The sequence below is a fragment of the Pseudomonas sp. TE21435 genome (assembly GCF_056279265.1).
The window spans coordinates 3,352,501-3,408,906 of the sequence record NZ_JBWBQZ010000001.1 but is presented as its reverse complement, the minus strand read 5'-3'; the positions used below and the strand labels follow the sequence as shown (position 1 = coordinate 3,408,906).

Sequence of the window (56,406 nt, the reverse complement as noted above, 5' to 3'; positions counted from 1 at the left end):
GCTGGGGTTGCTCGCGACCTGATCGCCCTGGGCTTCGAAGTGGTTGCAACTGCAGGCACCGCCAAGGTTATCGAAGCGGCCGGCCTGAAAGTACGCCGTGTGAACAAGGTGACCGAGGGTCGCCCGCACGTGGTCGACATGATCAAGAACGACGAAGTGTCGCTGATCATCAACACCACCGAAGGCCGCCAGTCGATTGCCGACTCCTACTCGATTCGTCGCAATGCGCTGCAGCACAAGATTTACTGCACCACCACCATTGCGGCCGGTGAAGCCATCTGCGAGGCGCTGAAATTCGGTCCGGAAAAGACCGTTCGTCGCCTGCAGGATCTGCATGCAGGACTCAAAGCATGAGCATTACCAAGTATCCGATGACCGTCCAGGGCGCTCGCGCCCTGGAAGAAGAGCATCTGTTCCTGAGCAAGACCGAGCGTCCGCGCCTGAGCCAGGCAATCGGCGAAGCTCGCGAGCTGGGCGACCTCAAGGAAAACGCCGAATACCATGCCGCCCGTGAGGAGCAGGGCATGGTCGAGGCGCGTATCCGCGATATCGAAGGCCGCCTGCAGAACTCGGTGGTGATCGACGTCACCACCATCGCCCACACCGGCAAGGTGATTTTCGGCACCACCGTGGTGCTGGCGAACACCGAGACCGATGAAGAGGTGACCTACCAGATCGTCGGCGAGGACGAGGCCGACGTGAAGCAGGGCAAGCTCTCCAGCGGTGCGCCGATCGCCCGTGCCATCATCGGCAAGGAAGAAGGTGATACTGTCGTCGTCAAGACGCCAAGTGGCACGGTCGAGTACGAGATTGTCGAAGTCAAGCACATCTGACCGGCGCCTGCGGGCGCCATCCCTCGAGGGGATCCTCTGGCAGCTGGCCCAGGTTTTCTGGGTCGGTGGCTTGTGGGTGTTCCACGTGGGGTTGGTGCCGGCGCTCAAGGTCAGTGGCCTTGCGCCATTGCTGGTGCAGGATATTGCCGTGCAGATCGACCGTTGGTTGATCGGCGTGGCGCTGCTCGGGCTGTTGACCCAGCTGGCGGTATTGGCGAGGGTGGATGGCCTGGCGGCCTGGTGGCGGCAGTTCCGTGGGCAGATGCTGCTGCTTGGCTTTGCTGCCTGTCTCAGCTACTACACCCTGCGCTACGGGATCTCCGTGGGTGAGCGCTGGCAGATGTTCTGCTTTTTGGTGCTGGGCTTCTCCGGCATCGTGCTGGTGGCCCAGCCGGTTCCGGTCAGGGCGCGCTAGGCGCGCCACTGATCGGCGCCACCGTTACTTGAAGCGGTGGATGTTGGACAGCTGCTTGTTCGGCTGTGGGTTCTTGCGGTAGATCAGCGCCTTCTTGCCGATGGTCTGCACCAGCTCGGCGCGGCCGACCTTGCACAGTTCGGCGATCGCAGCGGCGCGCTCTTCACGGTCTTCCGAACGGATTTCGACCTTGATCAGCTCGTGATCGGCCAGGGCGCGCTCCAGTTCGGCGGCGACGCCTTCGTTCACACCGTTGCCAGCAACGATCAGGACCGGCTTCAGGTCATGACCAATGGACTTGTATTGCTTCTTCTGCTCGTTATTGAGCGGCATAATCTGACCCTTTTCGTCTGATTCTGTAAAATTGACGGGCATTTTACCCGAGGGCCCCTGGCTCCGCCCAGTCAAACACGACGCATATCATCGAGGTGCCCCGTGGTACAACGTTCCAAAAGCAGCGCAAACTGGCTGCGAGAGCATTTCAACGATCCTTTTGTGAAACAGGCGCAGAAGGATGGCTACCGCTCGCGTGCGAGCTACAAACTGCTGGAGATCCAGGAAAAAGACCGCCTGATCCGCCCCGGCATGAGCGTGATCGACCTCGGCGCAGCGCCAGGGGGCTGGTCGCAGGTGACCAGTCGTCTGATTGGTGGCCAAGGGCGATTGATCGCCTCGGACATCCTGGAAATGGACTCGATCCCGGACGTTACCTTCATCCAGGGCGACTTTACCCAGGACGAAGTGCTGCAGCAGATCCTGCAGGCGGTCGGTGATTCGCACGTAGACCTTGTGATTTCCGATATGGCCCCCAATATGAGTGGTACGCCCGCGGTGGACATGCCGCGCGCCATGTTCCTCTGCGAACTGGCCCTGGATCTGGCGACCCGCGTGCTCAAGCCCGGCGGGGATTTCCTGATCAAGATCTTCCAGGGCGAGGGTTTCGACATGTACCTGAAGGACGTGCGCAGCAAGTTCGACAAGGTGCAGATGCGCAAGCCGTCGTCCTCGCGGGATCGTTCCCGCGAACAGTACCTGTTGGGCAAGGGTTTCAAGGGAGCGTGAAAGGCGTGCTGCGGGGTTGCCGATAGTTATTTCCAATCGGCGGCTCCGTCTGGATCGTCCGAACTTCGTGTAGTCTAGCTTTCACAAAGGGTTACAGACGGTGCCTGCGGATGCGTGGGTAATGTAGTAAGTTAGGGCGATGAATATCATGCGAGGCACGGCTGCGTCGTGCGCCGGCCTCAGAGGGTAGCGAATTGAACGACATGGCAAAGAATCTGATCCTCTGGTTGATCATCGCTGCCGTCCTGGTGACGGTGATGAACAACTTCTCGAGCCCTAACGAGCCGCAGACCCTCAACTATTCCGACTTCATCCAGCAGGTCAAGGATGGCAAGGTCGAGCGCGTGACCGTCGACGGCTACATCATTACCGGCAAGCGCACCGACGGCGACAACTTCAAGACCGTCCGCCCAGCCATCACCGATAACGGCCTGATCGGCGACCTGGTCGATAACCACGTCACCGTCGAAGGCAAGCAGCCTGAGCAGCAGAGCATCTGGACGCAACTGTTGGTCGCCAGCTTCCCGATTCTGGTGATCATCGCCGTGTTCATGTTCTTCATGCGCCAGATGCAGGGCGGTGCCGGTGGTAAAGGCGGCCCGATGAGCTTCGGCAAGAGCAAGGCGCGTCTGCTGTCCGAAGACCAGGTCAAGACTACCCTGGCTGACGTCGCCGGTTGCGACGAGGCCAAGGAAGAAGTTGGCGAACTGGTCGAGTTCCTGCGTGACCCTGGCAAGTTCCAGCGCCTGGGTGGCCGCATCCCCCGCGGTGTGCTGATGGTCGGCCCGCCCGGTACCGGTAAGACCCTGCTGGCCAAGGCCATCGCCGGCGAAGCCAAGGTGCCGTTCTTCACCATTTCCGGTTCCGACTTCGTCGAGATGTTCGTCGGCGTGGGCGCCAGCCGCGTGCGCGACATGTTCGAGCAGGCCAAGAAGCACGCACCATGCATCATCTTCATCGACGAGATCGACGCCGTCGGCCGCCACCGTGGCGCCGGCATGGGCGGCGGTCACGACGAGCGTGAGCAGACCCTGAACCAGTTGCTGGTCGAAATGGATGGCTTCGAGATGAACGATGGCATCATCGTCATCGCCGCCACCAACCGCCCTGACGTGCTCGACCCGGCGCTGCTGCGCCCGGGCCGCTTCGACCGCCAGGTGGTGGTCGGCCTGCCGGACATCCGTGGTCGTGAGCAGATCCTCAAAGTGCACATGCGCAAGGTGCCAATCGGCGAGAACGTCAACGCGGCGGTCATCGCCCGCGGTACCCCTGGCTTCTCCGGTGCCGACCTGGCCAACCTGGTCAACGAGGCGTCGCTGTTCGCTGCCCGTTCCAGCAAGCGCGTGGTCGAGATGAAGGAGTTCGAGCTGGCCAAGGACAAGATCATGATGGGCGCCGAGCGCAAGACCATGGTCATGTCCGAGAAAGAGAAGCAGAACACCGCTTACCACGAAGCTGGTCACGCCATCGTCGGCCGTGTCGTCCCCGAGCATGATCCGGTGTACAAGGTGTCGATCATTCCGCGTGGTCGTGCCCTGGGTGTGACCATGTTCCTGCCGGAAGAAGACCGTTACAGCCTGTCCAAGCGTGCGCTGATCAGCCAGATCTGCTCGCTTTACGGCGGTCGTATCGCTGAAGAGATGACCCTGGGCTTCGACGGTGTGACCACTGGCGCCTCCAACGACATCATGCGTGCGAGCCAGATTGCCCGGAACATGGTCACCAAGTGGGGCCTGTCCGAAAAACTCGGGCCGCTGATGTACGCCGAAGAAGAGGGCGAGGTGTTCCTCGGCCGCAGCGCGGGTAGCCAGCATGCCAGCGTTTCCGGCGAGACGGCGAAGATGATCGACTCCGAAGTGCGCAGCATCATCGACCAGTGCTATGCCACGGCCAAGCAGATTCTCACCGACAATCGCGACAAGCTCGACGCCATGGCCGAGGCATTGATGAAGTACGAAACCATCGATGCCGACCAGATCGACGACATCATGGCTGGCCGCACTCCGCGTGAGCCACGTGACTGGGACAACGATGCCGGGACCTCTGGCAAGCAGGCTTCCCAGGATGATCGTCCGGAGTCGCCGATCGGCGGTCCAGCGGCTCAACACTAAGGGCATCTATGAGCTCTAAGCAGTACCCGGCCCGGTTGCCTTGTGGCAACCGGGTTCTTGATTTGTCCCGTACCCATGTCATGGGTATTCTCAACGTCACCCCAGACTCGTTCTCCGATGGTGGGCGCTTCAATCAGCGCGACGAGGCCCTGCGTCATGCTGAAGCCATGGTTTCAGCGGGTGCTACGCTGATCGATGTCGGAGGCGAGTCCACCCGGCCTGGTGCGCGAGCGGTATCCCCGCTCGAGGAGTTGGAACGCGTCGCGCCGATCGTCGAAGCGATCAACAGCCGGCTCGACGTGGTCATCTCGGTCGATACCTCCACGCCTGCGGTCATGCGCGAATCCGCGCGCCTCGGCGCTGGCTTGATCAACGATGTGCGCGCCCTGGAGCGCGACGGTGCGCTGGATGCGGCGGCGGATACCGGCTTGCCGGTGTGTCTCATGCACATGCGCGGCGAGCCGGGCAACATGCAGGACAATCCGCAGTATGAAGATGTGACAGCCGATGTTACGCGCTATCTTGAACAGCGTATGGCCGCCTGCGCGGCGGCTGGCATCGGGGCTGAACGCATCCTCCTCGACCCGGGGTTCGGCTTTGCCAAGACCCTCGAGCACAACCTCAGCCTTTTCAAACACATGGAAGCGCTCTATCGCCTCGGGAGGCCGCTTCTGGTGGGCGTCTCGCGCAAGAGCATGATCGGCCTTGCGCTGGGTCGCCCCGTTGGTGAGCGCCTGTACGGTAGCCTGGCGCTGGCGGCATTGGCCATGACCAAGGGTGCGAGCATCCTGCGGGTGCATGACGTGGCGGAAACCGTCGACGTGGTGCGCATGATCGCGGCCGTGCAGAACGCCGAATAAGAACATTGGAGTCACTATGAGCAGAAAATACTTTGGTACCGATGGTATCCGTGGTCGCGTTGGCCAATTCCCCATCACCCCGGACTTCATGCTGAAACTCGGCTGGGCGGCGGGCATGGCCTTCCGCAAGCAGGGAAATTGCCGAGTGCTGGTCGGCAAGGACACGCGTATCTCGGGTTACATGTTCGAGTCCGCGCTGGAGGCCGGCCTGTCTGCGGCCGGCGCCGATGTGATGCTGCTCGGGCCGATGCCGACGCCTGCCATCGCTTACCTGACGCGCACTTTCCATGCTGAAGCGGGTATCGTCATCAGCGCCTCGCACAATCCGCATGATGACAACGGCATCAAGTTTTTCTCCGGCGCCGGTACCAAGCTGCCGGATGAAGTCGAGCTGATGATCGAGGAGCTGCTCGACCAGCCGATGACCGTTGTCGAGTCCAGCAAGCTGGGCAAGGTTTCGCGTATCAACGACGCGGCGGGGCGCTATATCGAGTTCTGCAAGAGCAGCGTGCCCAGTAGCACCAGCTTCGATGGCCTCAAGATCGTGGTGGACTGCGCGCACGGCGCCACCTACAAGGTCGCGCCGAGCGTGTTCCGTGAGCTCGGTGCCGAAGTCACGGTACTGCACGCAGCGCCAGATGGCCTGAACATCAACGAGGGCTGTGGTTCGACCCATATCGAGTCGCTGCAGGCCGCGGTGCTGGTCGGGCATGCGGACATCGGCATCGCCTTCGACGGCGACGGTGACCGTGTGCTGATGGTCGACCACACCGGCACTATCGTCGACGGCGACGAGTTGCTGTTCATCATTGGCCGCGACTTGCAGGAGCGCGGCAAGCTGCAAGGCGGCGTGGTCGGTACGTTGATGAGCAACCTGGGCCTGGAATTGGCGTTCAAGGAGCTTGATATTCCGTTCGTGCGCGCCAAGGTGGGTGATCGCTACGTGATGGCCGAGCTGCTCGAGCGCGAATGGCTGCTGGGTGGCGAAAATTCCGGGCATGTCGTCTGCGGTAGCCACACCACCACGGGAGACGCGATCATCGCCGCGCTGCAGGTGCTGATGGCGCTCAAGCGCCGAGGCGAGAACCTTGCCCAGGCACGCCAGGCGGTGCGCAAATGCCCTCAGGTGCTGATCAACGTGCGTTTCGCCGCGGGCAAGAGCGATCCCTTGGAAAACCCTTTGGTCAAGGAGGCCAGCGCCAAGGCGACCGAGGCCATGGCGGGTCGCGGCCGTGTGCTGCTGCGCAAGTCGGGTACCGAGCCGTTGGTGCGGGTGATGGTAGAGGGTGACGACGAAACCCAGGTGCGCGGCCATGCCGAAGCCCTGGCCAAACTCGTTGAAGAAGTTTGTGCCTGAAAGAGGCTTGCCAGCGCAGATCGGGTTGGGTAAGATCTGCGCCCACTTTGACCGACGAGGTAAAGCATGCGTCGCCCCATGGTAGCTGGTAACTGGAAGATGCACGGTACCCGCGCCAGCGTCGCTGAGCTGACTCAGGGGTTGGGCAAAATGCTCATTCCCGACGGTATCGAAGTCGCGGTGTTTCCACCGGCCCTGTTCATCAATGAAGTTGTTGATGGGCTGAAAGGCAAGGGGATCATCGTTGGAGCACAGAATTCTGCGGTACAGCCCGAGCAGGGCGCACTGACCGGTGAAGTTGCACCGAGTCAGTTGTCAGAAGTCGGTTGCAAGTTGGTGTTGATCGGCCATTCGGAGCGTCGCCAGATTATCGGCGAAAGTGACGAAGTGCTGAATCAAAAGTTTGCAGCCGCACAGAAAAGTGGTTTGACGCCAGTGCTCTGTGTAGGGGAAACTCTCGCCGAGCGTGAGGCAGGCAAGACGCTCGAAGTTGTAGGGCGTCAACTAAGCAGTGTAATCGACACGTTCGGTATCACCGCTTTTGCCAATGCAGTAATTGCCTATGAGCCTGTATGGGCCATTGGTACAGGTTTGACGGCCTCGCCCCAGCAAGCGCAGGATGTGCATGCAGCCATCCGCAAGCAGTTGGCGGAAAAGGACGCCGAAGTTGCCCGCAAGGTGCAGCTTCTCTACGGCGGCAGCGTGAAGGCGGCTAATGCGGCCGAACTGTTCGGCATGCCGGATATCGATGGGGGGCTCATTGGTGGAGCGTCCCTGAATGCAGACGAATTCGGTGCAATTTGTCGCGCCGCAGGAAACTGAAAAATGCTGGAAACAGTCGTAGTTGTTTTTCATCTGTTGGCAGCACTGTCACTGGTAGTCATGGTGTTGTTGCAGCAGGGTAAAGGTGCGGAAGCAGGTGCATCTTTCGGCGCAGGTGCTTCAAATACTGTGTTCGGAAGCCAAGGTTCCGCTACCTTTTTGAGTAAAGTTACTGCTATACTTGCCGCCACTTTCTTTTTGACTGCACTTGGGTTAGGATACTTCGCCAAGCAGCAGGCTCACCAGCTGACTCAAGCTGGTCTGCCAGATCCAGCAGTGCTGGAAGTCAAAGAGCAAAAGCCGGCAGTCAATGATGATGTACCGGTGCTCCAGCAGCAGAAGAGTGAAACCACCAACTCTGGTGATGTACCTCCTCCAGCCAAAGAGCAGCAGTAACGGGTTTCAAATGTAGTATTGCCGAGGTGGTGGAATTGGTAGACACGCAACCTTGAGGTGGTTGTGCCCATAGGGTGTAGGGGTTCGAGTCCCCTTCTCGGTACCAATTGAAGCATGAGAGCCCGCTTTAGCGGGCTTTCTTGCAGGTGGAGGTCGGATTGACCCAGCAAAGGGTTCAGTCTTATACTTTCGCCCCAGCTTTGTCGCGGGGTGGAGCAGCTTGGTAGCTCGTCGGGCTCATAACCCGAAGGTCGTTGGTTCAAATCCAGCCCCCGCAACCAGCTTCAGCAGAGCCCCTTTTCAGGGGCTTTTTGCTAGCCGAACAGTTTTGGCGTCGTTGTCCAACGGCGCTTTCAGGGATGGGCGCTTCGCCCATTTTTTATTTGCACAGCATGCACGAGGGGGTTCAGGTGTCGAGCAAGCTAGAACAGTTGCAGGCCTTGTTGGCCCCGGTTGTCGAGGGCCTGGGCTACCAATGCTGGGGGATCGAATACGTCTCCCAAGGCAAGCATTCGGTACTGCGTATCTATATCGACAAGGAAGGCGGCATCCTGGTGGAAGACTGCGAAGCCGTCAGCCGTCAGGCCAGCGCCATCCTCGATGTGGAAGATCCGATCAGCTCTGAATATACCCTCGAGGTGTCCTCTCCAGGCATGGACCGCCCGCCTGTTCACCTTAGAACAGTTTGCAGCGCATGCCGGCGAGCAGGTGAAGATCAAGCTGCGTACGCCCTTCGAGGGCCGTCGTAACTTCCAGGGCCTTCTCCGCGGTGTGGAGGAACAGGATGTGGTGGTGCAGGTAGACCAGCACGAGTTCCTGTTGCCGATCGACTCGATCGACAAGGCCAATATTATTCCCAGTTTTGACTGAGACGTGCCGGGCCCGGCGGATGTTCCGGGGCCAATGGCTTGCGCAAGGCGAGGCGTACGATGAGCAAAGAAGTACTGCTGGTTGTTGAATCGGTATCCAACGAGAAAGGTGTACCGCCAGGCGTCATTTTCGAAGCGCTGGAAGTGGCCCTGGCCACTGCAACCAAAAAACGTTTTGAGGACGAAGTCGACCTGCGTGTGGAAATCAACCGCCACACCGGTAGCTACGAGACCTTCCGCCGCTGGACCGTGGTCGATGAAAACGACCTGGACGATCCGGCGATCGAGACCTGGCTGGAAAAGATCCAGGACACGCACCCGGATGCCAAGATCGGTGACGTGATCGAAGAGAAGATCGAGTCGATCGAGTTCGGTCGCATCGCCGCGCAGACCGCCAAACAGGTCATCGTGCAGAAGGTCCGCGAGGCCGAACGCGCCCAGGTGGTCGATGCCTACCGCGAGCGCGTGGGCGAGATCATCTCCGGTACTGTCAAGAAGGTCACCCGCGACAACGTCATCGTCGACCTGGGCAACAACGCCGAGGCGCTGCTGGCGCGCGAAGACATCATTCCCCGTGAGACCTTCCGTGTCGGCGTGCGCCTGCGTGCGCTGCTCAAGGAAATCCGCACCGAGAACCGCGGCCCGCAGCTGATCCTGTCGCGCACCGCGCCGCAGATGCTGATCGAGCTGTTCCGCATCGAAGTGCCGGAAATCGCCGAAGGCCTCATCGAAGTCATGGCCGCCTCCCGTGATCCGGGTTCGCGTGCCAAGATCGCCGTCCGCTCCAAGGACAAGCGCATCGACCCGCAGGGTGCCTGTATCGGCATGCGTGGTTCGCGCGTCCAGGCCGTATCCGGCGAGCTGGGTGGTGAGCGTGTGGATATCGTCCTCTGGGACGAGAACCCGGCGCAGTTCGTCATCAACGCCATGTCGCCGGCAGAGGTTGCCGCGATCATCGTTGACGAGGACGCCCATGCGATGGATATCGCCGTTGCCGAGGACAACCTGGCCCAGGCGATTGGCCGTGGTGGCCAGAACGTCCGCCTGGCCAGCCAGCTGACCGCATGGACCCTGAACGTGATGACCGAGAAGGACATCCAGGCCAAGCAGCAAGCTGAAACCGGCGACATCCTGCGTAATTTTGTCGAGGAACTGGAAGTCGACGAGGAGCTGGCACAAGTGCTGGTCGACGAAGGCTTTACCAGCCTCGAAGAAATTGCCTACGTACCGTTGGAAGAAATGCTCAACATCGATGGCTTTGACGAGGAAATCGTCAATGAGCTCCGCGCTCGAGCCAAGGACCGTTTGTTGACCAAGGCCATCGCTACCGAAGAAAAACTGGCAGACGCCCATCCGGCCGAAGACCTGCTCTCCCTTGAGGGCATGGACAAGGACCTGGCGGCGGAACTGGCGGTGCGCGGCGTGGTTAACCGCGAAGACCTGGCCGAGCAGTCGATCGACGACCTGCTCGACATCGACGGCATCGACGAAGAGCGTGCCGGCAAGTTGATCATGGCCGCCCGAGCCCACTGGTTCGAGTAATTAGGCGCGGCCTGAGGAGAGAAGTGCATGACGCAAGTCACGGTGAAAGAACTGGCCCAAGAGGTCGAGGCACCGGTAGAGCGCCTGCTGCAGCAGATGCGTGAGGCAGGTCTGCCGCACACCGACGCCGGTCAGGTAGTGACCGACAATGAGAAGCAGACCCTGCTGACTCATTTGAAGAGCAGCCACAAGAGCAAGGCGGAAGAGCCGCGCAAGATTACCTTGCAGCGCAAGACCACCAGCACTCTGCGTGTCGCCGGTAGCAAAAGCATCAGCGTAGAAGTACGCAAGAAGAAGGTATTCGTGCAGCGCAGCCCGGAAGAGATCCAGGCTGAGCAGAAACGCGAACAGGAAGAGCGCCGTGCGGCTGAAAACGCAGCCCGCGACAAAATTGAAGCCGAAGTTCGCCAGCGTAACGAGGAGCAGGCACGCCGTCAGGCCGCTGAAACTCCGGCCGTTGCGCCAGTGGCCAAGGCTGAACCTGCTGCTGCCCCGGTAGTGGCCAACGCACCGGTGTCCGAAGACGCCGCTGCGCGTGCTGCCGAGCGCAAGAAGGACGAGACCCGTCGTAACGAAAGCCGCACCCGTGATGACGATCGTCGCGGTGGTGGCCAAGCTACCGCCGGCCGTGGCGAAGCGCCGCGCATGTCGGTCAAGGTCAAGGTCAAGGAGAAGGAAAAGGCTCCGACTCCGCGCGCCGCGCCGCGTACCACTGATGAAGAAAGCGATGGTTTCCGTCGTCGCGGTGGCAAGGGTAAAGGCAAGAAGCGCAATGCGCATGGCTTCCAGAGCCCGACTGGCCCGGTTATCCGTGACGTGGCGATCGGCGAGACCATCACTGTCTCCGATCTGGCCAACCAGATGTCCGTCAAGGGCGCTGAAGTGGTCAAGTTCATGTTCAAGATGGGGACTCCGGTCACCATCAACCAGGTGCTCGACCAGGAAACCGCTCAGCTGGTAGCAGAAGAGCTGGGCCACAAGGTAACCCTGATCAGCGACACTGCCCTGGAAGACTCCCTGGCCGAATCGCTGAAGTTCGAAGGCGAGACCACCTCGCGTGCGCCGGTCGTGACCGTCATGGGCCACGTCGACCACGGCAAGACCTCGCTGCTCGACTACATCCGTCGTGCCAAGGTTGCTGCTGGCGAGGCCGGTGGTATCACCCAGCACATCGGTGCCTACCACGTCGAAACCGACCGTGGCATGGTCACCTTCCTCGACACCCCTGGCCACGCTGCGTTCACGCAAATGCGCGCCCGTGGTGCCAAGGCGACCGACATCGTCATCCTGGTGGTGGCGGCGGACGACGGTGTGATGCCACAGACCCGCGAAGCCGTACAGCATGCCAAGGCAGCTGGCGTACCGCTGGTCGTTGCAGTGAACAAGATCGACAAGCCAGGCGCAGACCTCGACCGCATCCGTAACGAGCTGTCCGTCGAAGGCGTGACCTCCGAGGAGTGGGGTGGTGATACCCCGTTCGTCAAGGTTTCGGCGAAGATGGGTACCGGCGTCGACGAGTTGCTCGAAGCTGTCCTGTTGCAGGCCGAGATTCTCGAACTCAAGGCTACCCCGACCGCCCCTGGTCGTGGTGTCGTGGTCGAGTCGCGTCTGGACAAGGGCCGTGGCCCGGTGGCGACCATCCTGGTTCAGGACGGCACCCTGCGTCAGGGCGACATGGTCCTGGTCGGCTCCAACTATGGCCGCGTGCGTGCCATGCTCGACGAGAACGGCAAGCCTGTGAAGGAAGCCGGCCCGTCGATCCCGGTCGAGATCCTCGGCCTGGACGGTACGCCGGATGCCGGCGAAGAGATGTCGGTGGTTGCCGACGAGAAGAAAGCGCGTGAAGTTGCGCTGTTCCGTCAAGGCAAGTTCCGTGAGGTCAAGCTGGCCCGTGCTCACGCCGGCAAGCTGGAAAACATCTTCGAGACCATGGGTCAGGAAGAGAAGAAAACCCTCAACATCGTCCTCAAGACCGACGTGCGCGGTTCCCTCGAGGCGCTGCAAGGTTCGCTCGGCGGCCTGGGCAACGACGAAGTTCAGGTTCGCGTCATCGGTGGCGGCGTCGGTGGTATCACCGAAAGCGACGCCAACCTGGCGCTGGCGTCCAACGCTGTACTGTTCGGCTTCAACGTGCGTGCCGATGCCGGCGCGCGCAAGATCGTCGAGCAGGAAGGTCTGGATATGCGTTACTACAACGTGATCTACGACATCATCGAAGACGTCAAGAAAGCCCTGACCGGCATGCTCGGCAGCGATGTTCGCGAGAACATCCTGGGTGTCGCCGAAGTCCGTGACGTGTTCCGTTCGCCGAAGTTCGGCGCCATCGCTGGCTGTATGGTCATCGAGGGTACCGTGTACCGCAACCGTCCGATCCGCGTTCTGCGCGACGACGTGGTGATCTTCGAAGGCGAGCTGGAGTCGCTGCGTCGCTTCAAGGACGATGCGTCCGAAGTACGCAACGGCATGGAGTGCGGTATTGGCGTCAAGAGCTACAACGACGTCAAGGTCGGCGACAAGATCGAAGTGTTCGAGAAAGTCCAGGTGGCTCGTACCCTGTAAGGGCCGAGCGTGGTGCAGGCCCCGCCCCAGGGCGGTTGCCTGAACCTCTGAAGGTAGCGCCCGGTCAGGCTTCGAGCTTGACCGGGCGTTTGCCGCTTTAAGATACAGGTAGCAAGAATGGCAAAAGAATACAGCCGTACCCAACGTATCGGTGATCAGATGCAGCGTGAGCTTGCAGAACTGATCCGCCGTGAAGTCAAAGACCCGCGTGTCGGCCTGGTGACCATCACCGCCGTCGACGTCAGCCGTGACCTCGGCCATGCCAAGGTGTTCATCACCGTCATGGGCGAAGAAACCCCGGACGCCGTCAAGCAGTCGCTCAAGGCCTTGAACAGCGCCGCCAGCTTCCTGCGTCTGCACCTGGGGCGCTCGATGCAACTGCGCAGCGTGCCGCAGCTGCATTTCCACTTCGATGAAAGCGTGAGCCGCGGTGTGCATCTGTCGGCGCTGATCGAACGTGCGGTGGCCGAAGACCGCCAGCACCAGGATGCCGACGCGCCGGACACCAAGGAGTAAGCGGTGGCCCAGGTCAAACGTATCCGCCGCAACGTCAGCGGCATCATCCTGCTCGACAAGCCGCTGGGGTTCACCTCCAACGCTGCCCTGCAGAAGGTCCGCTGGCTGCTCAACGCCGAGAAGGCCGGCCACACCGGCAGCCTCGACCCGCTGGCCACCGGCGTGCTGCCGCTGTGCTTTGGCGAGGCCACCAAGTTCTCGCAGTACCTGCTCGATTCCGACAAGGGCTACGAGACAGTGATGCAGATGGGCCAGACCACCACCACCGGGGACGCCGAAGGCGAAGTGCTGAAGACCCGCGACGTGACCGTTGGTCGCGCCGACATCGAAGCGGTCATCCCGCGTTTTCGCGGTGAAATCCAGCAGGTGCCGCCGATGTACTCGGCCCTCAAACGCGACGGCCAGCCGCTGTACAAACTGGCGCGCGCAGGAGAGGTAGTGGAGCGCGAGGCGCGTTCTGTTACTATTGGCCGGCTGGACCTGCTGGAGTGCGAAGGCACCCGGGCACGCCTGTCGGTTGGCTGCAGCAAGGGAACCTATATTCGCACCCTGGTGGAGGATATGGGCGAGGCGTTGGGCTGTGGTGCCTACGTCGCCGAGCTACGCCGCACCCAGGCCGGCCCCTTCGAGCTGGCCCAGACTGTCACGCTCGAAGAGCTGGAACAGGCTCACGCCGAAGGTGGCAACGAAGCGCTCGATCGCTTCCTGATGCCCTCGGACAGCGGCTTGCAGGACTGGCCATTGGTGGTATTGTCCGAGCACAGCGCGTTCTATTGGCTACATGGCCAGGCAGTACGTGCGCCGGACGCGCCGCAATTCGGCATGGTCCGTGTACAGGATCACAATGCCCGCTTCATCGGTATCGGTGAGGTGAGCGAAGACGGGCGCATTGCGCCGCGTCGACTGATTCGGTCGGAATGACCGATACCACAGGGCGAGGTCAACGCTTTGCCCTGCGGATTCGAGGATGGCTGTCAGTAGGCACGGTCATTACTCTTTTTATTAATACAGGGATCCAGTCCCTGGCCTATTGGACCCCGCTTGCGGGATCCGTTTATCAGGAGAAGCCAAATGGCCCTCAGCGTCGAAGAAAAAGCTCAGATCGTTGCAGACTATCAGCAAGCCGCCGGCGACACCGGTAGCCCGGAAGTCCAGGTTGCCCTGCTGACCTTCAACATCAACAAGCTGCAAGGCCACTTCAAGGCCAACGAAAAAGACCACCACTCCCGTCGTGGTCTGATCCGTATGGTCAACCAGCGTCGTAAGCTGCTGGATTACCTGAAGGGTAAAGACACCACTCGTTACAGCGCCCTGATCGGTCGCCTGGGCCTGCGTCGCTAATAGCGGCCTGGCCAGTGGTGTTGCATGGTGTGTCGCATTCTTCGGCAACGCTGCCTGCCAGCGTCGCCGTCGGACACGCCGCGCGATCTGCGAGGTTGGCAGCCTGGTGTGCCGAGCGGTTTATCCGCCCGGCGCCAGGCTCCCAGCCTCGTGTTGTATCTGGACGGTCAATGGGGCCGATTCCCCGTTCTGCCCAAGAATTCGCAAGAACCAGTTCCCCCAAGAGCCACTGAAAAAGGTAGGAAACCGTGAACCCGGTAATCAAGCAATTCCAGTTCGGTCAATCGACCGTTACCCTCGAAACGGGCCGCATTGCCCGTCAGGCCACCGGCGCCGTGCTGGTCACCGTCGACAACGATGTCACCGTGCTGGTGACCGTGGTCGGTGCCAAGCATGCCGATCCGAGCAAGGGCTTCTTCCCGCTGTCCGTGCACTACCAGGAAAAGACCTACGCCGCTGGCAAGATCCCAGGTGGTTTCTTCAAGCGTGAAGGCCGCCCATCCGAAAAAGAAACCCTGACTTCGCGCCTGATCGACCGCCCGATCCGCCCGCTGTTCCCTGAAGGTTTCATGAACGAAGTGCAGGTTGTCTGCACCGTGGTTTCCACCAGCAAGAAGACCGATCCGGACATCGCTGCGATGATCGGTACCTCGGCTGCCCTGGCCATCTCGGGCATTCCGTTCGAAGGCCCGATCGGCGCCGCCCGCGTTGCCTTCCACGAAAGCACCGGCTACCTGCTGAACCCGACCTACGAGCAGCAGGCCGCCTCGAGCCTGGACATGGTCGTTGCCGGTACCGAGTCGGCCGTACTGATGGTTGAATCGGAAGCCAAAGAGCTGACCGAAGACCAGATGCTGGGCGCCGTACTGTTCGCCCACGACGAATTCCAGGCTGTGATCAAGGCTGTCAAAGAGCTGGCCGCCGAAGCCGCCAAGCCGACCTGGGACTGGAAACCTGCCGTTGCCAACACCGAGCTGTTCAACGCCATCCGCGCCGAGTTCGGCGAAGCGGTGTCGCAGGGCTACACCATCACCGTCAAGGCCGACCGCTACGCGCGCCTGGGCGAGCTGCGCGATCAGGCGATCGCCAAGTTCTCCGGTGAAGAAGGCCAGCCGTCGGCTGGCGAAGTGAAAGACATCTTCGGCGAGATCGAATACCGCACCGTTCGCGAAAACATCGTCAACGGCAAGCCACGTATCGACGGTCGCGACACCAAGACCGTGCGCCCGCTGAACATCGAAGTCGGCGTTCTGCCGAAGACCCACGGTTCGGCCCTGTTCACCCGTGGCGAAACCCAGGCCCTGGTCGTCGCGACCCTGGGTACCGCCCGTGACGCCCAGCTGCTGGACACCCTCGAAGGCGAGAAGAAAGACCCCTTCATGCTGCACTACAACTTCCCGCCGTTCTCGGTAGGTGAATGTGGTCGCATGGGCGGTGCTGGCCGTCGTGAAATCGGCCACGGCCGCCTGGCCCGTCGTTCGGTGCAGGCCATGCTGCCGGCCGCCGACGTGTTCCCGTACACCATCCGCGTGGTATCGGAAATCACCGAGTCGAACGGCTCCAGCTCCATGGCTTCGGTCTGCGGTGCCTCCCTGGCGCTGATGGACGCGGGCGTACCGATGAAGGCGCCGGTTGCCGGTATCGCCATGGGCCTGGTCAAGGAAGGCGAGAAGTTCGCCGTACTGACCGACATCCTGGGTGACGAAGACCACCTCGGCGACATGGACTTCAAGGTAGCCGGTACCGCCAAAGGCGTCACCGCGCTGCAGATGGACATCAAGATCAACGGCATCACCGAAGAGATCATGGAAATCGCCCTGGGCCAGGCCCTGGAAGCGCGCCTGAACATCCTCGGCCAGATGAACCAGATCATCGGCGAGTCGCGTACCGAGCTGTCGGCCAACGCGCCGACCATGATCGCGATGAAGATCGACACCGACAAGATCCGTGACGTCATCGGCAAAGGCGGCGCCACCATTCGCGCCATCTGCGAAGAGACCAAGGCTTCGATCGACATCGAAGACGACGGCTCGATCAAGATCTTCGGTGAAACCAAGGAAGCCGCGGACGCTGCCAAGCAGCGCATCCTGGGCATCACCGCCGAAGCCGAGATCGGCAAGATCTACGTCGGCAAGGTCGAGCGCATCGTCGACTTCGGTGCCTTCGTCAACATCCTGCCGGGCAAGGACGGCCTGGTGCACATCTCCATGCTGAGCGATGCTCGCGTCGAGAAGGTCACCGACGTGCTGAAAGAAGGCCAGGAAGTCGAAGTACTGGTACTGGACGTGGACAACCGCGGCCGTATCAAGCTGTCGATCAAGGACGTTGCCGCTGCCAAGGCATCGGGCGTCTAAGCCTTTCGAGGCTGAAAGGAGGACCCTTCGGGGTCCTTTTTTTATGCCTGCCGCAAAATAGTTGAGAGCATGCATCTTGCACGTGGCTTTTTTCCCGGGATTGCAAAATGCACGGTACTAACTTCTGATTGATTTGTTTAACCAATTGATTTTAAAGGTTTTATAGGGCGTGCAAAAACTGGCACAGCCCCTGCAACTACCTTACTACCTGACGCCAGGAACCAAGGCGCAGACCTTTCGAAAAAACAGGAGTGACTCACATGAAGAAGTTCGCCATTGCTGCCGCTACTGCTACCGCTCTGACCCTGACCATGGCTAACGCAGCTTTTGCTGCCCAGTCCACCCAGGCCCCGATGACGCTTGCGGCCGGTGAGGTGACCAAAGCCAAGGAAGCCACTTCCGACACCTGGATCACCACCAAGGTGAAGGCTGACCTGATGACCGAGAAAGGCGTGCCGGGCAGTGACATCAAGGTTGAAACCAACAAAGGCGTAGTGTCCCTGTCCTCGGACGTGGCCATTACCGATGCGCAGAAGGAAATGGCGGTTGCCATCGCCAAGAAGATCAAGGGCGTACAGGCCGTCTCGGCTGATGGCCTGAAAGCCGAATAAGGATTGTCCCGTCGGCCAAAAGGATTTGGCCACCCCTTCAAGCAAAAGCCCCGGCATTCGCCGGGGCTTTTCTATTGGCATTCAGGAAAGCGGCTTCAGTTCACCGGGTTCCGGGCGATCACATCGCTCTCGAAACACACTTGCTCTTCGATCAGCGGCTCCACCAAGGGGCGGCTGTCGCGAAAATGCGCGGTCCGGGTATGCGCCTCGTACGCTTCATCGTCCTGGTAGATCTCGTACAGGTAGATGACATCGGCATTCTCCCGATCCTGCGAGACATCGAATACCAGGCAACCCGGCTCGGTGGCGACCGACGCTGCGGCGTTGGCATTGATGGCTGCCAGGAAGGCATCGGCGGTACCGGGTTTCACCCGCGTCTTGATAAATAGGCAGTACACATGACGTTCCTTTTGTTTTAAATTCTATTATGAATTGTATACAAAAAAGGAGCCGCGCTCATGTCCGATCTACCTGCCCGCCCAGGCCGTCTCAATGGCTTGCGGCACATCGCCCTGCTGGTCCCCAACCTGGAGGAGTGCGAGCGCTTCTACGTGGATGTGCTGGGCATGGAAGTGCTCAACCGTGCCAACGAAGACCTGGTCTACCTCACCTGCGGCAACGACAACCTGTCGCTCGGGCGCGGCGCAGGTGCGGCCAACGGGCTGCAGACCCTGGATCACTATGGGTTCATCGTCGACAGCGTGGAAGAGTTGGAGGCCTGGTATCAGTACTTCAAGGCCCATGGCGTGACGCTGCTGGATCGCCCGTTCAATCACGGCGATGGTGCGCGCAGCTTCCATTTGCTGGACCCGGCGGGGAACAAGGTGCAGCCGCTGTATCACCCGGCGGTATCGGGGCAGCGGCTGGCCTGACCGTATCTATCGCCTGCGCTGGCCTCATCGCCGGCAAGCCGGCTCCCACAGAGGTCCGGTGCTGCATCTGTGGGAGCCGGCTTGCCGGCGATGAGGGCGACTCGGTCGAGGGTTACTCGGCATCCAGGTGCATCGGTGTCACCACGCGGCCATCGCTCTCGGCCTGGCCGAGGTTGGTGTCGATGAAGTACACCCGGTCATCTTCCAGCTGGCCCTTGTCCACCAGGTAGTCCTTGATGCTGCTGGCCCGCTCCTGGCCCAGGTTGCGCAGCAACACGGCGCTTTCCGCCCAGGACTTGATCACCGCCTCGCGCAGCTTGGCGCTGCGCTCGTCACGGCCCAGGTCCTGCCATTCAGCCGGGGGCTGCTGTTTCAGGCGGGTACGGTAGATGCCCTCGAGCATCGCCGGCTTGTCGCTATCGTCCACCACCAGCAACGAAGCATTGGCCGGCACCTTGTCGCCCCGACGCTGGAGGATTTTGTACCAGGTGGCCTGGTATTCACGCTCCAGGCGCTGCTGGGCGATCAACGGGCCGTCACTGCTCTGGGCCGCCGTGCCTTCGATTTCCAGGCGCAGCTCGGGGCGTTCCTTGAGGGCCGAGGCGAGCTTGTCCAGGGATGTTTGCACGTCGGGGGTGAGGTCGCTGGAGCCCGGCGCGAACGAGACATTGCCCAGATCTTCCGCGCCGCCACCGGCGACCAGCCCGCCAAGCAGCTTGAACGGCGCCTGCGCCGCGCGCAGCACCAGGTTGCGCAGGGTCTGCCAGACGATCGGCATCACGCTGAACTGTGGGTTGTTGAGGTCGCCCGACACCGGTAGCTCGATGGAAATCCTGCCTTCGGTATCCTTGAGCAAGGCCACCGCCAGGCGGATCGGCAGGTCCACGGCATCCGGGCTGTCGACCTTCTCGCCCAGCTGCAGTTGCTCGATCACCACCTTGTTCTCGGCCTTGAGCTGGCCGTTGGTGATCAGGTAATGCAGATCGAGGTTCAACCTGCCTTTGCGGATGCGCATACCGGCGAACTTGCCGGAGTAGGGCGTCAGGGTTGTCAGCTCGACACGCTTGAAGCTGGTGGCGATGTCGAGGCTGGCCAGTGGGTTGAACGGGTTGAGCGCGCCCTTGATGGTCACAGGCGCGTAACGGTCCACCTTGCCCTTGATGTCGACCTTGGCCGGGAGCGGCTTGCGGTTGTCGATGGTGCCGATCTGGCCGTTGAGCTGCTGTACCGCGGTGGCGAAGTTAGGTGTCAGGGTCAGGTCGGCGAAGTTGGCCGAGCCGTCATTGATGATGATCTGGCCGATGCGGATGCCCAGTTCCTTGCCGCTACCGGCAGCGGCGGGCTTGCTCGGGGCCGTGGCAGGCTTGTCGGCGGGTTGCGGGATCAGCAGGTCGTCGACGTTGGTGGTGCGGTCTTCGTTGATGATAAAGCGTGCGTAGGGTTGCAGCAGTGTCACCTTGTCGATGGACAGGGCGTCGCCGTGCACATACGACAGGCCATCGACGTTGACCTGCTGCCATTTGACGAAGTCGCGGTTCTTGATGGTGTCCAGTGTATGCAACTGGTTGGCCTGGGCCTTGCCGGTAATGCTGAAGGCCAGTGGCTCGGTACTCTTCAGATCGACCTTGAGGTCGCTGGAAAGCATGCCGCTGCGCAGCTCCAGGCGGATGAACGGGCTGATGTAGGCCTGCGCCACCCGCAGGTCGATATCGCGGGTGGCGACGTCGAGCTTGGCCGAGACCGGTGCCAGGTTGACCTGGCCTGCGGCCTGCAGCTTGCCCTGCTTGCCCACGCCAGTGTCGAGCTTGAGGGTGAAGGGCGACTGGTTGAGGCTGTCGAAATTCTGCAGGTCGAGGTTGAGCGGGCCGACATCCAGGGCCACGGGCTCTTTCTGGCTACGGTCTGCCAGGTGGACCATGTAGTTGCGCGCCTGCACGTCCTTGAGCAGGACCTGCCAGGGCTTGCTCGGCTCTTTGGCAGCCTGTTCTTCCGGGGTTGGCTCGGCGGCGGCGGGCTCGGCCTTTTCCTTTGGCGTGGCCTTGGCCGGCTGGTTGGCGAACAGCTTCTGCCAGTCGAGCTGGCCGTCCTTCTCCAGGGCTGCCCAGGTTTCCAGCTTGTCGCTGCGGATCTTGCCGATGGTTACCAGTTGCTTGGCCAGGTCGATGGAGGTTTCACTCACCTCCAGGCTGGCCAGGCGCGCCAGTGGGCGACCATCCGGGGCCTTGATGGCGAAGGGCGCGACCCGCACCGAAGTGTTGTCCAGCAGCAGTTCGGTTTCCTTGGAAAGGTTGAGCTTGTAGTGGGTGTCGAGACTGACCATGCCGTCTTCCAGCACCAGCGGCACGGCGTCGCGCACGTAAGGCCAGAAGAGCTTCATCTTGCCGTCGGTGACTTTCAGCGTGCCCTCGGAAGCGATCGGCGTCAGGCTGAGCGTGCCGGTCCAGTCGATGCGCCCACCCGCCGGGCCGTTGGCCACCAGGGTCATGTCGGCGTTGTCGTCGGGGAGGGTGCTGAGGTTCTTCAGTTCCAGGTTCATCGAGTCGTAGAGAAACTCGATCGGCTCGCTCGGGCGCAGGTCCTGGAAGTGCAGGTAGCCCTCGCTCAGCTTGATGCTGGCGATGCGCAGCGGGAACGGGTCGCTTGGCGGTTCCTCGGCCTTGGGCTCGCTGGGCGGGAGCTTGAACAGCTGGGCCAGGTTGAGGCTGCCGTCCTTGGCGAACAGCAGCTCGGTGCGCGGCTTGTCCAGCTCCACCGCGTCCAGGCGCACGGCCTTGGTCCATAAGCTGTCGAGGGACAGGTTGGCGTAGAGACGTTCGAAGCCGACCTGCTCCTTGCCGGGCTCGCCGATCTGCAGGCCCCACAGGGTCAGCTCGAGGCTGAACGGATTGAGCTCGATGCGCTGCAGGTGTGCCGGCACCGTGGCGTACTGCGCCAATTGCTGGTTGGCGATGCGCAGGGCGATGCCGGGGAGAATGAAAAAGCCGAGCAGGCTGTACAGGGCCACGAGGGCCACGAGTGCGCCGAGGGCGCGGGTCAATCCTTTGGGCATGTGTCGCTTCGTCTGTATCAGGCTGGAGTGCTTGGAGTATGGCACGTTAAATCGGTTCCGATGAACGGACCAAAATACCTCATTCGACGCCCATGCGCCGCCTGGCGCGCTGGGCCGAGCCATTGCGCATGGCCCAGCGCAGCACTGGCGCGGTGTTGCTCAGGCCCAGGCGGATCATGTGCCGCTCTACCGCGCCCTGGTGCAGGCCGAGCATTGCGCTGGCCCAGTCCGGCAACAGGTCGATGCCGGCCTTGAGCATCAGCTTGCCTACTGGTTCGGCCAGACGGCTGGGGGCCGGGGCCTTGAGCAGGATATCGACCACCTCGAGGCTGCGCGCATCGCACCGCAACTGCGGGCGCATGCGCTGCAGGTAGGCATCCACCTCGGCACAGGAGCGGGGCACGTCGCGCGCGCCCAGGCGCTCGGCGATCAGGGCTATCTCGTTGTAGTAGGCGTCCTGCGCGCTACGCGCCAGGCCAGGATTGCGGTAGCGCAGGTGGGCGGCGAGGAAGCTGCTGACTTCAGCCACATGCACCCAGGTCAGCAGGTCGGGGTCGCTGGCGGCGTAGGGGCGGCCATCGGCGGCGGTGCCGACCACCTTGAGGTGGATGGTGCGGACCTTGTCGATCAGCCACTCGGCATCACGGGTCGAACCGAAGGTGGTGCCGGAGATGAACTGGCTGGTGCGCCGCAGGCGGCCGAGCAGGTCCTGGCGAAAGTTCGAATGGTCCCAGACCCCGGCCAGGGCCAGCGGATGCAGCAGTTGCAGCATCAGCGCGCTGATGCCGCCCACCAGCATGCTGGGAAAGTCGCCATGCACCTGCCAGCTGATGCTCTGTGGGCCAAACAGGCCGGGATCGCCCTTGGGCGATTCCAGGTCGAGCTGGCCTAGGGCCAGCCCGGTGAGGCTCATGACTTGGGTTTCGATGCGGCGACGCAAGGCTTCCATGGTGACCTGTGCTGGCCGCCATGGCGGCCTTCTATGAGGTTGGGCGATTGTCGTCCAGTCGGGCACTGCCCGGGCTGGTGGGCGCGTGCGTTTCGAACGCGCCGCCCTGTACATGATAAACCGTGGGCTCCTCGGAAAAATATGGTGTCAGCCGGGCCATGAAGACCTGATGGTCTTCACTGGCCTCGAAACCCGGCGCGTGGTCCTCGAGTGTTTGCCATTGCACGATCAGGTTGAATTGATGGGGGCTCTCGACCCCTTGCGCGAGCATATGGCTGACGTGACCCTTGGCTCGGCTGAGCAAAGGGGCGACCTCGGCGAACGCGTGCCGGAAGTCGTCGACGTGGGTTGGGCGTACGGGAAGCAGGGCGATTTCGTAGATCATGGCGGTCCTTGAAGTCGAGAAGGGTGGCAGGCGCCTCAAACGCTGGCGAGATCGGCCATGGGCGCGACCGCAATGGCGATCTTCCCTTGCAGGCCATTGTTGGCGCTTTGCAGCCGGGCATGGGCGAGGGGAACCTCAGCGAGGGGGTAGACGGCGCCCACGTGTGGCTTCAGTTGCCCGCGCTCGACCAGCGCGCTCAACTCGTCGAGCTTGCCGCGGTGTTGCCGGGTGAAGACGAAGTGGTAACTCGCGTTGCGGCCCCAGGCCTGGATCAGGTTCTGCGGTTGCGCGATGTCCACGATCGACACCACGCGCCCCAGTTGCGCCAGGACGTCTGGGCTGCGTGCCAGGGTATCGCCACCAATGGTGTCGAAGACCACGTCGACACCTTGGCCCCCGGTTTCCCGCAGGACGACCTCGACATAATCCTGATGCTCATAATCGATGACCACGTCCGCGCCCATTTGCCGCACGAATTCGGCGTTGGCCTCGCGCACGGTGGTGAACACCCTGGCGCCCATGGCCTTGGCCAGCTGGATCGCCACGTGGCCGACACCACCTGCGCCGCCGTGAATCAGGATGCGCTCGCCCACCCTGAGCGCCGCACGCACTACCAGGGCCTCCCAGGCCGTGCCGCCGACCAGGCTCAGGCTGGCTGCCTCCAGGTGGCTTAGCGAAGGCGGCTTCAGGCCGATGATGCCTTCGGCGGCGACGTGGTACTCGGCATAGCTGCCCGCCCCGTCGAAGATCTGCGGTGTGTACCAAGCCTCGTCGCCCGGCCTGAACGCGGTCACACCCGGCCCGACGGCTTCGACGACGCCGGACACGTCGTGCCCGGTAATGGCAGGGAGAGGCACCAGGTCGGGGTAGTCGCCACGCCGGACCTGGTAATCCAGCGGGTTGATGGAGGTGGCATGCACCCGGACCAGTACCTGTCCGGCCTGCGGCACCGGTTTGGCGACATCGCGATAGGCGAATGCGTCCGTGCCGCCAAAGGAATCCAGTATCAACGCTTTCATGGTGTTTCCTCGCTTCGTTAAAAAGGGATATCGAGAAATATCGATGTATAAAGTGGAATGAAGATGCTGTTCTATGCCTCGGCACCTGCCAGATGCCGCAGTTGTTGCCTCCTTGAGTTCGGTAAAACGGGATATCGGGAAAAGTCGATATATAGAGGTAAAAGTAAAAACCTACAACTCACTCCCGATCAGCTCGGCGAGCGCGCTGATGGCGGCTTCGTTACGCTTGTAATAGGTCCACTGGCCAATGCGCCGGACTTCGACCAGGCCTGCGCGCTGCAGGGTGGCCAGGTAGTCGGATACCGTCGACTGCGATAGCCCCACGCCTTCCTGGATGCTGCTCACACAGACGCCCACCGTATGAACGTCACCTTCGTCCTGGGGAGGAAAGTGTTTCACCGGGTCTTTCAGGCCTTTGAGGATCTCGAGACGGGTACGGTTCGAGAGTGCCTTGAATATGTCGAGCAGTTCCATGGCGCGATAATATCGGGATTTACCGATATGTCAATGCGGTAAACGATGATCGGGGCGGCGGTGGCCGCCCCCGAGGGTTCTACTGGTTGAGACGTTTATCTATCAGCCCCTGGACTACGCTGGGGTCGGCGAGGGTGGATGTATCCCCCAGGTTGTCCAGTTCGTTGCAGGCGATCTTGCGCAGGATGCGCCGCATGATCTTGCCCGAACGGGTCTTGGGCAGAGCGGGCGCCCACTGGATCAGCTCGGGCTTGGCGAAGCTGCCGATTTCCTTGCTGACCAGGGCCAGCAGTTCGGCCTTGAGCGCATCATCCGGTTCTATGCCGTTCATGGGGGTGACGAAGGCATAGACGCCCTGGCCCTTGAGGTCATGGGGATAACCGACCACCGCCGCTTCGGCGACGCTGTCGTGCAGTACCAGCGCACTCTCCACCTCGGCGGTACCGATACGGTGGCCGGAGACATTGATCACATCGTCGATGCGCCCGGTGATCCAGTAGTCGCCATCGGCGTCGCGGCGGGCGCCGTCGCCGGTGAAGTAATAGCCGGGCATGGGCTTGAAGTAGGTGTCGACCATGCGCTGGTGATCGCCGTAGACGCTGCGGATCTGTCCGGGCCAGCTGGCCTTGATCGCCAGCAGGCCGGCGCCTGGCCCCTCGATGAGCTTGCCTTTTTCATCCAGCAGCACCGGCTGCACGCCGAACATCGGTTGGGTGGCGCAACCGGGCTTGAGCCTCTGTGTGCCGGGAAGGGGCGTGAGCATGATGCCGCCGGTCTCGGTCTGCCACCAGGTGTCGACGATGGGGCAGCGTTTCTGCCCGACCGCCTCGAAGTACCATTCCCAGGCCTCCGGGTTTATCGGCTCGCCGACGCTGCCGAGCAGGCGCAGGCTCTGGCGCGAGGTGCCCTGCAGCGGGCCGGAGCCTTCACGCATCAGGGCCCGCAACGCGGTGGGCGCGGTGTAGAAGATGTTCACCTGGTGCTTGTCCACCACCTGCCAGAAACGCGAGGTGTCGGGGTAGTTGGGCACGCCCTCGAACATCAGCGAGATCGCGCCGTTGGCCAGCGGGCCATAGACGATATAGCTGTGGCCGGTGACCCAGCCGACGTCGGCGGTGCACCAGAACACCTCGCCGTCGCGGTAGTCGAACACCACCTTGAAGGTCATCGTGGCCTGCAGCAGGTAACCGGCGGTGCTGTGCAGCACGCCCTTGGGCTTGCCGGTGCTGCCGGAGGTGTAGAGGATGAACAGCGGGTCCTCGGCGCTCATCGGTTCGGGCGGACAGTCGTCGTCGGCCTTTGCCGTTGCCTCGTGGTACCAGAGGTCACGGCCTTCGCTCCAGCCGACGTCACCGCCGGTGCGCTTGACCACGAGCACGCTGCTGACGGCCGGGCAGCTGGCCAGCGCCTTGTCGACATTCTGCTTGAGCGGTATGCGCTTGCCGCCGCGCACCCCTTCGTCGGCAGTGATCACGGTGCGGCAATCGGCGTCGAGGATGCGGTCGCGCAGGGCATCGGGGGAGAAGCCGCCAAACACCACCGAGTGAATGGCGCCGATGCGGGTGCAGGCGAGCATCGCGTAGGCGGCCTCGGGGATCATCGGCATGTAGATGCATACCCGATCGCCTTTCTTCACACCCCGGGCTTTCAGGGCATTGGCCAGCCGGCACACCTGGCGGTGCAGCTCGCGGTAGCTGATGGCCTTGTTGTCCTTGGGATCGTCGCCCTCCCAGAGCAGGGCGGTCTGTTCGCCGCGCTTGGCCAGGTGGCGATCGATGCAGTTATGGCTGACATTCAGCTGGGCGCCGTCGAACCAGCGCGCCGCGCCGGTCTTCAGGTCGCATTGCTGCACGCTCGACCAGGGCTTGATCCAGTCCAGGCGCTTGGCCTGCTCGGCCCAGAAGGTGTCGGGGTTGTCCACCGACTGGCGATAGAGGCGGCGGTAGTCGGCGTCGGAGAGTGTGGCGGCCTGGCTGACGGCCAAGGCCTCGGGATAGTCGCGGATATCGAACATGGCGGGTGGTCCTGCTCTTGTTAGGGGCGAGGGACTGCAACGGCTATTCGATGGACAGTGTAGAAGGTGGGGGTGTTCCCGGGCGGAAAGCATCGCGGGGCAAGCCGCATCGGCGCACCGATGCGATTTGCCCCGCAATTGACAGCTACAGGTCGATCAGCCGCGGTGACGGCCGCGGAAGTAGTTGATCAGGCCCTGGGTCGAGCCATCCTCGGCGCTGTCTTCCTGGGCGCCGACCAGGCGCTGGTACACGCCCTTGCCCAGTTCCTTGCCCAGCTCCACGCCCCACTGGTCGAAGGCGTTGATGCCCCAGACCACGCTCTGCACGAACACCTTGTGTTCGTACATTGCCACCAGCGCGCCAAGGCGGCGCGGGCTGATGCGCTCGACCACCAAGGTGTTGCTCGGGCGGTTGCCCGGGATCACCTTGTGCGGCGCCAGCTTGGCGATGTCGTCCTGGTTCAGGCCCTTGGCGCGCAGTTCGGCCTCGGCTTCCTCGCGGGTCTTGCCGAGCATCAGCGCCTGGCTCTGCGACAGGCAGTTGGCGTACAGCCACTGGTGATGGTCGGCCACCGGGTTGAAGCTCACCACCGGCACGATGAAGTCGGCCGGGATCAGCTGGGTGCCCTGGTGCAGCAGCTGGTGGTAGGCGTGCTGGCCGTTGCAGCCGACGCCGCCCCAGATCACCGGGCCGGTTTCGGTCTGCACCGGCGTGCCATCGGTCAGCACGCTCTTGCCGTTGGACTCCATGTCCAGCTGCTGCAGGTGCTTGGTGATGTTGCGCAGGTAGTGGTCGTACGGCAGGATCGCGTGGCTGCGGGCGCCCCAGAAGTTGCCGTACCACACGCCCAGCAAGGCCAGCAGCACCGGCATGTTCTTCTCGAACGGCGCGGTCTGGAAGTGCTGGTCCATGGTGTAGGCGCCGGACAGCAGCTCCTTGAAGTTGGCGGTGCCGATGGCCAGGGCGATCGGCAGGCCGATGGCCGACCACAGCGAGTAACGCCCGCCCACCCAGTCCCACATCGGGAAGATGTTCTCTTCGCGGATGCCGAAGGCCACGGCCGCGGCCTTGTTGCTCGACACGGCGATGAAGTGGCGGTACAGCTCGGCTTCCGATCCGCCCTGGGCCAGGTACCAGGTACGCGCGGCCATGGCGTTCTTCAGGGTTTCGAGGGTGTTGAACGACTTCGACGACACGATGAACAGGGTGGTCTCGGCGCGCAGGTTGGCCGACAGTTCATGGAACTCGCTACCGTCGATGTTTGCCAGGTAGTGGCAGCGCACGCCGCGCTGGGCGTAGGGCAGCAGAGCCTCGGAGACCAGCTCGGGGCCAAGGAACGAGCCGCCGATGCCGATGTTGACCACGTCGGTGATCGGCTTCTCGCTGTAGCCGCGCCATAGGCCGTCGTGGATGCGCCCGACCAGTTCGGTGATCTGGTTGAGCACCTTGTGCACTTCAGGCATCACGTTGACGCCGTTCACGCTGAGCTTGTCGCCGACCGGGCGGCGCAGGGCGGTGTGCAGCACCGGGCGGCCTTCGGAGGCGTTGATGATCTCGCCGCTGAACATCGACTTGATGGCTGCTTCCAGGTCGACTTCCTTGGCCAGGTTGACCAGCAGGTCTCGGGTCTGCTCGGTGATCAGGTTCTTCGAGTAGTCGAGAAACAGGCCGCAGCTGCTCAAGGAGAACTGGTCGAAGCGCTTGCCGTCGGCGGCGAAGGCTTCGCGCATGCTGAAGCCCTGCATGGCGTCGCGGTGTTGCTGGAGCGCCTGCCAGGCGGGCAGCGCCGTCACATCGTGGGGGGTACGGTAATACGCCATTGCGGGTGGTTTCCTTGTTGCATGGTCAGGCTTGGACAGCGGCAGTCATTGCCGGTTGCAAGCTGGACATTATAGGCATTGGCGCCAAGGCGGGAATGGGGGGAGGCGGGCGGCGCGGATTAAAAATTGTCACTGACCTGATACCCAGGGCACGCGTGGGGCGACGTTGAGCCGCTCCCACGCGTCGAGCTCAGGCGGTCTGCTCTTCGAGGTGCAGATAGAGATTGTCGATCAGCCGGGTGTTGCCCAGGTAAGCTGCGGCGATCACCACCAGGTCACGGTCATCGACCTGCGCCGGGCGCAGGGTGACGGCGTGGCGTACTTCCAGGTAATCCTTACGGAACCCGGCGGCTTCGAGTTGCGCCTGGCCCTCGGCGATCAGCGCCGCGTAGTCGCGCTGGCCGCGGCGCAAGGCGTCGGCCATGGCGCTCAGCACACGGTACAGCGCCGGGGCGGCGGCACGCTGTTCTGTTGTCAGGTAGCCATTGCGCGATGACAGCGCCAGACCATCCTCGGCGCGCACAGTCGGCTCGCCGATGATCTGGATCGGCATGTTCAAGTCGCGGACCATGGCGCGGATCACCGCCAGTTGCTGGAAATCCTTCTCGCCGAACACGGCCAGGTCCGGCTGGACCATGTTGAACAGCTTGCTGACCACGGTCGCCACGCCTTCGAAGTGGCCAGGACGGCTGGCGCCGCACAGCCCTTCGGACAGTTGCGGCACGCTGACGCGGGTCTGCACGGTCATGCCATCGGGGTACATCTCCTCGACGGTCGGGGCGAACAGCAGGTGGCAGCCGGCCTGGAGCAGTTTCTCCTGGTCGGCGGCGAGGGTGCGCGGGTACTTGTCCAGGTCTTCGCCGGCGCCGAACTGCAACGGGTTGACGAAGATGCTGGCAACCACGAAGTCGGCGCGCTGTGCGGCCTTGGTCACCAGGGCGGCGTGGCCGCTGTGCAGGTTGCCCATGGTCGGCACGAAGGCGATGCGCTTGCCCTCGCCACGGGCGCGGGCCACGGCGGCGCGCAGCTCACGGACGGTCTTGACGGTATTCATGCGCTGAACCCATGTTCGCTGCCGGGGAAGCTGACTTCCTTGACCGCGCGGACATAGGCGGCCAGGGCACTCTGGATGTCCGGCTGGCCGGCCATGAAGTTCTTCACGAACTTCGGCACGCGGCCGCTCAGCGACAGCCCGAGCATGTCGTGCAGCACCAGCACCTGGCCATCAGTGGCACTGCCGGCACCGATGCCGATCACCGGAATGCTCACGGCCTGGGAGATTTCCGCGGCCAGCTCGCTGGGTACGCACTCGAGCAACAGCATGGCCGCGCCGGACTGTTCCAGGGCGATGGCGTCGGCGCGCATCTGCCGTGCCTGGGCTTCCTGGCGCCCCTGGACCTTGTAGCCGCCCAGCACGTTGACCGTCTGCGGGGTCAGGCCCATGTGCGCGCACACCGGCACGCCGCGTTCGGCCAGCAGGCGGATGGTCTCGCCCAGCCAGGCGGCGCCTTCGATCTTGAGCATGTGGGCGCCGGCGCGCATCAGTTCGGCGGCGTTGGCGAAAGCCTGCTCGGGTGTGGCGTGGGCCATGAACGGCAGGTCGGCGAGGATCAACGCCCCATCGTTGCCGCGTTTGACGCAGGCGGTGTGGTAGGCCATGTCACGGTTGGTGACGGGCAGGGTGCTGTCATGGCCCTGCAGGACCATGCCCAGGGAGTCGCCCACCAGCAGCACTTCCACGCCGGCCTGGCTGGCTGCCTTGGCGAAGGTCGCGTCGTAGCAGGTCAGCATGGTGATTTTTTCACCCTTGGCCTTCAGGCCGTGCAGGGTGGTCAGGGTTACTTCAGGCATGTAGGGGAGTCCTCGTTCAGGCGCTGTGAACAACAACTGCGTACAACGCGTGTATTCATCTTCCGGAGCGGCACATCATCGGTCGTGATGTTCGGGCACAGATCCGTCCGAGCCTAAATGGGTGATTGCGGCACAGTAGCGCCGCGGGACGCCTATAGTCGTGAGCGAGGTGGGGGAAGTCAACCAGCCGTGTTACCGCATTGTTACGGCGTGGGTGTTACTGGCGTTACCGCCGTCTGAAACGCCCGATTTACAGGCGTTCCAGGCCGACGAACGGGCAGTCCTCGAGCAGTTGCGCGAGGGGGCGGCCGTCGGCAAGGCGGAAGCTGGCGGGCACCAGCTCGGCGAGCGGGTACAGCACGAAGGGGCGGGCGTGCATGTGGTAGTGCGGCACTTTCAGGCGCGGCGCATCGATGACCTGGTCGCCGAACAGCAGCATGTCCAGGTCGAGGGTGCGTGGGCCCCAGCGCTCCTTGCGTACGCGGCCCTGGCCGTTTTCGATGGCCTGCAGGGCGTCCAGCAGGTCCAGCGGTGTCAGTGCCGTGTCGATGGCCGCCACGGCGTTGGTGTAGCGTGGCTGGCCCGGCAGCAGCGAATCGCTGGTGTAGAGCGCCGAGGCCGCCGTCAGGCGCGTCTCGGCGATCAGGTCCAGCGCCTGCAGGGCGCTGCGCAGCTGCTCGGCGGGCTCATCCAGGTTGCTGCCCAGGCCGATGTACGCACGGGTGGTCATGCTCAGTCCCACGCCTGCTCGTCGTCACGCTTGCGCTTGCCGCCACTGCGTTTGCGCTTGCGTGGGCCGGCACCGGCGCCAGCGGCGTCGTCACGGTTGCCCAGTTCGCGGATCATGTCGCGGCGCTGGCTGTCGTTGGCGTCCTGGTAGTCGGTCCACCATTGGCCCAGCCCATCGGTTTCCTCGCCGGCGCTTTCACGCAGCAGCAGGAAGTCGTAGCCGGCGCGGAAACGCGGGTTGTCGAGCAGCATGTCGGCGCGCTTGCCGCTGCGCCGTGGCAGGCGCTCCTGCATGTCCCAGATCTCGCGGATCGGCAGGGTGAAGCGCTTGGGGATGGCGATGCGTGCGCACTGTTCGGCGATCAGGTCGTGGGCCGCGCCGTTCATGGCCGGGATCGGCGGCACGCCTTGGCTCTGCAGGTACAGTACGCGGCTTGGCAGGGCTGGCCAGAGCAGCGCGGCGAACAGGAAGGCGGGTGTCACCGGCTTGCCCTGCTTGACGCGCAGGTCGGTGTTGGCCAATGCCTGGCTGATCAAGCTGTGGGTGTAGCTCGGTCGTTCTTCCAGGGCATGGCTGCTGGCCGGGAACAATGGCTCGAACAGTTGCAGGTCGACCAGCATCTCGAAGGTGATCGCCCCCTGGCCGTTGAGGAACAGCTTGAGGCTTTCCTCGAACAGGCGCGCGGGTGGGATGTCGCGCAGCATCGGCGCCAGCTCGCGGATCGGCTGCACGGTGTGCTTCTCGATGCCGAAGTCCAGCTTGGCGGCGAAGCGCACGGCGCGCAGCATGCGTACCGGATCTTCCTGGTAACGGTGGGTCGGATCGCCGATCAGGCGCAGCAGCCGGTTACGGATGTCGTGGACACCGTTGGCGTAGTCGAGGATGCGCTCGCTGACCGGGTCGTAGTACAGGGCGTTGATGGTGAAGTCGCGGCGTTGCGCGTCTTCTTCCAAAGTGCCGTACACGTTGTCGCGCAGGATGCGACCGCTGGCATTGTGCGACGAACGGTGGCTATCGGACTGGTCGTCATCGGAGTGGGGCGCGCGGAAGGTGGCGACCTCGATGATGTCACGGCCGAAATGCACGTGGACCAGCTTGAAGCGCCGGCCGATGATACGGGCGTTGCGGAACTCCGCGCGGATCTGCTCGGGGGTGGCGCTGGTGGCCACGTCGAAGTCCTTGGGCGTGATGCCCAGCAGCAGGTCGCGCACGCAGCCACCGACCAGGTAGGCCTGGTAACCGGCCGCCTGCAGGCGCTCGACAATGCCCACGGCATGGCGGCTGAACTGGCTGCGCTGCAGCGAGTGCTGGCTCTTGTTGATCACTTCAGGCGTGGTGCGCCTGTGGTGCTGGCCACGAACGGGCGGGCGGAACGACTGGAACAGCTTCTTCAGCATGGGATGCACTGTTTGAAGGAATGATCGGCCAAGGATAGGAGAATGGCCGCATGATGGGCGGGGATTCTAGCATTTACTGGGGGAATGGTGTAGGCGGTGTGCCAAGCGTGATGCAGAAGTGAGAAACGACATGGGGAGCCGAAGCTCCCCATCAAGTCGTTGCGTGCTCTTATTGTTCTTCTGCCGGGCTTCTTGTTTTTGTTGAATGCCCTGTCCACAAATCTCGAAGCTTGTGGACGACCCCCAAACCGGGGGTGAAGAGCAAACGGATTGCTTTGGTCGCCGAGTTGATGTTGATCTGTCGATCCAATCAGTTCAGGTGCTGCTTTTGAGTGCAGTTTTTGTTGTTCTCTGCCTGATCGTGGGGCAAGCCCCAAACACAACGCCTCTCCAAAAGAATCAGTTAGCTGCGCCTCCGCCGTCTTGTTTTTATTGTGCGTGAGCCGTTTCGTCTTGTTCTTATTCTGAGTTGCAGTGCTTGTTATTGTTCTTGTACCAGACATATAGCAGGTGCCGTGCCAACTTTTGAAAACCCAATGAAATCGGGGGTTTCAGCGCTTCAGGCAGGTTTTGCCGCGGGGCAAATGTAGAAATTTCGTTACCTTACGCCTCGGGGGATGTTACGCCCGGCAGGGTAGGTAACAGATTTTTGCGGTAACTGATGTGTTACCCCCAAACGACCGCGGGGCAAGCCTGCCCCCACGCGCTGTGGGAGCGGGCTTGCCCCGCGATGTATCCAGGCTGGATCAGTTGTCGCTGGTGGCGTTGCTCTTGCGCCGCGGGATGCCCAGGCGCTGGCGACGTTCCCACAGGCATTTGCGGCTGACGCCCAGCTTGCGGGCCAGTTCGGTTTCGGTCATGTGGTCCTGGTGCTCGAGCACGAAGTGCTGGAAGTAATCCTCCAGCGACAGGTCCTCGGTCGGCTCATGGCTGGCGCTGTTGCTGCTGGCCAGCGCCGGCAGGTTGTCCAGCATGTCGTCGTCTTCCAGGTCGCTCAGCTCGATGTCGATGCCCAGCAGGTCGGCGGAAATTTCCGCGCTTTCGCTGAGAATCACTGCGCGCTCCACCGCGTTTTCCAGCTCGCGCACGTTGCCCGGCCAGCTGTAATGGCGGATGGCTTGCTCGGCATCGTGGGAAAAATGCAGGTCGTCGCGGCCGATCCGTGCGCTCTGGCGGGCAAGGAAGGCATTGGCGATCTCGTTGACGTCGCTGCCGCGCTCGCGCAGGGCCGGCAATTTCAGGGCGATCACATGCAGGCGGTAGTAAAGGTCTTCCCGGAACTGCCCGGCCTTGGCCAGGTTCTTCAGGTCGCGGTGGGTGGCCGCGATCAGGCGCACGTCGACCTTCTGTGATTGCACCGAGCCCACCCGGCGGATCTCGCCTTCCTGCAGCACTCGCAGCAGGCGGGCCTGTGCTTCCAGTGGCAGCTCGCCGATCTCGTCGAGGAACAGGGTGCCACCATCGGCGGCTTCGACCAGCCCCGCCCGGCCCGCGCTGGCGCCGGTGAAGGCGCCCTTCTCGTGGCCGAACAGTTCCGACTCGATGAGGGTTTCCGGGATCGCCGCGCAGTTCACCGAGATCATCGGTGCCTTTGCCCGGCGCGAGAGGTTGTGCAGGGCGCGGGCGACCAGCTCTTTGCCGGTACCGGATTCGCCCTGGATCAGCACATTGGAGTCGGTTGGCGCGACCTTGCGAATCTTCACGAACATGTCCTGCATCGGCGGGCAGGAGCCGATGATGCCGATCTCGCCGTTGGCGGCGGCGGGACTGGCCTTGTCCGTGCTGGCCTTGCCGTTGGCGGCCCGGGGCTCGCCGGCCGGCGCCGAGGCTGGGGCGTTCACCCGGTCGCGCAGGATACGCGCCACGGCCTGGAGCATCTCGTCGTGGTCGAAGGGCTTGGCGATGTAGTCCACCGCGCCCATTTTCATCGAGTCCACCGCCGAGCGCAGGCTGGCGTAGCTGGTCATGATCAGTACCGGCGTGCCCTGGCCGAGCTTGATCAGCTCGGTACCCGGGGCACCCGGCAGGCGTAGGTCACTGACGATCAGGTCGAAGGTGGCAATGCTGAAGCGTTCCTGGGCTTCCTGCACCGAGCCGGCTTCGCTGACTTGGTACTGGTTCCGCTCGAGCAGGCGACGCAGGGCCGAGCGGATGATGGTTTCGTCTTCGACGATCAGAATATGCGGCATTGATTCAATTCTCTCGACGGTCTCGAATTTCAGGGGACGTCGCTACGACATGCCGGGGCAGGGTCACGCGGATCCGGGTACCACGTTGGCGCTCGATGTCGGCCGGGCTGTCGATGGTGATTTGCCCATAATGCTCTTCCACGATGGAATAGACCAGAGCGAGCCCCAGTCCGGTTCCTTCGCCCGGGTCCTTGGTGGTGAAGAAAGGTTCGAACAGGCGGTCCATGATGCTTTTCGGAATACCGCTGCCTTCGTCCTCGACCACCAGGTCGACGGTGTGCTCGTTGATTTCACTGCGCACGCGCACGGCGCTGCCGGGCGGCGAGGCGTCGCGGGCGTTGGAGAGCAGGTTGATCAGCACCTGGGCCAGGCGTTGCGGGTCGCCCTCGACCCAGTGTTGCGGGTCGCAGAGGTTGAAGAACTGTACTTCGAAATTGCGCCGGTTCAACGCCAGCAGACCAATGGCATCCTGCGCCACCTCGGCCAGGCACACCGGCTCCTCGCTGTTCTGCTGGCTGCCGCCGGCGTGGGCGAAGCTCATCAGCGACTGGACGATGCGCGACACGCGCTTGGTCTGCTCGAGGATCTGGCTGGACAGCTCGATGATCTCGCCGTCGCCCTCGCGCTCCTCGCGCAGGTTCTGCGCAAGGCAGGCGATGCCGGTGATCGGGTTGCCGATCTCGTGGGCCACGCCCGCGGCGAGGCGGCCGATGCTGGCCAGGCGCTCGGAGTGCACCAGCTTGTCCTCCAGCGCCTGGGTCTCGGTGAGGTCCTCGACCAGCAGCACCAGGCCGCTGTTGCCCGGGGCCAGCGGCTCGTCGATGGCCGCCTTGTGCAGGTTCAGCCAGCGCGGCTGGCCATCGAGGACCAGGCGCTGCTTGTGCAGGTGTTCGTCGGGCACGTTGATGAAGCCTTGCAGCAGGCCGCGCCAGGGTTCGGCGATGGTCACCAGGCGCGAGCCGACCACATGCTTGGCGGCGATGCCGGTGAGCTCCTCCATCGCCTTGTTCCACATCAGGATCTCCTGGTCCTTGGCCAGCGAGCACACGCCCATGGGCAGTTCCTGCAGGGTCTGGCGGTGATAGCGGCGCAGGGCGTCGAGTTCGGCGGCAAGGCCGGTCAGGCGCGAGTGATAGTCCTCGAGGCGGCTCTCGATGAAGTGGATGTCCTCGGTGACGTAGTTCTCGTTGCCGGACTTGTAAGGCAGGAAGGTCTCGACCATGTCCTGTGCCACGCTCGGCCCCATCAGGCCGGACAGGTTGGCCTCGATGCGGTCGCGCAGGCGCCGCAGGGCATAGGGGCGGCGCTCGTCGAAGGGCAGGTAGAGGTCGCGCAGGGCCTGCTCCACCTCTTTTTGCGCAGCCTTGGCGCCTAGCGGCTTGGCCAGCTGGGTGGCAAACTCCTGGGGCGAGGCGGCGTGCAGCTCGCGGCGTTGCGGGCGACGCACGTTGTCCACCGCGCAGGCCTCGGCGGCGCTGACCTCCTCGCTGCTGGCGTTGGTGAACAGCGAGATCAGGGTGAACAGCAGGACGTTGGCCGCAAGTGAAGCGATGGCCGCCATGTGCCAGCTGGTGTCGTCCAGCACGTAGATCATGTCCAGCAGCGGGATGTAGAAGCCCTGCAGGTTGCCCAGCAGTGGCAGCAGCATGGTCACCATCCACACCAGCATGCCGGCCAGCAGTCCGGCGATGAAACCGCGGCGGTTGGCGGTCGGCCAGTACAGCACCGAGAGCACGCCGGGCAGGAACTGCAGGGTGGCGACGAAGGCAACGATGCCCAGGTTTGCCAGGCTCTGGTGGGTGTTCTGGGTCAGGTAGAAGACGAAGCCGGCGGTGATGATGGCGACGATCAGCGCTCGGCGCGTCCATTTCAACCAGCGGTAGATATTGCCTTCGGCCGGCGGCTGGTACAGCGGCAGCACCAGGTGGTTCAGGGCCATGCCTGACAGCGCCAGGGTGGTGACGATGATCAGCCCGCTGGCGGCCGACAACCCACCGACATAGGCCAGTAGCGCCAGCGCTTCGTTGTTGGCGGCGATGCCCAGGCCCAGGGTGAAGTACTCGGGGTTGGTGCTGGCGCCCAGGCGCAGGCCGGCCCACAGCACCAGCGGCACGGCCAGGCTCATCAGCAGCAGGAACAGCGGCAGGCCCCAGCTGGCGCTGACCAGCGAGCGCGGGCTCAAGTTCTCGGTGAAGGCCATGTGGTACATGTGCGGCATGACGATGGCCGAGGCGAAGAACACCAGCAGCAGGGTGCGCCAGGGGCCTTCCTGCAGCGGGGTGTGCAGGGCGGCGAGGGCGGTCTGGTTCTGCAGCAGCCAGACCTCCAGCCCATGCGGGCCACCGAACACGCCGTACAGCGCATAAAGGCCGATACCGCCCAGCGCCAGCAGCTTGATCACCGATTCGAAGGCGATGGCGAACACCAGGCCTTCGTGCTTTTCGCGGGTGGCGATATGGCGTGAGCCGAAGAAGATGGTGAACAGGATGATCAGCACGCAGAAGGCAAACGCCACCCGCGCCTTGACCGGCTCGCCGGTGAGGATGCTGATCGAGTCGGCCACGGCCTGGATCTGCAGGGCCAGCAAGGGCAGCACGCCGATCAGCATGAAGATGGTGGTCAGCGCACCGGCCCAGGTGCTGCGGAAGCGAAACGCCAGCAGGTCGGCCAGCGAGGAGAGCTGGTAGGTGCGGGTGATCTTGAGGATCGGATAGAGCAGCACCGGGGCCAGCAGGAAGGCCCCGGACACCCCCAGGTAACAGGCAAGAAAGCCATAGCCATATTGATAGGCCAGGCCGACCGAGCCATAGAAGGCCCAGGCACTGGCGTAGACGCCCAGCGACAAGGTGTAGGTCAGGGGGTGGCGAATGATCGCCCGCGGGATCAGCCCGCGCTCGCTGATCCAGGCCACGCTGAACAGCACCAGCAGGTAGGCGGCGCTGATCAGGATCATCTGGGTCAGGCTAAAGCTCATCGGCATCTCGTTGGCTCTGCAGGATGAAGGTGACGACGATGAGGATCAGCCAGAGCAGGTAGGGACGGTACCAGGCACCGGTCGGCTCGATCCACCAGTCCATGATGGCGGGGGAGAACAGGTAGATCCCCACCACCAGAAGCAGGACCAAACGATAGATGTACATGCTGGCCTCGATGGGTTGGGCGCTGCGGTTTGGACTTATTATTGGCGCAAATGGCTGGGGCGATGCTAGCGGGAATCGGGGCTGTTAGCCAAGGGTTTGAATTTGTTGGGCTTTTGAGGCTGGTTTCACGTGTTCTGGCTCTATCGCGAGGCCAGTGTGCTCTTCGTGGGAGCGGGCTTGCCCCGCGATAGGGCCGCTACTGCCTCAGCGCAAATCAGCCTCGGGCACCGTCATCTGCCGCGCAATGTGCTCCGGCCGCCACTGCTGGCGCGCCACCGCCAGCACCTCGGCCGGGCTGGCCCCCGCCAGTGCCGGATCGGTCTGCTGCCCCAATGCCCGCAATGCTCGCAGCAGCAACGGCGTCGCCTGGTCCGCCTCAAGTGGCGGCGAGCGATACGACTTGCCCAACTTGTGCCCGTCGGGCTGCACGATCAATGGAATGTGCAGGTAACGCGGCTGCGAGAACCCCAGCAGCTCCTGCAGGTACAACTGGCGGGGCGTGTTGTCCAGCAGGTCGGCGCCGCGCACGATGTCGGTAACGCCCTGCCACGCATCGTCCAGTACCACCGCCAACTGGTAGGCATAGAGCCCGTCACGGCGCTGGATGACGAAGTCGCCCACCTCGCGCCCCAGGTGCTGTTCGAAGCTACCCTGGACGCGATCCGTGAAGCGGTAGATCAGTTCCGGTACGCGCAGGCGAATGGCCGCGTCTTGCCGGGGATGCCCGGCATTACGGCAAAAGCCTGGGTAGATACCGTCGTACCCTTCCAGTTGCTTGCGCGAACAGGTGCAGGCATAGGCCAGGCCCATGCTGAACAAACGGTCGACCACGGCGGCGTAGGCCTCGTGGCGCTGGCTCTGGAACACCACTTCGCCGTCCCACTCCAGGCCGTAGCGCTCCAAGGTCTGCAGGATCGCATCGCGTGCCCCGGGCATTTCCCGAGGCGGGTCGGTGTCTTCCATACGCAGTAACCAGCGGCCATCGACCGCGCGGGCGTCGAGCCAGGAGGCGAGGGCGGCTACCAGCGAGCCGAAGTGCAGAAAGCCGCTGGGGGTGGGGGCGAAGCGGCCGATGTAGCGGGAGTCGTTCATGGATTGCACAGCTATATAAATGAAGACGGGGCGTACCGATTGCAGGAGCGGGCAAGCCCGCCTCCACAACCAGTACGCCCCGTCTGCGAGGTTCTGGAATCAGCCTTTACCGACAGTCTTTTCCTTCTTCTCGGCAATTTCCTTGCAGTCGAAGCACAGGTCGGCGGTCGGGCGGGCTTCTAGGCGGCGCAGGCCGATCTCGATGCCACAGGAGTCGCACCAGCCGTACTCTTCGTCCTGAATCTTCTGCAGGGTCTTGTCGATCTTCTTGATCAGCTTGCGCTCACGATCGCGGTTGCGCAGTTCCAGGGCGAACTCTTCTTCCTGGCTGGCACGGTCAGCCGGGTCTGGGAAGTTGGCAGCTTCGTCCTTCATGTGGTCTACAGTGCGATCGACACTCTGCATGAGCTCGCCTTTCCAAGCATTGAGAAGCTTGGTGAAGTGCTTCTTCATGGGCTCGCCCATGTACTCTTCGCCCTTGGTCTCTTTATAGGGCTCGACACCGTACATGGTCTGACCGGATTTTTGCTTTTCTACGGTGGACATGAATAGACCGCCTCTCACTCATCTGATCCAATGCGCAGGCTTGCTTCCATCGCCGGCACCCGCCGGCCCTGCGACTGCGAGCCGCCGAACTTACCAGATAGATCCGGGGTGCGCTACCCCGTCCTATGCCTGCTATTGACAGCAGGACGGGCGGCACGTTCGCTGCGGCGCACAGGTAGAATCACCAGTTTAGACCCAATTGAGAGAAGGCCCATGGCTCAGCCACACAGTGCGCGCAGTCGCGCCATCGAACCCTTCCACGTGATGGCCCTGCTGGCGCGTGCCAACGAGTTGCAGGCTGCGGGCCACGACGTGATCCACCTCGAGATCGGCGAGCCGGACTTCACCACCGCCGCGCCCATCGTCGCCGCGGGCCAGGCTGCCTTGGCCGCCGGGCACACCCGTTACACCGCTGCCCGCGGCTTGCCGCAACTGCGTGAGGCAATCGCCGGGTTCTATGGCCAACGCTATGGTGTGGACCTCGACCCGGAGCGCGTGCTCATCACCCCGGGCGGTTCCGGCGCGCTGCTGCTGGCCAGCAGCCTGCTGGTCGATCCGGGCAAGCACTGGCTGCTGGCCGACCCGGGCTACCCGTGCAACCGTCACTTCCTGCGCCTGGTCGAAGGCGGCGCGCAGCTGGTGCCGGTGGGGCCGGAGGTCAATTACCAGCTGACCGCCGATCTGGTCGAGCGTCACTGGGACAAAGACACGGTCGGTGCCCTGGTGGCGTCGCCGGCCAACCCGACCGGCACGGTGCTCGACCGCGACGAGCTGGCCAGCCTTTCCAAGGCCACCCGCGAGCGCCATGGGCATCTGGTGGTGGACGAGATCTACCACGGCCTCACCTACGGCATGGATGCGCCGAGCGTGCTGGAAGTCGACGATGAGGCTTTCGTCCTGAACAGTTTTTCCAAATATTTCGGCATGACCGGCTGGCGCCTGGGCTGGCTAGTGGCGCCGCCGTCGGCGGTAGCGGACCTGGAAAAGCTGGCGCAGAACCTCTACATCAGTGCTCCGAGCATGGCCCAGCATGCCGCGCTGGCCTGCTTCGAGCCGCAAACCCTGGCAATCCTCGAGGAGCGCCGCGCCGAGTTCGCCCGCCGCCGCGACTACCTGTTGCCGGCATTGCGTGAGTTGGGCTTCGGTATCGCGGTGGAGCCGCAAGGCGCCTTCTATCTGTATGCCGATATCAGCGCGTTCGGCGGCGATGCCTTCGCATTCTGCCGGCACTTCCTCGAAACCGAGCACCTGGCATTCACCCCGGGGCTGGACTTCGGTCGTTACCAGGCCGGCCACCACGTGCGCTTTGCCTACACCCAGAACCTGCCACGTCTGGAGGAGGCGGTGCAGCGCATCGCCCGTGGCCTGAAAAGCTGGCAGGGCTGACGGATGCTGTTTCCGCAACTGGAACAGGCGCGACTGCTACGCCGCTATAAACGCTTCCTGGCCGACATCGAGCTGGCAACTGGCGAGCAGTTGACCATTCACTGCCCCAACACTGGCTCCATGCTCAATTGCATGCGCGAGGGCGGGCAGGTCTGGTTCAGCCGCTCCAACGATCCCAAGCGCAAGCTGCCCGGTACCTGGGAGATCAGCGAAACGCCCCAGGGACGGCTGGCCTGTGTCAACACCGGGCGCGCCAATGCGGTGGTGGAGGAAGCGCTGCGGGCCGGGGTGATCACGGAGCTTGCCGGGTTCACCACGCTCAAGCGTGAAGTGGCGTATGGCGAGGAACGTAGCCGTATCGACTTCTACCTGGAGTTCGCCAATGGCGACAAGGCCTACGTCGAGGTCAAGAGCGTGACCCTCGGTTACCCCGATACCGCCGTGGCGGCGTTCCCCGACGCCGTCACCCAGCGTGGGGCCAAACACTTGCGCGAGCTGGCCGCCCTGGCACGCCAGGGCATCCGTGCGGTGCAGCTGTATTGCGTGAACCTGACCGGCATCGAGGCCGTGCGCCCGGCTCAGGAGATCGACGCCGCCTACGCCCAGGCACTGCGCGCCGCGGTGGCGGAAGGGGTCGAGGTGTTGGCTTATGGCACGCGCCTGGATGCCCAACAACTGGTCATCGACCGGCCACTGCCGGTATTGCTCAATCCGTAAGCCAGATGCCCTGGCTGTCTTCCCGGCAGTCCAGGGCTTCCAGCCATTCGCCCGCGCAGGGGCCAGTAATGCATTCGCCGCTTTCTATCAGGAACTGGGCCCCGTGATGGGCGCACTGGATCAGGCTCGCGCTGTCATCGAGAAAGCTGTCCGCCGCCCAGTTCAGCGGGATGCCCCGGTGCGGGCAGCGGTTGCGATAGAGGTGGACCGTGCCCTGGCGGCGCACGCCGAACAGCGCTATGCCGGCTACGCTGAAGGCGCGGCTGTGGCCCTCGGCGAGGTCGTTGGAGGCGCAGAGAAAATGCATCGCAGCGGAGTCTTCCGGTTAAGCCGTGTGACAAAGGGATGGCTTGACGCTTCAATGCGAATAATTATCAAATTGCCCGCATTCGTCGCGCCAGGCTGTCTATGGTGCGCACTTGTGCCGCCCGCCACAAGGTGTGCTGCCCGCCCTCTGCAAAGGAATCCGATGATGCGCCGTCCCGCTGCCTTGATTGCCCTGTGCGCCGGTCTTGCCCTATCTACCCACACCATGGCCGCCGAGCTGCCACAGCGCTGGGTGAGCGCCGGCGGTGCCTTGAGCGAGTGGATCAGCGCCCTGGGCGGTGAGCAGCGTCTGGTCGGCGTCGACACCACCAGTCAGCATCCCGAGTCGCTCAAGGCGCTGCCCAGCATCGGTTACCAGCGCCAGTTGTCGGCCGAAGGCATCCTCAGCCTGCGCCCTGACGTGCTGGTGGGCACCGAGGAAATGGGGCCACCGCCGGTGCTGGCGCAGATCCGCAACGCCGGGGTGCGGGTCGAGCTGTTCTCCAGCAAGGCCGAAGTGGGCGCGGTTGACGAGAACCTCAAGCACCTGGGGGCATTGCTTGGCGACGAACGCAAAGCCGAGACGTTGGCTGCCGATTACCGCCAGCAACTGGAGGCGTTGCACAAACAGGTCGAGCAGGCCCAGGCCGGGCAGAAGGCGCCTGGGGTGTTGCTGCTGGTCGGGCATGCCGGCGCCAAGCCGATGATCGCCGGGCAGGGCACTGCCGGGGACTGGGTGCTGCGTCAGGCGGGAGGGCGCAATCTTGCCGATCACCAGGGCTACAAGAACTTCTCGGTGGAAGCCCTCGCCGCGCTGAATCCGGACGTGGTGGTGTTCTCTGACCGTGCCCTCAGCGGTGAAAAGGCCTTGCAGGCACTGATCAAGGAAAACCCGGCCCTGGCGACGTCCCGCGCGGTGCGCGACAAGCGCCTGCTGTCGCTCGATCCGACGTTGCTGGTCGGCGGCCTCGGCCCGCGCCTGCCGGCCACCCTGCATGAGCTGGCCGCCAGCTTCTATCCCGCCGCCAAGGCCAGCCTCAATCCATGATGCCGCGGGTTCGACCACGTACGTTGTTCATTACCCTGGCCTTGCTGTGCCTGCTGGCGGTGTGGTTGTCGCTGGCGCTGGGGCCGGTCAGCCTGCCGCTGTTCGATACCCTGCGCGCCGGCCTGCGCCTGGTCGGGTTGCCGGTCAGTGGCGAGGGCCTGGAGCAGGCCGAGATGATCCTCGGCCAGATCCGCCTGCCGCGAACCCTGCTGGGGCTGGCGGTCGGCGCGGTGCTGGCATTGTCCGGCGTGGCGATGCAGGGGTTGTTCCGCAACCCGCTGGCCGATCCGGGGCTGGTCGGTGTCGCCAGCGGCGCCGCCCTGGGGGCCGCGGTGGCGATCGTCGGCGGCAGTTGGCTGGGCGGCATTGCTGACTGGTTCGCGCCTTATCTATTGTCGTTGTGTGCCTTCGTCGGCGGCCTGGGCGTGACAGCGATGGTCTATCGCCTGGGGCGCCGCGACGGCCAGACCAACGTGGCGACCATGCTCCTGGCCGGTATCGCGATGACCGCGCTGGGCGGCTCGGCGGTGGGCCTGTTCACTTACCTGGCCGACGACGCCACCCTGCGCACCCTGACCTTCTGGAACCTGGGCAGCCTCAACGGCGCCAGCTACGAGCGACTGTGGCCCTTGCTGCTGGTGGCGGCAGCCGTGGCCTTGTGGCTGCCGCGCCGGGCACAGGCGCTCAACGCGTTGCTGTTGGGGGAGTCGGAGGCCCGGCACCTGGGTATCGAGGTCGAAAAGCTCAAGCGCGAGCTGGTGTTCTGCACCGCGCTCGGCGTGGGGGCGGCGGTTGCCGCGGCCGGCCTGATCGGCTTCATCGGCCTGGTGGTGCCGCACCTGGTGCGGCTGGTGGCGGGGCCGGATCATCGGGTGCTGCTGCCGGCCTCGTTGCTGGCGGGCGGTACCTTGCTGCTGTTCGCCGACCTGGTCGCACGCCTGGCCCTGGCCCCGGCGGAGTTGCCGATCGGCATCGTCACCGCCTTTATCGGGGCGCCATTCTTCCTGTTCCTGCTGGTGAAGGTGCGCAACTGATGCTCGACGTCCAAGGGCTGTCCCTCAAGCGCGGTGGCAGCCAGGTGCTGCACGACATCAACCTCACGTTGCGGCCAGGGCAGGTGCTGGGTGTGCTCGGGCCCAATGGCGCCGGCAAGAGTAGCCTGCTCGGCGCCCTGTGTGGCGAACTGGCGCCCAGCGCCGGGCGCGTGCAGCTCGATGGGCGCGGACTGGACGCCTGGTCGGGCCAGGCGCGGGCCCGGCGCCTGGCGGTACTGCCGCAGGCGTCCAGCCTTGGCTTTGCCTTCAGTGTCGCGGAAGTGGTCGGCCTCGGCCGCCTGCCCCATGCCAGCGGCCGTCAGCGCGACCGGGAAATCGTCGAGGCGGCGCTGGCGGCGGCGGATGCTCAGCACCTGGTCGAGCGCAGCTACCTGGCGCTGTCCGGGGGGGAGCGCCAGCGCGTGCACCTGGCGCGGGTGCTGGCCCAGCTGTGGCCGGGCGAGCCCGGCACCACGCTGTTGCTGGATGAACCCACTTCTGCGCTGGACCCGCTGCATCAGCACACCACGCTGCAGGCGGTACGCAGTTTCGCCGACCGAGGCGCGTCGGTGCTGGTGATCCTGCATGACCTGAACCTGGCGGCGCGCTACTGTGACCATATTCTCTTGCTGGAGCAGGGCCGCAGCCATGCACTGGGCACACCGCAACAAGTGCTGACTCCGACGGCGCTGCGGGCGGTGTTCGGCATCGACGTTCTGGTGCAACCTCACCCGGAGCGCGGCCATCCGCTGATCATCACTCGCTAGGAGCCATTCGCCATGCGCCATCCCTTGCTGTCCGGCTTGTCCATCTGTTTGGCGCTGGCGCTCGGCGGTTGCCAGGCGAGCCTGCCACCCGTGCCTGCCTGGCAGGGGGCCGAAGGCCGCGACAACGTCCAGTTGGGGCAGATCATCGAGTTGTCCACCGGCCAGGCATTGAGCCCTGGGCAGTTGGTCCAGCGCCTGGCCGATGCGCCACGCGTGCTGGTGGGTGAAAAGCACGACAACCCCGACCACCACCGCTTGCAGCTCTGGTTGCTGCGCGCCCTGGAGAGCCAGCGCGCGCAGGGCAGCCTGCTGTTGGAAATGCTTGAGCCGCAACAGCAGGCGCTGGTCGATGCGCAGAAGGGCAAGGTAACGCCTGCAGCCGACCTACCGAAGGCGCTCGCCTGGCAGCCCGGCTGGGATTGGGCGCTGTACGGGCCGATCGTGCGCGAGGCCCTGGGCCAGCCATACCCGCTACTGGCGGCGAACCTGTCGCCCGATGAGGTCCGCCAGGCCTATCGCCAGCCAGCGAAACCACCTGGCGAGCGCTCCAATGCGCCGGTAGTGGTGCAGGCGCTGCTGGCGCAGGTGCGTGCCGGGCATTGCAACCTGCTGCCGGAAAGCCAGCTGCCAGCGATGCTGGCGGTGCAGCAGCAGCGCGACCGACGTATCGCCGAGCGGCTGCTGGCCGCGCCGCAACCGGCATTGCTGCTTACCGGCAGCTACCATGCGCGCAAGGATCTCGGCGTGCCGCTGCACCTGGCCGACCTCGACGCCAAGCCTGAAGACAGGGTGCTGTTGCTGGCGGAAGTGGGGGAAACGGTCGAGCCGGCCATGGCTGACTTCGTCTGGTACACACCGGCGACACCGGAACAGGACTACTGCGCCCAACTGCGCAAGGGCCACTGAATCGCAGGCAAAAAAAGACCCGGCAAAAAGCCGGGTCAATAACCGTGATTAGCCTGATGAGGAGATAATCTGAGCGTCCGAACCAGGGAGCATTCAGGTTACCCAACCGGTCTCGCGACCAGTTGTGATAATCATAACGATTCTCATTTCGTAGTCAATGCTTTTGCAGAATTATTTTTCGTTCTTCTGTGATTGGGCTGGGCATTTGGCATCGAGCTGCTGGTTCAACGCTTGCTTGCGTTCGACCGGCAGGTCATTCCAGTGCATGTCCAGCAGGGCGCCCTCGATGGCATACAACAACACCTTCGAAGCCCGGAACCCTCGCGTTCTCACGGCCTGATAGGCACCCACCGCGCCAAGCCGGCGCAGGTCCGATGCACTGTGGATGCCGACAGCATGCAGCCATTGCGCGGAGGTCTTGCCAAGGTTTTTCAGATGCTGCAATTCATCGTTCATCGAGCCTCCTGGCGATGGCTGAACGGGTCGTGGGGATAAATCGCGAGCAGGTCAATGAGGAGTGTAGCGGGGGTTGTGGATTACGCGGCCTTTTGCCATCGGGGCCGACGGGATGTAGCGTTCTGGCTGAACGGGAGCGGGCAAACGTGGGAGCGGGCTGGCCTCGCGACGGCGATCGCAGGGGCTGATGCTATCGCGGGGCAAGCCCGCTCCCACGTGTATCCGTTCCCGCAAGGCTCGTGGCCACAGCCTTGTGCAGGCCAGACGCTTACCCGTGGCGTGGGCTGCGATAGCGCATCCGCGTCCCGAACTTCACCGACATCAGGATCTCGTCGGCACTCAGCTCGGCCGGGAAATACGTCCCGGAGATTTGCGCATGCGCCAGGCTCGCCCCTTCCAGGCCATTTTCCCGCAGGTCCAGCCCACGCAGGTCGGCGGCGCGGAAGTAGGCATCGGTGAAGTCGATGCCACGCACATCCAGGTCGCGCAGGTCCAGGCCACGGAAATCACCGCCGCGAAAGTCGATGAGCGAGTCGGTGGGCTTCTCGCGGTTGAACGCCGCGATCTTCTCGTCGCGGATCATCGCAAACAGTACGTTGTCCAGCTGACGGGGTTGATTCATGGCGGCGCCTCCTCCGTGGGATGTGATGATATTGTAATGCCATCACTGGAGGGGCGCCGGACTTCAGGCGTGAACTGTCGACTGCTTCACGCCTGGCGGGTCAGAGGCCGGGCAGGCGTTGGCGAATCTGCTCGATCACCTTGTTCATGTTGTTGGCGTCCTGGGTGTCTACGCGGGTGCTTTGCGCCAGTTCCTCGGCATCCAGCGGATCGCGGCTGGCCTGTTGCGCCTTGACCACCTCCAGGGTGGCGTCCGACGGGTCGACGGCCTCGGCCTGGCGTTGCGCCAGCCAGCTGGCGATCACCGCGTCCGGGGCTTGGCAGTCGAGGATCAGGAACGGCACGCCGGTTTCGCTGGCGACCTCGGCCGCTGCCTTGCGCTGTTCATGCTTGAGGTAGGTGGCGTCGAGCACCACCGGGAACCCGGCGTGCAGGATGATCGCTGCCAGCTCGTGCAGGCGCTGGTAGGTGGCAACGCTGGCCTGCTTGTCGTAGATGCCGGCTTCCAGATGACCGGCATCGGCCGCCGATTGCTTGCCGAACAGGCGCTTGCGCTCGACGTCCGAGCGCACGCGCACTGCGCCGAGCGCCTCGACCAGGCGCATCGCCACGTGGCTCTTGCCCACCGCCGAGACGCCCTGGGTGATGGCCAGCAGGCGCGAAGGGATGGCGCTGTAGCTCTCGGCCAGGTTGGCATAGTTGCGGTAGGTGCGCAGGGTGGTGGCGCGCTGCACGCCATCGGCTTCGGCCGGCATGCTGAACAGCGCGACCTTGGCCCGCACCAGGGCGCGGTAGGCCTTGTAGAAGTTCAGCAGTTCCAGGCCCTGGTAGTCGCCGGTCAGCTCCAGGTACTGGCTGATGAAGCGCCGCGACAGGCACTTCAGGCCGCGGTCCTCGAGGTCCATGGCCAGGAAGCCGACGTCGGCGTAGACGTCGGTCAGGCGGAAGGGCTCGTTGAACTCGATGCAGTCGAAGATCACCACCTGGCCGTCGATCAGGGTGGCGTTGCCCAGGTGGATGTCACCGTGGCATTCGCGGATGAAGCCATTGGCCTTGCGCGCTTCGAGCAGGCCGTGCAGGCGCTTGAAGCTGTCCTGGGCCCAGGCTTGCAGTGCGTCCAGTTGCTGCAGGTCGGCCTTGTCGCTGAGGAACGGGCGGATCTGTTCGAAGTTCTGCTCCACCGGTGCCATCACCGCGTCCGGGGTGCCCAGGGGGTGTTCGACCGGCACCTTGGGCGCCTGCAGGTGGAACTCGGCGATCTGCCGGGCCATCTGGTCGATATGGCCGGCGTTCAGCTCGCCGTTGGCCTGCAGGGTGCTGAGCATCTGGCCCTGGGGGAACTGGCGCATCTTCAGCGCGTACTCGATCGCCGGGCCTTCGCCGCCAATCTGCGGCGCTTCGACGCTACCGGTGATCGGCAGCACTTCCAGGTACAGACCTTCGGTCAGGCGCTGGTTCAGGCGCAGCTCTTCGTTACAAAAATGCCCGCGCTGGTCGAGGCCGGTGAAGTCGAGGAAGCCGAAGTTCATCGGTTTCTTGATCTTGTAGGCAAACTCGCCGGTAAGCAGGACCCAGGAGATATGCGTCTCGATGAGCTCGAAGCCCGCGACAGGGTGCGGATAGAGGGCGGGGTTCTGTAGCGCGCTGATCAGGGCTTGGCTCACGGATCATCCTTCAGGGGTCAGGGAATTCGAATCGAACATTATGGTCAATGGTGCCGTCCCTGCAAACCGCCGAGGGGCGTCTGCCTCCCTTTTCCAAAGTGCGTATAATCCGCCGCCATGACTCGTACCCGAAATTCCCGCACTCCTAAAAAACGCCCGACCGGCCGTGCCCGTGCCTGGCTGGGCTGGGCGCTCAAGCTCAGCCTGGTCGGCCTGGTACTGATCGCCGGCTTCGCGGTCTACCTCGACGCCACTGTCCAGGAGAAGTTCTCCGGCAAGCGCTGGACCATCCCGGCCAAGGTGTATGCCCGGCCGTTGGAGCTGTTCGTCGGCCAGAAGCTGAGCCGCAACGACTTCCTCACCGAGCTCGATGCCCTCGGCTACCGTCGGGAAAGCGCGGCCAACGGCCCGGGGGCGGCGTCGGTCAACGGCAATACCGTCGACCTCAATACCCGTGGCTTCCAGTTCTACGAGGGCATGGAGCCGGCGCAGTTCGTGCGCGTGCGCTTCTCCGGCGATTATGTCGCGGGCCTCAGTGGTGCCAACGGCGGCAAGCTCGACGTGGTGCGCCTTGAGCCGCTGATGATTGGCGGCATCTACCCGAAGAACCTCGAAGACCGCATCCTGATCAAGATCGATCAGGTGCCGCCGTATCTGGTGGAAACCCTGATCGCCACCGAGGACCGCGACTTCTACAGCCACTTCGGCGTGTCGCCCAAGTCCATCGCCCGGGCCGTCTGGGTGAACACCTCGTCCGGCGCCATGCGCCAGGGCGGCAGTACCCTGACCCAGCAGTTGGTGAAAAACTTCTTCCTCACCAACGAGCGCAGTCTCAGTCGCAAGCTGACCGAAGCGATGATGTCGCTGATCCTGGAAGTGCACTATGACAAGCACGAGATCCTCGAGGCCTACCTGAACGAAGTGTTCATCGGACAGGACGGCCAGCGCGCCGTGCACGGCTTCGGTCTGGCCAGCCAGTTCTTCTTCAGCCAGCCGCTGCAGGAGCTCAAGCTGCACCAGATCGCCCTGCTGGTGGGCATGGTCAAGGGCCCGTCCTACTACAACCCGCGCCGCCACCCCGAGCGCGCCCTGCAACGGCGCAACCTGGTGCTCGACCTGCTCGCCGAGCAAGGCGTGGCCACTCAGGACGTGGTCGACGCGGCGAAGAAGATGCCCCTGGGCGTGACCAAGCGTGGCAGCCTGGCCGACAGTTCGTTCCCGGCCTTCCTCGACCTGGTCAAGCGTCAGCTGCGCCAGGACTACCGCGACGAAGACCTTACCGAAGAAGGCCTGCGCATTTTCACCAGTTTCGACCCGATCCTGCAGATGAAGGCCGAAACCGCCATGAGCGAGACCTTCAAACGCCTGGCCGGGCGCAAGGGCGCCGACGAAGTCGAGTCGGCGATGGTCGTCACCAACCCGGAAACCGGTGAGGTGCAGGCGCTGATCGGCAGCCGCCAGTCGGGCTTCGCCGGTTTCAACCGTGCCATCGACGCGGTGCGGCCGATCGGTTCGCTGGTCAAGCCGGCGGTCTACCTGACCGCGCTGGAGCAACCGAGCAAGTTCACCCTCACCAGCTGGGTGCAGGACGAGCCGTTCTCGGTCAAGGGCGCCGATGGCCAGGTATGGCGGCCGCAGAACTACGACCGCCGCCCCCATGGCACCATCTACCTGTACCAGGGCCTGGCCAACTCCTACAACCTGTCCACCGCCAAGCTGGGCCTTGAAGTGGGCGTGCCCAACGTGATCAAGACCATCGGTCGGCTGGGCGTGCAGGTCGATTGGCCGGCGTTCCCGTCGATGCTGCTGGGCGCCGGCGGCATGTCGCCGATGCAGGTTGCGACCATGTACCAGACCATCGCCAACGGCGGCTTCAACACGCCGATGCGCGGTATCCGCAGCGTGCTCACCGCCGAAGGCGAGCCGCTCAAGCGCTACCCGTTCCAAATCCAGCAGACCTTCGACCCAGGCTCGATCTACCTGGTGCAGAACGCCATGCAGCGGGTGATGCGCGAAGGTACCGGGCGCTCGGTATACAGCGTGCTGCCGAGTTCGCTGACCCTGGCCGGCAAGACCGGGACCAGCAACGACTCGCGCGACAGCTGGTTCTCCGGCTTCAGCCAGGACCTGCTGGCGGTGGTCTGGCTGGGCCGCGACGACAACGGCAAGACGCCGTTCACCGGAGCCACCGGCGCGCTGCAGGTGTGGACCAGCTTCATGAAGAAGGCCGACCCGCTGCCGCTGGACATGCCGCAGCCGGACAACGTGGTGCAGGCCTGGATCGACCCTTACAGCGGCCAGGGTTCCGACGGCAGCTGTCCGGGAGCGGTGCAGATGCCGTATATTCGTGGCAGTGAACCGCCCGCAGGCGCCGCCTGTGGCGGCGAGCAGAACCCGGCCGAAGAGGTGATGGACTGGGTCAAGGGCTGGATGAATTGAGCGCGAGCTTCTGAAGAGGGTGTGAAGTGAACAAGTGGTGGATTCCTGCCGTGGCGGCAGTGACCGTTCTGCACGGCTGTACCAGCGTCCCGCGTGGCAATATTCCGGTGGTCGATTCGAGCACCCGGGTCTCCAACAGCGAGCGCGTCTCGGCCAACCGCACGTCGGCTTATCCGACCAGCGGCGGCAGCAGCCAGGCCCAGTCATTGCCGGAAGACTCCGGCGTCACCGTGATGATCCCGCAAGGGACAGGCGGGGCGCCGATCCAGTCGTTCCCGGCAGGCACGGGCCCCGCACCGATCAGCACCGGTCCGATCACCCCGGGCCCGGTCAGCAGTGGGCCGATCACGACCAACCCCAACCCGATTGCCGACGAACCGTTCGACATCGCCTCGATGAGCAACCCGGCGCCGGTGACCAGCGCCCCGACCGGTATTCCGCGTGGCAACGCGTCCAGTGGTGGCTTGTCGGCCGACGAGCAGCTCGACGGCCCGGTGCTGGCCTTGCTCACCACTGCCCAGCAGCAGCAGGGCAGCGGCGACTTCAACGGTGCCGCGTCGAGCCTGGAGCGTGCCCAGCGCATTGCCCCGCGTGAGCCGCAGGTGCTGTTCCGCCTGGCCCAGGTGCGCCTGTCCCAGGGCGATGCCGCGCAGTCCGAGCAACTGGCGCGCCGTGCCCTGACCTACGCCAACGGTCGCCCAGACCTGCAGGCCCAGCTGTGGAACACCATCGCCCAGGCCCGTGAAAAACAGGGTGACAGCGCAGGTGCCGCCCTGGCGCGGCAGAAGGCGCGGGTCAACCTGTGATGGAGCAGCGCATTCTCGATATTGCCGACCAGCTGCTGTTGATCGAGCAGGAGCTCAAGGTCCAGGGCTGGTGGAGCGACGCCACCCCCAGTGCCGAGGCGTTGGCCAGCGTGGAACCGTTCGCGGTGGACCGCATGGCCTTCGAACAGTGGTTGCAGTGGATATTCCTGCCGCGCATGAAGCTGATCCTCGAGCACGGGCACCCGTTGCCCAACGCCTCGGGCATTCTGGTGATGGCCGAGACGGTGTTCGTCGACCGCCCGGAACAAAGCCGCGAGCTACGGCGTTTGCTCGCAACTTTCGACCAATTGATCGCGCCTTCCGCCTGATTTCTACCGTTTTTCCTTCAAGGGCCGCAGATTGTGGCCCTTTTTTATGGAAATCTTATTTTTCCTGCTGCTGCTCGCGCCATTAGTGGTGGTGAGAATTCATCTTGATGAAAAATTGGCAATAATTTCTCTTGACTTGTGAGCGCCGAATCACAAGAATCCAGATTCCGCTGTAGAGGGACTGCCAGAAGCAGACCCGCTAAGCAGATCATGAGGCGCACACCCGCGCCGACTTGTAACACCCCGCAACGCGTTACCTCGCGCTGGGTGGGAAGGCCCGCAACACACCAGGGTATTCCCAATACTTGCTCAGTCAGTGCTGACGTTCGCTCATGCTCTGCTTGGCAGTAAACCTAATAAGACCCGCTCAGTGAGGGCGGTATTCTGGCGTTTTAGAGGTGAACAACGTGGAGCTCTTATCCGGCGCTGAAATGGTCGTCCGCTTTTTGCGCGACGAAGGCGTTAAGCACATCTACGGGTACCCTGGCGGTGCTCTCCTTCATGTTTACGATGCCTTGTTCAAGGAACCGGAAGTCCAGCACATCCTGGTTCGTCACGAGCAGGCTGCCACCCATATGGCGGACGGTTACGCCCGTGCCACCGGCAAGGCCGGTGTGGTACTGGTGACTTCCGGCCCAGGCGCGACCAATGCCATCACCGGCATTGCCACCGCCTACATGGATTCCATCCCGATGGTCATCCTGTCTGGCCAGGTGCCCAGCACCATGGTCGGCACCGATGCGTTCCAGGAAACCGACATGATCGGTATCTCCCGGCCGATCGTGAAGCACAGCTTCATGGTCAAGCACGCCTCGGAAATCCCCGAAGTCCTGAAAAAAGCCTTCTATCTGGCGCAGTCCGGCCGTCCCGGTCCGGTCGTGGTCGACATTCCAAAAGATATGACCAACCCGGCCGAGAAGTTCGAGTACATCTACCCGAAAAAGGTCAAGCTGCGTTCCTATAGCCCGGCCCTGCGCGGCCACTCCGGGCAGATCCGCAAGGCAGCCGAAATGCTCCTCGCGGCCAAGCGCCCGGTGGTCTACTCCGGCGGCGGCGTCATTCTCGGCGGCGGCTCCGAAGCCCTGACCGAAATCGCCAAGTCGTTGAACCTGCCGGTCACCAACACCCTCATGGGCCTTGGTGGCTACCCGGGCACCGACCGCCAGTTCCTCGGCATGCTCGGCATGCACGGCAGCTACACCGCCAACCTGGCCATGCACAACGCCGACGTGATCTTCGCTGTCGGTGTGCGTTTCGACGACCGCGTGGTCAACGGCCCGGCCAAGTTCTGCCCGAATGCCAAGATCATCCACATCGACATCGACCCTGCGTCGATCTCGAAAATGATCAAGGCCGACGTACCGATCGTCGGTCCGGTCGAGAGCGTATTGAGCGAAATGCTCGGCATCCTCAAGGAAATCGGCGAGCAGCCCGACAAGGCGGCGCTCGACGCCTGGTGGAAGCAGATCGACGAATGGCGTGGCGACGGTGAGCTGTTCCCCTACGACAAGGGCGACGGCAACATCATCAAGCCGCAACAGGTCATCGAGACCCTGTGCGAAGTGACCAAGGGCGATGCCTTCGTCACCTCCGACGTGGGCCAGCACCAGATGTTCGCGGCGCAGTACTACCGCTTCAACAAACCCAACCGCTGGATCAACTCCGGTGGCCTGGGCACCATGGGCTTCGGTTTCCCGGCGGCCATGGGCATCAAGCTCAACTTCCCCGATCAGGACGTGGCTTGCGTCACCGGTGAAGGCAGCATCCAGATGAACATCCAGGAGCTGTCCACCTGCATGCAGTACGGCCTGCCGGTGAAGATCGTCAACCTGAACAACGGTGTGCTGGGCATGGTTCGCCAATGGCAGGACATGTCCTACAACGGTCGCCACTCGCACTCCTATGTCGAGTCGCTGCCGGACTTCGTCAAGCTGGCCGAGGCCTATGGCCATGTGGGCATTCGCATCACCAGCCTGAAAGACCTCAAGCCGAAACTGGAAGAGGCTTTCGCGATGAAGGACCGCCTGGTTTTCATTGACATCGCGGTCGACCGGACCGAGCACGTCTATCCGATGCAGATCAAGGACGGCTCGATGCGTGACATGTGGCTGAGCAAGACGGAGCGTACCTGACATGCGGCACATCATCTCCCTGCTGCTGGAAAACGAACCCGGTGCCTTGTCTCGCGTGGTCGGCCTGTTCTCCCAGCGCAACTACAACATTGAAAGCCTGACCGTGGCGCCGACCGAAGACCCGACCCTGTCGCGTCTGACGCTGACCACCGTTGGCCATGACGAAGTGATCGAACAGATCACCAAGAACCTCAACAAGCTGGTCGAAGTGGTCAAGCTTGTCGACCTGTCGGAAAGCGCCCACATCGAGCGCGAACTGATGCTGGTCAAGGTCAAGGCCACCGGTGCCCAGCGCGCCGAGATCAAGCGCACCACGGATATCTTCCGTGGCCAGATCGTCGACGTGACCGCCAGCGTGTACACCGTGCAACTGAGCGGCACCAGCGACAAACTGGACAGCTTCATCCAGGCCATCGGCACCGCATCGATTCTCGAAACCGTGCGCAGTGGCGTCACCGGCATTGCCCGTGGCGACAAAGTGCTCAGCATCTAACTTCAAAAATAGCGATGGCTCCGCAGGGGCCGAGATATAACCAGGGGTATTTTCATGAAAGTTTTCTACGACAAAGACTGCGACCTCTCCATCATCCAGGGCAAGAAAGTCGCCATCATCGGCTACGGCTCCCAGGGTCACGCCCAGGCGTGCAACCTGAAGGACTCCGGTGTGGACGTTACCGTCGGTCTGCGTAAAGGTTCGGCCACCGTTGCCAAGGCTGAAGCCCACGGCCTGAAAGTGGCCGACGTGGCCAGCGCCGTCGCTGCCGCCGACTTGGTCATGATCCTGACCCCGGACGAGTTCCAGGGCCAGCTGTACAAGAACGAGATCGAGCCGAACATCAAGAAGGGCGCTACCCTGGCCTTCTCCCACGGCTTCTCGATCCACTACAACCAGGTCGTGCCGCGTGCCGACCTCGACGTGATCATGATCGCGCCGAAGGCCCCGGGCCACACCGTGCGCTCCGAGTTCGTCAAAGGCGGCGGCATCCCTGACCTGATCGCCATCTACCAGGACGCCTCGGGCAACGCCAAGAACGTCGCCCTGTCCTACGCCGCTGGCGTTGGCGGTGGCCGTACCGGCATCATCGAAACCACCTTCAAGGACGAGACCGAAACCGACCTGTTCGGTGAGCAGGCCGTTCTGTGCGGCGGTACCGTCGAGCTGGTCAAAGCCGGTTTCGAAACCCTGGTCGAAGCGGGCTACGCCCCGGAAATGGCCTACTTCGAGTGCCTGCACGAGCTGAAGCTGATCGTTGACCTCATGTACGAAGGCGGTATCGCCAACATGAACTACTCGATCTCCAACAACGCCGAGTACGGTGAGTACGTCACCGGCCCTGAAGTCATCAACGAAGAATCCCGCAAGGCCATGCGCAACGCTCTGAAGCGCATCCAGGACGGCGAGTACGCGAAGATGTTCATCAGCGAAGGCGCCACCAACTATCCTTCGATGACCGCCAAGCGTCGCAACAACGCCGCTCACGGCATCGAGATCATCGGCGAGCAACTGCGTTCGATGATGCCGTGGATCTCGGCCAACAAGATCGTCGACAAGACCAAGAACTGAGTCTTGCGTCGATAATGAAAAACGCGGCTTCGGCCGCGTTTTTTCGTTTGCGCGGTCAGCTTCTGGTATAAAGCGACCAGTGGCTCGCTGTCAGAACCGTTTTGCAGAGCCCATGTCGAACATATTCCACCCTGTTGCAAGGTACTTTTCATGAGCGAACGTCCCGAAGAGCCGAACAAGCCCTCCGACGCCGAAAGCCTGCTACCTGTCGATGAGCACGTTGAAGAAGGCCACGACGCCGAAGGGCGCAAGGTGCGTCACCGCGGTATCTATCTGCTGCCCAACCTGTTCACCACCGCGAACCTGTTCGCCGGCTTCTATTCCATCATCAGCTCGATGAGCGCGCAGAGCGCCCTGAGCGCGGGTGATCCACGCGAGGCGAGCAAGTACTTCGCCTTCGCCGCCATCGCCATCTTCGTCGCCATGGTCCTCGACGGCCTCGATGGCCGCGTGGCGCGCATGACCAACACGCAAAGCGCCTTCGGTGCCGAGTATGACTCGCTGTCGGACATGGTCGCCTTCGGCGTGGCCCCGGCGCTGCTGGCGTTCGGCTGGGCCCTGGGCGACATGGGCAAGGTCGGCTGGATGGTCGCCTTCATCTATGTGGCCGGCGCGGCCCTGCGCCTGGCGCGCTTCAACACCCAGGTCGGCACCGCCGACAAGCGCTACTTCATCGGCCTGGCCAGCCCGGCGGCGGCCGGCGTGGTGGCCGGTACCGTCTGGGCGTTCAGCGACTACGGCATCCAGGGTTCCAAGCTGTCGTTCCTGGTGGCTTTGCTGGTGGCTGCCGCCGGCATGCTGATGGTCAGCAACATCAAGTACAACAGCTTCAAGGAGCTCGACCTCAAGGGCCGCGTGCCCTTTGTCGCGATCCTCGCCGTGGTGCTGGTGTTCGCCGTGGTGTTCAGCGATCCGCCGCGCATCCTGCTGCTGATCTTCCTCGCCTATGCTGCATCGGGGCCGATCCAGTTTCTGTTGCGGGCACGCCGTCGCAAATCCTGACAAGGATTTAATCGCGGAATAACCTGCCGGCTCCATAGTCTTACGTGTACATC

General features: G+C 63.3%; 52 protein-coding genes, 2 tRNA genes and 1 pseudogene (1 of these 55 only partly in view). 33 read left to right on the top strand and 22 right to left on the bottom strand.

Features of this window, described 5'->3' with window-relative positions:
* The 3 genes in view from carB to ACZ9C1_RS15380 are tightly spaced (each overlapping or abutting the next) and all read left to right on the top strand, a layout consistent with a single transcriptional unit that may run on beyond the window.
* A protein-coding gene (carB, locus tag ACZ9C1_RS15390; RefSeq protein ID WP_031314636.1) for a carbamoyl-phosphate synthase large subunit crosses the window boundary here: on the top strand, positions 1-354 show its 3' end. Its footprint begins 2,868 nt before the window's first position; only the last 354 of its 3,222 coding nucleotides appear in the window; its start codon lies beyond the left edge, outside the window; the stop codon is at positions 352-354.
* Positions 351-833, top strand: coding sequence for a transcription elongation factor GreA (gene greA / locus ACZ9C1_RS15385; protein ID WP_011532131.1), 483 nt, complete (start codon positions 351-353; stop codon positions 831-833). The genes carB and greA overlap by 4 nt, the downstream gene beginning before the upstream one ends.
* Positions 811-1,248, top strand: a complete 438-nt coding sequence (locus ACZ9C1_RS15380; RefSeq protein WP_102683190.1) for an MFS transporter — start codon at positions 811-813, stop codon at positions 1,246-1,248. The genes greA and ACZ9C1_RS15380 overlap by 23 nt, the downstream gene beginning before the upstream one ends.
* 24 nt (positions 1,249-1,272) lie before the next feature.
* On the opposite strand, the gene ACZ9C1_RS15375 is transcribed toward ACZ9C1_RS15380, so the two are convergent.
* Positions 1,273-1,581: a YhbY family RNA-binding protein gene (locus tag ACZ9C1_RS15375; RefSeq protein ID WP_027595032.1), complete on the bottom strand. Its 309-nt coding sequence runs from the start codon at positions 1,579-1,581 to the stop codon at positions 1,273-1,275.
* Positions 1,582-1,683: 102 nt separating this feature from the next.
* Here ACZ9C1_RS15375 and rlmE point away from each other — a divergent pair, with 102 nt between their 5' ends.
* From rlmE to ACZ9C1_RS15295, 16 genes and pseudogenes are all read left to right on the top strand, one after another.
* On the top strand, positions 1,684-2,310 hold the full coding sequence (rlmE, locus tag ACZ9C1_RS15370) for a 23S rRNA (uridine(2552)-2'-O)-methyltransferase RlmE (RefSeq protein WP_011532133.1): 627 nt from the start codon (positions 1,684-1,686) through the stop codon (positions 2,308-2,310).
* A gap of 203 nt (positions 2,311-2,513) precedes the next feature.
* Positions 2,514-4,421: an ATP-dependent zinc metalloprotease FtsH gene (gene ftsH / locus ACZ9C1_RS15365; protein ID WP_038706866.1), complete on the top strand. Its 1,908-nt coding sequence runs from the start codon at positions 2,514-2,516 to the stop codon at positions 4,419-4,421.
* Positions 4,422-4,429: 8 nt separating this feature from the next.
* Positions 4,430-5,281, top strand: a complete 852-nt coding sequence (gene folP / locus ACZ9C1_RS15360; protein ID WP_139673717.1) for a dihydropteroate synthase — start codon at positions 4,430-4,432, stop codon at positions 5,279-5,281.
* A gap of 16 nt (positions 5,282-5,297) precedes the next feature.
* Positions 5,298-6,638: a phosphoglucosamine mutase gene (gene glmM / locus ACZ9C1_RS15355; protein WP_110701750.1), complete on the top strand. Its 1,341-nt coding sequence runs from the start codon at positions 5,298-5,300 to the stop codon at positions 6,636-6,638.
* Positions 6,639-6,704: 66 nt separating this feature from the next.
* Positions 6,705-7,460, top strand: a complete 756-nt coding sequence (gene tpiA, locus ACZ9C1_RS15350) for a triose-phosphate isomerase (protein ID WP_277502144.1) — start codon at positions 6,705-6,707, stop codon at positions 7,458-7,460.
* Positions 7,461-7,463: 3 nt separating this feature from the next.
* Complete coding sequence (gene secG, locus ACZ9C1_RS15345) at positions 7,464-7,856, top strand: preprotein translocase subunit SecG (RefSeq protein WP_046854066.1); 393 nt, start codon at positions 7,464-7,466, stop codon at positions 7,854-7,856.
* A 20-nt stretch (positions 7,857-7,876) separates the two neighbouring features.
* A tRNA-Leu gene (locus ACZ9C1_RS15340) sits at positions 7,877-7,962 on the top strand.
* Positions 7,963-8,060: 98 nt separating this feature from the next.
* Positions 8,061-8,137 (top strand) — tRNA-Met (locus tag ACZ9C1_RS15335).
* Between the two features lie 129 nt (positions 8,138-8,266).
* A pseudogene (gene rimP / locus ACZ9C1_RS15330) lies at positions 8,267-8,726 on the top strand (ribosome maturation factor RimP).
* A gap of 59 nt (positions 8,727-8,785) precedes the next feature.
* A complete protein-coding gene (gene nusA, locus ACZ9C1_RS15325; protein WP_038706865.1) occupies positions 8,786-10,267 on the top strand; it encodes a transcription termination factor NusA in 1,482 nt (493 codons plus the stop codon).
* 27 nt (positions 10,268-10,294) lie between these two features.
* Entirely contained in the window at positions 10,295-12,826 is a 2,532-nt protein-coding gene (gene infB, locus ACZ9C1_RS15320; RefSeq protein WP_102683195.1) for a translation initiation factor IF-2, read from the top strand.
* A gap of 117 nt (positions 12,827-12,943) precedes the next feature.
* Positions 12,944-13,342: a 30S ribosome-binding factor RbfA gene (gene rbfA / locus ACZ9C1_RS15315; RefSeq protein ID WP_023629337.1), complete on the top strand. Its 399-nt coding sequence runs from the start codon at positions 12,944-12,946 to the stop codon at positions 13,340-13,342.
* A gap of 3 nt (positions 13,343-13,345) precedes the next feature.
* Positions 13,346-14,263: a tRNA pseudouridine(55) synthase TruB gene (truB, locus tag ACZ9C1_RS15310; protein ID WP_046854068.1), complete on the top strand. Its 918-nt coding sequence runs from the start codon at positions 13,346-13,348 to the stop codon at positions 14,261-14,263.
* A gap of 150 nt (positions 14,264-14,413) precedes the next feature.
* Entirely contained in the window at positions 14,414-14,683 is a 270-nt protein-coding gene (gene rpsO, locus ACZ9C1_RS15305) for a 30S ribosomal protein S15 (protein ID WP_023629335.1), read from the top strand.
* 248 nt (positions 14,684-14,931) lie between these two features.
* Positions 14,932-17,037, top strand: coding sequence for a polyribonucleotide nucleotidyltransferase (gene pnp / locus ACZ9C1_RS15300; protein ID WP_023629334.1), 2,106 nt, complete (start codon positions 14,932-14,934; stop codon positions 17,035-17,037).
* 260 nt (positions 17,038-17,297) lie between these two features.
* Positions 17,298-17,648, top strand: coding sequence for a BON domain-containing protein (locus ACZ9C1_RS15295; RefSeq protein ID WP_102683196.1), 351 nt, complete (start codon positions 17,298-17,300; stop codon positions 17,646-17,648).
* A gap of 95 nt (positions 17,649-17,743) precedes the next feature.
* Here the strand turns inward: ACZ9C1_RS15295 and ACZ9C1_RS15290 are convergent, their stop codons facing one another.
* Entirely contained in the window at positions 17,744-18,046 is a 303-nt protein-coding gene (locus ACZ9C1_RS15290; RefSeq protein ID WP_111533405.1) for a heme-binding protein, read from the bottom strand.
* A gap of 60 nt (positions 18,047-18,106) precedes the next feature.
* Here ACZ9C1_RS15290 and ACZ9C1_RS15285 point away from each other — a divergent pair, with 60 nt between their 5' ends.
* Positions 18,107-18,520, top strand: coding sequence for a VOC family protein (locus tag ACZ9C1_RS15285; protein ID WP_046854071.1), 414 nt, complete (start codon positions 18,107-18,109; stop codon positions 18,518-18,520).
* A gap of 112 nt (positions 18,521-18,632) precedes the next feature.
* On the opposite strand, the gene ACZ9C1_RS15280 is transcribed toward ACZ9C1_RS15285, so the two are convergent.
* From ACZ9C1_RS15280 to dksA, 16 genes are all read right to left on the bottom strand, one after another.
* Entirely contained in the window at positions 18,633-21,569 is a 2,937-nt protein-coding gene (locus ACZ9C1_RS15280; protein WP_476254156.1) for a DUF748 domain-containing protein, read from the bottom strand.
* 79 nt (positions 21,570-21,648) lie between these two features.
* Positions 21,649-22,518, bottom strand: coding sequence for an oxygenase MpaB family protein (locus tag ACZ9C1_RS15275; protein ID WP_277502141.1), 870 nt, complete (start codon positions 22,516-22,518; stop codon positions 21,649-21,651).
* A 31-nt stretch (positions 22,519-22,549) separates the two neighbouring features.
* Positions 22,550-22,903: an antibiotic biosynthesis monooxygenase family protein gene (locus tag ACZ9C1_RS15270; RefSeq protein WP_277502140.1), complete on the bottom strand. Its 354-nt coding sequence runs from the start codon at positions 22,901-22,903 to the stop codon at positions 22,550-22,552.
* A gap of 35 nt (positions 22,904-22,938) precedes the next feature.
* On the bottom strand, positions 22,939-23,922 hold the full coding sequence (locus ACZ9C1_RS15265) for a zinc-dependent alcohol dehydrogenase family protein (protein ID WP_476254155.1): 984 nt from the start codon (positions 23,920-23,922) through the stop codon (positions 22,939-22,941).
* Between the two features lie 171 nt (positions 23,923-24,093).
* Entirely contained in the window at positions 24,094-24,396 is a 303-nt protein-coding gene (locus ACZ9C1_RS15260) for an ArsR/SmtB family transcription factor (RefSeq protein WP_023631021.1), read from the bottom strand.
* Between the two features lie 79 nt (positions 24,397-24,475).
* Positions 24,476-26,410 carry an acetate--CoA ligase gene (gene acs / locus ACZ9C1_RS15255; protein WP_476254154.1) on the bottom strand — a complete coding sequence of 645 codons (1,935 nt, stop codon included), beginning with the start codon at positions 26,408-26,410 and terminating at the stop codon, positions 24,476-24,478.
* Positions 26,411-26,566: 156 nt separating this feature from the next.
* Positions 26,567-28,231, bottom strand: coding sequence for a glucose-6-phosphate isomerase (gene pgi, locus ACZ9C1_RS15250; RefSeq protein WP_038706862.1), 1,665 nt, complete (start codon positions 28,229-28,231; stop codon positions 26,567-26,569).
* A gap of 190 nt (positions 28,232-28,421) precedes the next feature.
* Complete coding sequence (gene panC, locus ACZ9C1_RS15245; protein WP_198754608.1) at positions 28,422-29,285, bottom strand: pantoate--beta-alanine ligase; 864 nt, start codon at positions 29,283-29,285, stop codon at positions 28,422-28,424.
* Positions 29,282-30,082 carry a 3-methyl-2-oxobutanoate hydroxymethyltransferase gene (gene panB, locus ACZ9C1_RS15240; protein ID WP_102683204.1) on the bottom strand — a complete coding sequence of 267 codons (801 nt, stop codon included), beginning with the start codon at positions 30,080-30,082 and terminating at the stop codon, positions 29,282-29,284. Before panB ends, panC begins: the two co-directional genes overlap by 4 nt.
* A gap of 250 nt (positions 30,083-30,332) precedes the next feature.
* Positions 30,333-30,812: a 2-amino-4-hydroxy-6-hydroxymethyldihydropteridine diphosphokinase gene (gene folK / locus ACZ9C1_RS15235; protein ID WP_111533410.1), complete on the bottom strand. Its 480-nt coding sequence runs from the start codon at positions 30,810-30,812 to the stop codon at positions 30,333-30,335.
* A 2-nt stretch (positions 30,813-30,814) separates the two neighbouring features.
* Positions 30,815-32,209 carry a polynucleotide adenylyltransferase PcnB gene (locus tag ACZ9C1_RS15230; RefSeq protein ID WP_046854081.1) on the bottom strand — a complete coding sequence of 465 codons (1,395 nt, stop codon included), beginning with the start codon at positions 32,207-32,209 and terminating at the stop codon, positions 30,815-30,817.
* Between the two features lie 746 nt (positions 32,210-32,955).
* On the bottom strand, positions 32,956-34,398 hold the full coding sequence (locus ACZ9C1_RS15225) for a sigma-54-dependent transcriptional regulator (protein ID WP_110701728.1): 1,443 nt from the start codon (positions 34,396-34,398) through the stop codon (positions 32,956-32,958).
* A gap of 4 nt (positions 34,399-34,402) precedes the next feature.
* Positions 34,403-37,378 carry a sensor histidine kinase gene (locus tag ACZ9C1_RS15220; RefSeq protein WP_178082059.1) on the bottom strand — a complete coding sequence of 992 codons (2,976 nt, stop codon included), beginning with the start codon at positions 37,376-37,378 and terminating at the stop codon, positions 34,403-34,405.
* Entirely contained in the window at positions 37,362-37,538 is a 177-nt protein-coding gene (locus tag ACZ9C1_RS15215; protein WP_003250005.1) for a hypothetical protein, read from the bottom strand. The genes ACZ9C1_RS15220 and ACZ9C1_RS15215 overlap by 17 nt, the downstream gene beginning before the upstream one ends.
* A 204-nt stretch (positions 37,539-37,742) precedes the next feature.
* On the bottom strand, positions 37,743-38,630 hold the full coding sequence (gene gluQRS / locus ACZ9C1_RS15210; RefSeq protein WP_214500951.1) for a tRNA glutamyl-Q(34) synthetase GluQRS: 888 nt from the start codon (positions 38,628-38,630) through the stop codon (positions 37,743-37,745).
* Between the two features lie 99 nt (positions 38,631-38,729).
* Positions 38,730-39,176, bottom strand: a complete 447-nt coding sequence (gene dksA, locus ACZ9C1_RS15205) for an RNA polymerase-binding protein DksA (RefSeq protein ID WP_110701722.1) — start codon at positions 39,174-39,176, stop codon at positions 38,730-38,732.
* Positions 39,177-39,389: 213 nt separating this feature from the next.
* Between dksA and ACZ9C1_RS15200 the strand changes: the two genes are divergently transcribed.
* Entirely contained in the window at positions 39,390-40,562 is a 1,173-nt protein-coding gene (locus tag ACZ9C1_RS15200; protein ID WP_102683208.1) for a pyridoxal phosphate-dependent aminotransferase, read from the top strand.
* A 3-nt stretch (positions 40,563-40,565) separates the two neighbouring features.
* Positions 40,566-41,279 (top strand): DNA/RNA nuclease SfsA, encoded by a 714-nt coding sequence (gene sfsA, locus ACZ9C1_RS15195; protein ID WP_110701720.1) that lies wholly within the window; start codon positions 40,566-40,568, stop codon positions 41,277-41,279.
* Here the strand turns inward: sfsA and ACZ9C1_RS15190 are convergent.
* On the bottom strand, positions 41,269-41,586 hold the full coding sequence (locus tag ACZ9C1_RS15190; protein WP_023631907.1) for a Rieske (2Fe-2S) protein: 318 nt from the start codon (positions 41,584-41,586) through the stop codon (positions 41,269-41,271). The genes sfsA and ACZ9C1_RS15190 overlap by 11 nt on opposite strands.
* A 162-nt stretch (positions 41,587-41,748) precedes the next feature.
* Here ACZ9C1_RS15190 and ACZ9C1_RS15185 point away from each other — a divergent pair, with 162 nt between their 5' ends.
* Genes ACZ9C1_RS15185 through ACZ9C1_RS15170 form a run of 4 tightly spaced genes read left to right on the top strand, consistent with a single transcriptional unit; the run spans position 41,749 to position 45,340 of the window.
* Positions 41,749-42,633, top strand: a complete 885-nt coding sequence (locus ACZ9C1_RS15185; protein ID WP_110701718.1) for a heme/hemin ABC transporter substrate-binding protein — start codon at positions 41,749-41,751, stop codon at positions 42,631-42,633.
* A 50-nt stretch (positions 42,634-42,683) separates the two neighbouring features.
* Positions 42,684-43,667 carry a FecCD family ABC transporter permease gene (locus ACZ9C1_RS15180; protein ID WP_178082060.1) on the top strand — a complete coding sequence of 328 codons (984 nt, stop codon included), beginning with the start codon at positions 42,684-42,686 and terminating at the stop codon, positions 43,665-43,667.
* Entirely contained in the window at positions 43,667-44,434 is a 768-nt protein-coding gene (locus ACZ9C1_RS15175; RefSeq protein ID WP_110701714.1) for a heme ABC transporter ATP-binding protein, read from the top strand. Before ACZ9C1_RS15180 ends, ACZ9C1_RS15175 begins: the two co-directional genes overlap by 1 nt.
* Before the next feature lie 12 nt (positions 44,435-44,446).
* Positions 44,447-45,340: a ChaN family lipoprotein gene (locus ACZ9C1_RS15170; RefSeq protein ID WP_476254153.1), complete on the top strand. Its 894-nt coding sequence runs from the start codon at positions 44,447-44,449 to the stop codon at positions 45,338-45,340.
* Between the two features lie 171 nt (positions 45,341-45,511).
* Here the strand turns inward: ACZ9C1_RS15170 and ACZ9C1_RS15165 are convergent, their stop codons facing one another.
* The 3 genes from ACZ9C1_RS15165 to ACZ9C1_RS15155 all read right to left on the bottom strand — a co-directional run bounded on the left by ACZ9C1_RS15165 (position 45,512) and on the right by ACZ9C1_RS15155 (position 48,081).
* On the bottom strand, positions 45,512-45,796 hold the full coding sequence (locus ACZ9C1_RS15165; RefSeq protein ID WP_046854091.1) for a TfoX/Sxy family protein: 285 nt from the start codon (positions 45,794-45,796) through the stop codon (positions 45,512-45,514).
* Positions 45,797-46,064: 268 nt separating this feature from the next.
* Positions 46,065-46,418 carry a pentapeptide repeat-containing protein gene (locus ACZ9C1_RS15160; RefSeq protein ID WP_102683213.1) on the bottom strand — a complete coding sequence of 118 codons (354 nt, stop codon included), beginning with the start codon at positions 46,416-46,418 and terminating at the stop codon, positions 46,065-46,067.
* Positions 46,419-46,518: 100 nt separating this feature from the next.
* Positions 46,519-48,081 carry a bifunctional aminoglycoside phosphotransferase/ATP-binding protein gene (locus ACZ9C1_RS15155; RefSeq protein WP_476254152.1) on the bottom strand — a complete coding sequence of 521 codons (1,563 nt, stop codon included), beginning with the start codon at positions 48,079-48,081 and terminating at the stop codon, positions 46,519-46,521.
* Positions 48,082-48,198: 117 nt separating this feature from the next.
* On the opposite strand from ACZ9C1_RS15155, the gene mrcB reads away from it, so the two are divergent.
* The 7 genes from mrcB to pssA all read left to right on the top strand — a co-directional run bounded on the left by mrcB (position 48,199) and on the right by pssA (position 56,353).
* Positions 48,199-50,520 carry a penicillin-binding protein 1B gene (mrcB, locus tag ACZ9C1_RS15150; RefSeq protein WP_476254151.1) on the top strand — a complete coding sequence of 774 codons (2,322 nt, stop codon included), beginning with the start codon at positions 48,199-48,201 and terminating at the stop codon, positions 50,518-50,520.
* A 26-nt stretch (positions 50,521-50,546) separates the two neighbouring features.
* Complete coding sequence (locus tag ACZ9C1_RS15145; protein ID WP_102683216.1) at positions 50,547-51,326, top strand: tetratricopeptide repeat protein; 780 nt, start codon at positions 50,547-50,549, stop codon at positions 51,324-51,326.
* Positions 51,323-51,655 (top strand): YqcC family protein, encoded by a 333-nt coding sequence (locus ACZ9C1_RS15140; protein ID WP_102683217.1) that lies wholly within the window; start codon positions 51,323-51,325, stop codon positions 51,653-51,655. Before ACZ9C1_RS15145 ends, ACZ9C1_RS15140 begins: the two co-directional genes overlap by 4 nt.
* A 407-nt stretch (positions 51,656-52,062) precedes the next feature.
* Entirely contained in the window at positions 52,063-53,787 is a 1,725-nt protein-coding gene (locus ACZ9C1_RS15135; RefSeq protein ID WP_102683220.1) for an acetolactate synthase 3 large subunit, read from the top strand.
* 1 nt (position 53,788) lies between these two features.
* Positions 53,789-54,280 (top strand): acetolactate synthase small subunit, encoded by a 492-nt coding sequence (gene ilvN, locus ACZ9C1_RS15130; RefSeq protein ID WP_003250040.1) that lies wholly within the window; start codon positions 53,789-53,791, stop codon positions 54,278-54,280.
* A 54-nt stretch (positions 54,281-54,334) separates the two neighbouring features.
* A complete protein-coding gene (ilvC, locus tag ACZ9C1_RS15125) occupies positions 54,335-55,351 on the top strand; it encodes a ketol-acid reductoisomerase (protein ID WP_038706849.1) in 1,017 nt (338 codons plus the stop codon).
* Positions 55,352-55,501: 150 nt separating this feature from the next.
* Entirely contained in the window at positions 55,502-56,353 is an 852-nt protein-coding gene (pssA, locus tag ACZ9C1_RS15120) for a CDP-diacylglycerol--serine O-phosphatidyltransferase (RefSeq protein ID WP_028691215.1), read from the top strand.
* Positions 56,354-56,406: the final 53 nt, after the last annotated feature.

What these genes read in the sequence shown, in the direction of transcription:
- greA (WP_011532131.1), top strand. Translation starts at nt 351, where the DNA reads ATGAGCATTACCAAGTATCCGATGACCGTCCAGGGCGCTCGCGCCCTG.
- ACZ9C1_RS15375 (WP_027595032.1), bottom strand. Translation starts at nt 1,581, where the DNA reads ATGCCGCTCAATAACGAGCAGAAGAAGCAATACAAGTCCATTGGTCAT.
- ftsH (WP_038706866.1), top strand. Translation starts at nt 2,514, where the DNA reads ATGGCAAAGAATCTGATCCTCTGGTTGATCATCGCTGCCGTCCTGGTG.
- folP (WP_139673717.1), top strand. Translation starts at nt 4,430, where the DNA reads ATGAGCTCTAAGCAGTACCCGGCCCGGTTGCCTTGTGGCAACCGGGTT.
- glmM (WP_110701750.1), top strand. Translation starts at nt 5,298, where the DNA reads ATGAGCAGAAAATACTTTGGTACCGATGGTATCCGTGGTCGCGTTGGC.
- tpiA (WP_277502144.1), top strand. Translation starts at nt 6,705, where the DNA reads ATGCGTCGCCCCATGGTAGCTGGTAACTGGAAGATGCACGGTACCCGC.
- secG (WP_046854066.1), top strand. Translation starts at nt 7,464, where the DNA reads ATGCTGGAAACAGTCGTAGTTGTTTTTCATCTGTTGGCAGCACTGTCA.
- nusA (WP_038706865.1), top strand. Translation starts at nt 8,786, where the DNA reads ATGAGCAAAGAAGTACTGCTGGTTGTTGAATCGGTATCCAACGAGAAA.
- infB (WP_102683195.1), top strand. Translation starts at nt 10,295, where the DNA reads ATGACGCAAGTCACGGTGAAAGAACTGGCCCAAGAGGTCGAGGCACCG.
- rbfA (WP_023629337.1), top strand. Translation starts at nt 12,944, where the DNA reads ATGGCAAAAGAATACAGCCGTACCCAACGTATCGGTGATCAGATGCAG.
- rpsO (WP_023629335.1), top strand. Translation starts at nt 14,414, where the DNA reads ATGGCCCTCAGCGTCGAAGAAAAAGCTCAGATCGTTGCAGACTATCAG.
- ACZ9C1_RS15295 (WP_102683196.1), top strand. Translation starts at nt 17,298, where the DNA reads ATGAAGAAGTTCGCCATTGCTGCCGCTACTGCTACCGCTCTGACCCTG.
- ACZ9C1_RS15285 (WP_046854071.1), top strand. Translation starts at nt 18,107, where the DNA reads ATGTCCGATCTACCTGCCCGCCCAGGCCGTCTCAATGGCTTGCGGCAC.
- ACZ9C1_RS15280 (WP_476254156.1), bottom strand. Translation starts at nt 21,569, where the DNA reads ATGCCCAAAGGATTGACCCGCGCCCTCGGCGCACTCGTGGCCCTCGTG.
- ACZ9C1_RS15275 (WP_277502141.1), bottom strand. Translation starts at nt 22,518, where the DNA reads ATGGAAGCCTTGCGTCGCCGCATCGAAACCCAAGTCATGAGCCTCACC.
- ACZ9C1_RS15270 (WP_277502140.1), bottom strand. Translation starts at nt 22,903, where the DNA reads ATGATCTACGAAATCGCCCTGCTTCCCGTACGCCCAACCCACGTCGAC.
- ACZ9C1_RS15265 (WP_476254155.1), bottom strand. Translation starts at nt 23,922, where the DNA reads ATGAAAGCGTTGATACTGGATTCCTTTGGCGGCACGGACGCATTCGCC.
- ACZ9C1_RS15260 (WP_023631021.1), bottom strand. Translation starts at nt 24,396, where the DNA reads ATGGAACTGCTCGACATATTCAAGGCACTCTCGAACCGTACCCGTCTC.
- acs (WP_476254154.1), bottom strand. Translation starts at nt 26,410, where the DNA reads ATGTTCGATATCCGCGACTATCCCGAGGCCTTGGCCGTCAGCCAGGCC.
- pgi (WP_038706862.1), bottom strand. Translation starts at nt 28,231, where the DNA reads ATGGCGTATTACCGTACCCCCCACGATGTGACGGCGCTGCCCGCCTGG.
- panC (WP_198754608.1), bottom strand. Translation starts at nt 29,285, where the DNA reads ATGAATACCGTCAAGACCGTCCGTGAGCTGCGCGCCGCCGTGGCCCGC.
- panB (WP_102683204.1), bottom strand. Translation starts at nt 30,082, where the DNA reads ATGCCTGAAGTAACCCTGACCACCCTGCACGGCCTGAAGGCCAAGGGT.
- folK (WP_111533410.1), bottom strand. Translation starts at nt 30,812, where the DNA reads ATGACCACCCGTGCGTACATCGGCCTGGGCAGCAACCTGGATGAGCCC.
- ACZ9C1_RS15230 (WP_046854081.1), bottom strand. Translation starts at nt 32,209, where the DNA reads ATGCTGAAGAAGCTGTTCCAGTCGTTCCGCCCGCCCGTTCGTGGCCAG.
- ACZ9C1_RS15225 (WP_110701728.1), bottom strand. Translation starts at nt 34,398, where the DNA reads ATGCCGCATATTCTGATCGTCGAAGACGAAACCATCATCCGCTCGGCC.
- ACZ9C1_RS15220 (WP_178082059.1), bottom strand. Translation starts at nt 37,378, where the DNA reads ATGCCGATGAGCTTTAGCCTGACCCAGATGATCCTGATCAGCGCCGCC.
- ACZ9C1_RS15215 (WP_003250005.1), bottom strand. Translation starts at nt 37,538, where the DNA reads ATGTACATCTATCGTTTGGTCCTGCTTCTGGTGGTGGGGATCTACCTG.
- gluQRS (WP_214500951.1), bottom strand. Translation starts at nt 38,630, where the DNA reads ATGAACGACTCCCGCTACATCGGCCGCTTCGCCCCCACCCCCAGCGGC.
- dksA (WP_110701722.1), bottom strand. Translation starts at nt 39,176, where the DNA reads ATGTCCACCGTAGAAAAGCAAAAATCCGGTCAGACCATGTACGGTGTC.
- ACZ9C1_RS15200 (WP_102683208.1), top strand. Translation starts at nt 39,390, where the DNA reads ATGGCTCAGCCACACAGTGCGCGCAGTCGCGCCATCGAACCCTTCCAC.
- sfsA (WP_110701720.1), top strand. Translation starts at nt 40,566, where the DNA reads ATGCTGTTTCCGCAACTGGAACAGGCGCGACTGCTACGCCGCTATAAA.
- ACZ9C1_RS15190 (WP_023631907.1), bottom strand. Translation starts at nt 41,586, where the DNA reads ATGCATTTTCTCTGCGCCTCCAACGACCTCGCCGAGGGCCACAGCCGC.
- ACZ9C1_RS15185 (WP_110701718.1), top strand. Translation starts at nt 41,749, where the DNA reads ATGATGCGCCGTCCCGCTGCCTTGATTGCCCTGTGCGCCGGTCTTGCC.
- ACZ9C1_RS15175 (WP_110701714.1), top strand. Translation starts at nt 43,667, where the DNA reads ATGCTCGACGTCCAAGGGCTGTCCCTCAAGCGCGGTGGCAGCCAGGTG.
- ACZ9C1_RS15170 (WP_476254153.1), top strand. Translation starts at nt 44,447, where the DNA reads ATGCGCCATCCCTTGCTGTCCGGCTTGTCCATCTGTTTGGCGCTGGCG.
- ACZ9C1_RS15165 (WP_046854091.1), bottom strand. Translation starts at nt 45,796, where the DNA reads ATGAACGATGAATTGCAGCATCTGAAAAACCTTGGCAAGACCTCCGCG.
- ACZ9C1_RS15160 (WP_102683213.1), bottom strand. Translation starts at nt 46,418, where the DNA reads ATGAATCAACCCCGTCAGCTGGACAACGTACTGTTTGCGATGATCCGC.
- mrcB (WP_476254151.1), top strand. Translation starts at nt 48,199, where the DNA reads ATGACTCGTACCCGAAATTCCCGCACTCCTAAAAAACGCCCGACCGGC.
- ilvN (WP_003250040.1), top strand. Translation starts at nt 53,789, where the DNA reads ATGCGGCACATCATCTCCCTGCTGCTGGAAAACGAACCCGGTGCCTTG.
- ilvC (WP_038706849.1), top strand. Translation starts at nt 54,335, where the DNA reads ATGAAAGTTTTCTACGACAAAGACTGCGACCTCTCCATCATCCAGGGC.
- pssA (WP_028691215.1), top strand. Translation starts at nt 55,502, where the DNA reads ATGAGCGAACGTCCCGAAGAGCCGAACAAGCCCTCCGACGCCGAAAGC.